This is a genomic window from Dactylosporangium siamense, assembly GCF_016862795.1.
GTDB classification, from domain to species: domain Bacteria; phylum Actinomycetota; class Actinomycetes; order Mycobacteriales; family Micromonosporaceae; genus Dactylosporangium; species Dactylosporangium siamense.
The window spans coordinates 1-55162 of sequence record NZ_BONQ01000151.1; the positions used below are offsets into that span (position 1 = coordinate 1).

Genomic DNA, 55162 nt, shown 5'->3' on the forward strand with positions numbered 1-55162 from the left:
ACGGCCGGAAAGCGATCAACGCTGATAGGTTCTGAGCACCCTCGCTCAGCGTCAGCCACGGAGACTGCATGCCGCGTATCCGATTGTTGTTCGTACCCAGTCGGCGGCAACTGATCCGGGCTGCGATCGTGGCGGTTGCCGTCGGCATGAGCGCGACGTACGTGCTGCAGGACGCGGGGCCGCCGTCTGACAAGGCTGACGTCGTGTGGCAGGTGGACCTCGGACTGTTCTCCGCGATGCTGACCGCGGTGACTATCGTGTTCGCGGTCACGATCACACCGCAGACCCGCTGGCCGTCGTTCGGGGACCTCATGCGGGCGATGGCCGCGTTGTCCTGGCTGGCGACGGCGACAGTCGGCATCATGTGCGCGGCGGCCGGGGACATCTGGTCGCACTCGGGACTTGCGGCAGCGGGCGCCGTGCTCACGGTTGTGCAGCTCGGGTTCGGGCTCGACTCGTTGTGGGTGCTGATGCGGTTCCGGTCGGCGGCTGGGCGGCGGAAGATCCTCGTCCGGCTGACCAGTCGGAGGTTGCACCGGGCGGCGGATGCCGGGCTGCCGAGCGTGGAGCATCACGAGCTGGCGGACCTGAACGACGAGATCGAGTACTCGATTGACCGAAGTGACGTTGCGGAGATCGCGGCCCGCGTGTCAGAGATCGTGGACGGCTGCCAGGACGACAAGACGGCCGATCAGGCACGCCACCGCCTGGCGTTGCTGACGCACCTGACGGAGCGGCTCGGCCGGTCGGTGCTGTTCGAGTCGCTGACCGGCGACGCAGCGCGGGTGGCGATGCCGCCGTTGGTACGTGGGGTGCTGCAGACCAGCTGGCGGCTCAGCGAGCTGACCTTCCCGAACCGGGAGACCGCCGAGCGAGACGAGGCCGCCGCTGCGGTCGCGCTCGGCCAGGTCTGCCGCGTCATCGCCTGGCTGCAGCAATGTGCGCAGGAGCGGTTGCAGACCGATCCGAACGACCCGGCGAGCCGCCAGATCGGCATCGCGTTGAGTCAGGGCCGCCAGCAGATCGTGCTGTTCGTGGACCCCGACCCGCCGGGTTTCTTCCGGGCGGAGAGCGACCCCTGGCCGTACGGGTTCAGCGACCCGCGCGCCGTCCTGTTGTGGCTGTCCGCGCTGTGCGAGTTCGGCGGAAGCCACGCGGGCGTCGGCCTGTACATCCTGTGCGAGGTGCTGACCGGGGAAAAGTTCTTCGGCAACTACTGGGACGACGCCTGCGTGTTCACCGAGATCGAGCGGCGGATCGGCAGGGATGGGGAGCGCTCCACGACCGCGGGTGGCCTCGTATCGGCGTGCGGTGGCCTGGGTACGGTCAGCCTCGACCTGGCCGCCACGGTGATCGCGGGGCTGCGGAACCGGAACTTCGTGCCGCCGGCCGGGTGGGAGTCGGACGCGAGCTACTCCACCGACAAGCGGTACCTGCGCAGCCAGCTGACGATGTTCGCCACGTACGACTGCTTGCCCGACGAGCACGCCGCACTCGACTGGGTCGCCGAGGCGCTGCTCAGCGCGCCGACGCGGCGCTGCGTGGAGAACGTGGTTCGGGACGCGTACGTCCAGCATGCCGAGCCGAGCCGGATACCCAGACGCTCCCTCGGCGAGCGTCCCGGCGCGGTGGTCCTCGCGGCGCTCGTCCGGCTGGCCATGCACCGCCCGGCGCAGGCAGAGGCGTTCGTCGGCCGGCTGCCGGCGCCGTTGCTCGGCGGGGCGCTGCAGCAGGCGCGGTTCAGCCTGCGAGCGTCCACGCCCGCCGAACCGGTGGCGTCCATGTGGACGGTGTCGGCGCGACGGCTGCTGCCACCACGGCCGGAGCAGGAGCGGGAGCTGTTGAGCATCGTCGGGGAGGTACTGGCTCGTGACTGACGACGTGGACGCGCAGTGGATCGCCGCGCCCGGCGCGATCGAGGCCGCCGAGACGGTCTGGGTCGTCCAGCTCGCCGATCGTTGGCTCCTCGACCCAGCGTCGGCGGGCGTGCGGGATGCCTTGGACCTGGCCGTCGCGAAGCGGCTGCTGCGGTCGCCGGAGCGCATCACGGTTCGCCGGCTGTTGCACTACGACCCGCCGAGCGATCTCGGCGGCGCGGTCGGGTACGAGCGGGCAAAGCTGGAGCATGAGGACTGGTTGGCCAGGGTGCGGCGGCAGCTCGCGTACGTCGGTGCGGCCGGAAGCATGGACCGCAGTGGCACGCCGGACTGCGACTACCTGATCCGTCTGGTCATCCTGCCCAGGGCGGGACGGCAGTCGGCGGTGACGCCCCCGGACGGCATCTGGATCGACACCCCACCGCCTGACGTTGTCCTCGAAGCGTGGGCCGGCGAAGGGCTGATCGCGTTGGATCCGCACGAGGAGAATGTCGTCGGCCCGTACAGCGATCGGAACCCATTGTGGGTCGGCATCATGACGTGATAGGCCGACCTGCTAATTGACCTAGTGACAGCGGACATCCGTCATAGATACTGCAGAGGGTCCTCTATCTCGCATCCTTCTGATTGCATCCTGGATCGGAATCTCGCTCCAGCGTCTGCAAGCTGCGCGGCCATCCTCGCCCAGGTTTCGGTTGGTGGTGGCACATCTCGTTCTTCCCTGATCCAGACGCCAAGCCAGATGTAGCAATTAAAGCGTACCGCAAACACGGCGCTTTTGGCGTGTAGCTCTCCCGCTGAGACCATGTCCATGATCTCTGAGCTCAAGAAAAGGTACCGACGCACTGTCGGATCGGAGACGTAAATAGACTCGAAGGAAATTACCTTGGCTAGGCCACTCGCAAATTGCTTCGCTTCGTCGTCGGTGGCGTCAGTTAGTGTGACATTGTGCTCGCGGATATAGGAGAGCATGGTCTCGGCTGCCTGTCGCTCGCGCTCTCTGAGTTCACGCTTCCTGTCGCGTGTGTCCTGAACAGCCTGATTCCGCTCTGCGTCCTGGAGCATGGCTTGGCGAATACGATCGGCTTGGCGTCGCGCGGAAATCCTAGATGTTAGGTCGCCGATAAGTACGAACGCCCCGCCCAGCGCGCTTGCAATCAGGGTTGTAACGTCCATGAACGCCCTCCGTATCGCCCGGTCTGACTTCAACGTAGGACGTTGGCGCAACGGCAGCGGCAAGTGATCTTCGCGAAAGTATGTAAATCTGTAGATTCCCGGACGGTTGGTGCAACCGTCTATAGTTCGGCGTCTTATATGATCTTTGGCTCCTGTTTGATACGCGATGCGATCTACTGGATGCTGGCATCGCTACCCCGCACCGCTATGGACGTCACAGCTTCGGCACGACCGGTGCCGGGAGTTGCGCGGCCCAAGAATTGAGGACGTCAGCGGCTTGGGCGTGGAGTTCACCGGCGGCGGCTTCGACGCGGAGGGTGCGCAGGTCGGACTTTACCGTGAGCTCGCGGTAGAGCTGCAAGTCTTCGAAACCGTACGTGCCGACGTCGTAGCTCGACGCGCCGTACACAAGTCGAGGGATGCGCGCCCAGTAGCAGGCGACCAGGCACATCGGGCAGGGCTCGCTGCTGGCGTACATGACGGCGTCGGTCATGATGTGACGCTGGAGGACCTGGCCGGCGTTGCGCAGGGCCATGACCTCGGCGTGGGCGGTCGGGTCCATCAGCTCGACGACGCTGCTGGTGCCCTCGGCGATGACCTTGCCGTCGATGACGATGATGGCGCCGAACGGGGTCTTGCCTTCGTCTTCGAGGGCGTGGCGGGAGATGTCGATCGCGCGGCTCAGGAACTCGGAGTCGGTCGCGCTGAGGCTTACCTGCATGGGTCCTGTCCTTTGAAGGGTTCGTGGGTACGGCGTCAAGTCAGGCTTGACGCTTCTTCGGCCATGGGCGAAGTGGCGTGACGAAGTGCAGCTCGGTGCGGTCCGCCGGGTAGTCGGCGTCAGACGTCTCGATCACCCGGCCGTCGGCGTCGATCGAGATCCGGCGGCAGAAGATGAGCGGTACGCCTGCCGAAAGCCCCCAGAGCTGGGCCTCCACCGTCGTGGGCATCCTGGCGGTGACCTCGTCGACCATCTTCATGATCTCCACGCCCACCGTCGACAGCTGGTGTTGGGTACCGCCTGGCCAGGGTTCGTTGTTCGGGTCGAGCAACGCCGGGTTGCCCTTCACGATGTCGAGCGGGATGTGCGAGACGCTCCACGACAACCGTAGGTCGGTGTCCGGGTCGGTCGCCTCCCACTGCCGGCGGAGCATGAGCGTCGTGGGCTCGACGTCGAACACCTTCGCCAGTTCGGGTCCTGCCTGGACCCGGTCGTACTGCGATGAGAACCGCTGGGCGCCGATGGACATGTTGAGGTTGGTCTCGGCCTCGCCGATGGCGCCGCGTTCGGCTTCCGGCTGGAGGGCCAGGTCCTTCTCGATCTGATGCCGCTCCGAGGAGCGGATCACCCGCCGGGGCGGGATGCGTACGACGGGCGCCTTGCCGCGTCCCGAGGTGATGAGGCCCTGCGCTCTGAGCAGGGCAATCGCGCCGCGTGCGGAGTTCATGCCGCATGACCACTTGGCGCTGATCTCGGCCAGCGTGGGCAGCGCCGCGCCGGGAGGAAGCTCGCCGCGCTCGATCTGCATGCGGATGTCGTCCGCGATCCGGAGGTGGATCGGCGGGCGGACGGCGGTGGGACGCGGCTCCATGCTCTCCATCTTTGCAGGTTTGTGGACGAACCTCTTGTGACTCACGCTCCGCACATCTACGCTCACCATTAGAAAGTTTGTCCACAAACCCACAAACCTGCAAACAGCAGTGGAGGTTCGGATGGGTCTGAGCAGGCTCTTTGGTGGCGGGAGGGTCGGCACGATCGCGCTTGTCGACGCGCCGGTGTCGCGCTCGTATGCGCAGAAGGCCCGGCTGGCGTTCTTCGCCGGTGGCGCTGTCGGTGCTGCTGCGGCCGCAGCCGCGCTGTTCGTGGCGGGGATGTCCGGCTGGGCGGCGGTGCCGCTGGGACTCGTCATCGGTGCGGTGCTCGGCTTGACGCTGGCGGTGTTCGTGGCGGCGTGGCCGGTGCTACGGGCGCTGTGGTGGTGGGCGATCGAGATCGGTGCAGCGCTCGGGGTGGCGGCGCCGCTGACGTGGCTGGCGCACGCGACTTCTGCGTGGGTGTCGCTGGTCCTGGTGCTGCTGGTCGCCGGTCCCGTCGCGGCCGTGCCAGGGCTGCGGCGCCAGGTGGTGGCGTGGGCGTGGTGCGTGATCGTGCGGCATCGGCTGCGGCTGTGCTTCTCACAGGTCATCCGCACTGCCGGCCAGGCCCGGGCGGGGAGCCTGCCGCTGATCCTGTGGGCGAAGCCGACCCCTGCGGGTGAGCGGGTCTGGGTGTGGCTGCGGCCCGGTCTCGACCTGGCGGCCCTGGACGGCAAGGCGGGTCAGTTGGCGGTGGCGTGCTGGGCGTCTGAGGTCCGGGTGGTGCGGGCGTCGGCGCGGTTCGCGGCGCTGATCCGGGTCGACCTGTCCCGCCGTGACCCCCTGGCCGGTGACCACGTCTCACCGCTCGCCGCGTTGTTCGCGAACATGCCCGGCCCGACCGCCCCGGCTGAGACCGGCCACGCGGAGGCGTGGGCCCTGGACCTGGAGGACGTGGCGGCGCCTGAGCCGGTGGAACAGCCGAGGGGTCGTCGCTGAGTAGTCGCTGACGGGTTCCGTCCTGCCCGGCGTCGGTCGGGTGGGTGCGGTGGCCGCCAGGGGTTGGCGTGCTGGACGTAGCTGAGGGAGTGACGTTGTGGCGAACGAGATGACGGTGGTCGGGAACCTGACCGCCGATCCGGAGCTGCGGTACACGGACAAGGGTGTCGCGATGGCCCGGTTCACGGTGGCCTCCACGCCCCGTGTGCGGGACAAGGCGAGCAACGAGTACCGGGACGGGGAGCCGCTGTTCCTGACCTGCACGGCGTGGCGGACCCTCGCCGAGCATCTGGCGGAGTCGTTGACCAAGGGCGCCCGGGTGGTCGTGGTCGGTCGGTTGCGGCAGTCGCGGTGGGAGGACGACAAGGGCGAGAAGCGCTCGATGATCCAGCTCGATGTGGACGAGGTCGGGCCGTCGCTGCGGTTCGCGACCGCGAAGGTCGCCAAGCTCACCCGCTCCGGCGCCTCCACTGGGGACGGGTTCGCGCCGGCGTTCGACGGTGACGACGCGTGGGCGTCGGCGTCGTCCGAGCGCCCGGCCCTGGCTTCGGCTGCTTGAGGTCCGGTCCGATGTCGACGAGACGCTGGATGACCTGTTCGAGGAAGCGGAACCCGCCGGGATCACGGTCCCGGCGGGGGTGCGCGACCTGAACATGTCCATCTTCGACCGGGTGTTCCTCGGCATCGATGACGTCGGCGCCTCGGTCAGCGTCCCGCTGATCTATCGGAACCTGCTGATCGGCGGGGAGCCGGGTGGCGGGAAGAGCAGCCTGCTCAACGTGATCGTCGCGCATGCGGCGCTGAGCTTGGACTGTCGGTTGTGCCTGTTCGACGGCAAGCAAGTCGAACTGGGGCAGTGGGAGTCGTGCGCGGACGTGTTCGTCGGCCCGGACATCCGTCACGCCATCGCCACGTTGCAGCGGCTGCAGATCGTGATGGACAACCGGTACCGGTATCTGCGGTGGCGGCTGCGCCGGAAGATCCGCCCGAACGACAAGTTCTCCCCGATCTTGATCGCGATCGACGAACTCGCGTACTACACGGCGACGATCGGCGACAAGAAGCAGCGGGAGGACTTCTCGGGCCTCGTCCGGGACCTCGTGGCTCGGGGTCGGGCGGTGGGGATCATCGTGGTCGCGGCGACGCAGCGGCCGTCGTCGGACATCATCCCCACGAGCTTGCGGGACCTGTTCGCGTACCGGGCGGCGTTCCGCTGCACCACCGACTCGTCCTCCGACATCATCCTGGCGAACGGGTGGGCGAACCGCGGCTGGTCCGCGACGTCGATTCCCCCGACGAGCCGGGGCACGAACCTGCTCATCGCCGAGGGCGGCGTGCCGCTGCTGATGCGGACCGCGTGGCTGGATGACGACACCTGCGGCCGGATCGCCACGTACGCCGCTGGCCGCCGCGCCGAGGCGCGCGAGCTGCGCATCACGATCCCTGACCCGAACGCCAAGAAGCGGCGTCCGCTCGACGTCGTCGCAGCGTGAACTAGGAGCCCTGTCATGACCAAGAACCTGCCCGCCCAGACCCCTCGGGTCATCCACTACGTCGACACCGCCACGCGTCCCGGCGGCGCCGACCTGACCAACGTCCCCCCGGCCGTCCTCGCCCTGGCTCTCGCTGACGCGATGGGCCGCCAGCACCGGCAGAGCATGCAGCGGCGGGACCAGTACGCGGCCTGGCAGCGCCGCCAGGACGAGATCCGCCGGCACGACCGCAAGGTCCGGCGGGCGCTGCTCATCGCGACCCCGGCCGTGCTCGGCGGTCTCGCGGCCGGTGGCTGGCTGCTGGCACAGATCACGATCACCGCGATCTCGACCTCAACGGTCGTGGGTGCCGTCGTCGCTGTGGCCGTGCTCGTCGCGCTCGGCGGCACGGTCGGGCGGCGGTGCGTGACGGTCGTGCAGCACTGGCACGAATAGCCCACTGCGGCGCCTGGCCGCTTCCGTGCGGGCCGCGACCCCCAGATCTGAGGGGTGCGCGGCTCGGGCGGTGGTCGCCAGGGCCAGCCGACGACACCGGATCAGTCGCCCTGAGAAGCGTTCCGGTGCCGCCGGTCCTAACCACCGACAGCCCTCCAATGGAAGGAGACGGTTGCGATGCACCCTACCCAAATTCAGGTCACGGACACCGTGATCACCGCCCGTGTCACCGGCCTGCCGGCCGCTGGTAAGGCGTCAGGTGCCGATGACTCGGTCCGTGACGCGCTGCTGGCCGCCGGGAAGTACCTGTCGGAGCACGGCTGGAACCAGCGTGAGTACTACGCGGACCCGAACGCTGTGAACCCTGCGGCGTGCCTGGTCGGTGCCCTGTCGATGGTCTGCTACGGCTACCCCGCAGCGGACCCGTCGGGCAACGTCACGCACCCGTGCTGGCCGACGTTCGCCACGGCGGTGCAGCAGCTGAACACCTACGCCGACGACACGTTCGGCGAGATCGGCGGCGTGTACGGGTTCAACGACGTGGACGGCCGCACCGTCGGGGAAGTCCTCGCGGTGCTGTGGGAAGTGGCGCTGCCGATGCCCGCGCCATGGTGCGAGTGCAACGACGAGACGATGCGCCTCAGCCAGTACAAGCCGTTCAGCGCGATCGGCGACGGCCTGACGGACCAGCTCCACGTGTCGCGGATGTACACGTGCCGGGCCTGTGGGCTGTACGAGTCCGCCGGCGTGGACAACCCGGACGACCAGGTGGTGGTCCGGGCGTTGCACCGGGTCTGGTTGAAGCAGCTCCCGCACGAGGGAGACCCGCACGTCGCGGGCACCTCGGAGGACTGCGACGCCTGCGTCGAGCACTGCCACTGCGACAGCGGCTTCGACGAGTGCGCGTACCACACCGGCAACTACAGCGAGGACGGCGACGAGTACGACGACGGGAAACCGTCGCCGTGGCACGTGCCCGGCGACCCGCAGTTCGGTACCGGTCAGGGCTCGGCTCTGGGTGGTGCCGAATGAGCGCGCGGAGCGTCAAGCCCGGCTTGACAGTGAAGTCGGGCAAGCGGGCGAAGCGGGCCAAGCGGGTCGTGGAGTCCAGCGAGTTCGACGCGTTCGCACGGCGGATCCTGCGGGCCTACGCCCGTCGGGTCGCGGCCGGCGACATCGAGGCGCTCGCTGGGTTGGCGATGTTGTCCGGCGAGGTCGACGCGGTGGTGCGGGAGGCCGTTCGCGGTCTTCGTGCGGTGCCGTACCGGTACTCGTGGGACGAGATCGGCTCCCGGCTCGGCGTGTCCCGGCAAGCGGTCCAGATGCGCTACGGCGACAAGTCGGAGCGTCCCGGTCTGGACCGTCGGCTCACCGAAGCGGGCCTGACGGTGTCGGTGTCGACGCTCGTCGACGTGTTCGCCGCCCATCACCCCGGTTCGCCGGTTCCTTCGGCGTGCCCGGGGTGTGGTCACCGGTACCAGGGCGACTCGACCGAGTGCCCGTCCCTGTCCACCGTGCGTCCGCTGCTGTTCAGCAGGCGCGCCGAGGACAAGCAGGCGGTTGCCCGCCTGACCTCCGATCAGCTCGACGACCTGCACGACCGCAAGACGGCCCGCAAGAGCCGCCAAGCGGCGAGGCAGGCGTCCCGACCGGCGCCATCCCCGGCCCGCGACGTACCGACCCTGTTCGACCTCGTCAACGGAAAGGGCTGACCGCCATGTACAACAACGCTGCTCGTGCTGCTCAGGTCCTGCGTCACAGCGCGCAACGCATCGCTGACGGACACCGGTACTGGCTCCAGTACCCGGTCTCGCCGCGTCCAGCTGGCGTGATCGAAACGCTCGCCGTCATCGCGTCGGGCGACCGGTACTGGCGCAACCTGGCCGGTTGCAAGGACCTGTACGCCGCCGACCCGGAGTTCGCCGAGATCGTGGACATGTTCCGCGACTACCTCGCCGCGTCCGGCCGGCTGACCATCCAGGACCGGGAGGGCCTCAACCAGGTCCTGTCCTGGTGCACCGACCCGGCAGTGACCACCCCCGAGGTGGTCCAGGCCATGCGGGCCGCAGCCAAGTACCACAGCAGCCCGGTCGGTGCCTGATGGCCGATAAGCAGGTCACGGGAGAACCCCGGCTCGCGTCGTTCGCGTCCTGGCTCGTGCTGGCAGCCTCGTTCGGGCTGTCCACAGGGACCTGGATCGCGCTCGCCGTCCTGGCCGGGTTCACCGGCAAAGCCACCATCGGCGAGGTCACGCTGCACCAATCGTGGCTCCTGCCGCTCGCGGTCGACGGCTACGTCGTCATCGCGTTGGTGCTGTGGATGTCGTCGGTCCCGGCGAAGGTCGCAGCGTTCGCGAAGAAGAACACCTACGGTGCCGCCGGTATCGGTATCGCGGCCCAGTCGGCGTATCACGCGCTGACGATCTGGACCGAGACCGAAATCCTCTGGCGCGCGGTCTTCGCGGCGGTCATCGGCGCGCTGCCGCCGACCGTCGCCGGGCTCGCCGTGCACATGCGCGCACTCATCCGTCGAGAACGCGGAACAGCCGCACCACTCGACACCCAACACACCAACGAAACTGTCGTGACACCGCACGATGCGACCCGGACCCCGGGGCACGACGCGGCGTCAACATATGGCCTGGCAGCCAACACCGTGCCCGAGCAACCGCCCGGCACGACCTCTGACGACGACAACCGTCCGGCCGAACCCGCCTCCGTGGCGGCACCGGCCCTGACCCAGGCGGTCACGCCGACCCCGGCGGAACTCGCCGAGCGGGTCCGGCCACGCCCGATCCACGCGACACCGACGGCCCCGGCCGCCGTACCCGGCCCCGCTGCCCGTCCTGGCCCGGCCCGGCCGACCAGCCCGACCACCCCGGCCCAGCCGTTGGCACCGCCCGCGAGCGACCCACCGGTCATCTCGCCGGCCAGTGCACAACACCAGCAGCCGCTGGTGGACCCGGCGTTGCTCGACCGCGCCCGGACCATCGCCAGGCAGTACCTCGCCGACACCGGCATGCCGATCATCGCCGGACAGCTCGCGCTGCGACTGCGCGTGTCCTCGGAAACCGCAACGCAGATCCTCACCGTCATCGGCAACGACCACCCGACCGTCAACGGCCACCGCCCCGCAAAGGCGACCCGGTGACTGTCTCGACGTCCAGCGTCGCGCCCGAAGCTTCTGCCTCGGGCACGGCCCCGGCCGCCGAGCCGACCCGGCTACACCCAGATGAAGCGGTCAGTCCAGGTGCCATCGCCGCTCACGTACCGCTGGAACGCCTCGATCACATCGCTGAGATCCGAGGCCCAGGTGATGCGCAACGTGCCAACACCGGTCGTGACGAGCGTCAGACGGTACAGACCCTCCGGGTCGCCGGTCCGGTCGGTGGGAAGGACCTGGAGGCTCGTGCCGTTGTCGCGATGCCGCAGCAGCACGAAGGAGTTCTCAGCCGACAGCCTGCGCAGGGTCTGCTCGATGTGTGCCGGCGCGGGATTCACCGACCGGGAACCGTCGCAGGACCCCAGGAGATGTCCTTCGCCGTCGTTGGCGACATCCGGGATGCTCGTGGCACCGGTCTGCGGCGAGTAGCAGACCAACTGGTGGTAGTCGGCAAGCTCCCGCACGTGCGCGGGCATGTCATCGGCCTCGGCCGCCGCGATGGACATGCATACGGACACCGGTGTCGTGGCGAAGCGTGCCGCCCACGGCGATCGCCGGTCGGTCTCCTCACCGATGACGGTGCCCAGCTCGGGATAGAGCCCGATCAGCTGCCGGTAGAACGCTGCAACCTGTGGCTGCGTCGGGGCGACGCCATGAACACCGGCGACGCTGAGCTTCCGGTACCGCTCAGCCACCTGCTGCTCCGTGACCGGTCCGGGTTCGAACCAGACACCGACACCGAAGCTCATCAGGTCACGGTATCCGGTGCCACGGGACGGACGCTGTGGTGACCTCCACCGCTGCCGCGTCGCCGGGTGCGCTGGCGTTGATGGCCCGCTCGACGGACGTCCGCCTGCAGGCGATCGCCCGCGCCGCCCGACCCGACTACCCGGCGTGGCTGTCGCACGTGAAGGCCGCGTCCGGGTGCACCCGTCCGGTCCGGCTCGCCGGCACGATGCTGACCATCGAGACGGCTACCGGTCGGCTCCTCGCGTCGGCGGACACGGCCCGGATGCCCGACGGGGTCATCTACAAGGCGTGCGGCAACCGGCGTGACAGCGTCTGCCCGTCCTGCTCGCAGACGTACAAACGCGACGCGTACCAGCTGATCCGGGCCGGGCTCGTCGGCGGCCTCGGCGTCCCCGAGCACGTCACCGAACACCCAGCGGTGTTCCCGACGTTCACCGCGCCCAGCTTCGGCGAGGTCCACACCCGCGTCGTCAAACGCCACACCTGCGGCAGGCGGGCCACCTGCGACTGCCGCCCCGACCCGTGCCACGCCCGCCGCGACCTCAGCGTCTGCCCGCACGGCCGGCGCCTGGTCTGCTTCGCCCGGCACGACCTCACCGACCAGAACCTCGGCACCCCGATGTGTCTGGACTGCTACGACCACGCCGCGCAGGTCGTGTGGAACCTGCAGTCCACCGAACTGTGGCGGCGCACGGCTGAGGCGATCCGCAAGTACATCCGCCGCCTCGCCCGGGCCAGAGGCCTCGACCCCAAGACCTTCCGGCTCGCCATGGGCAAGGCCGCCGAGATGCAACGCCGGGGCGTCATCCACTTCCACGCCATCATCCGCCTCGACGGCACCGACCCCGACAACCCCGACGACCCCGGCGCGACCGTTCCACCGCCGGCTGGGATCGACGCGCACGACCTGGTCGCCGCGGTCGAACACGCCGCCCGCGTCACCCGGTTCACCACGCCGCCGCACCCTGCTGTCCCGAACGGGTGGCGGATGACGTGGGGCGAGCAGCTCCTGACGAAAATCATCACGGTTGCCGCTGACGGCGACGTCACCGACGGGATGGTCGCCGCGTACCTCGCCAAGTACGCCACCAAATCCACCGAGGTCACCGGCCACACCTCGAGCCGCCTCACCGACACGACCATCAACGTGTACGCCGACCCCGACGGCACCCACACCGAACGCCTCGTCGACGCCTGCTGGACCCTCGGCGGCCCCCGCTGGCCGGTGCAGGGCCCCACCTGCGGCCGGCCGTGCCTGCACCGCAGCTGCACCGCCATCCTGCAACCACCGCCGTGGCGGCCGACGCTGGCCGGACCGCTCTGCAGCCTCAACCACAAGGTCGGCGCCTGCGGCCACCGCAGCTGCGCCACGATCCGCGTCGCGACCACCGACCCCGCCGCACCATGGCGACGGCTACGCCGATGGGCCCACATGCTCGGCTTCGGCGGCCACTTCCTGACCAAATCCCGCCGGTACACCGCGACGTTCGCGTTCCTCCGCAACCGCCGCGTCGTCTTCCGCCGCACCGAAACCAGCGGCCCACAGACCGCCGGCCAGACCCTCGACGAGCCGACGACCCTCGTCGTCAACTTCCTCGCCTTCGTCGGCGCCGGGTGGCTCTCCCCCGCTGACGCGATGCTCGCCAACACCTCCGCCGCCATGGCCCGTGAGCACCAGGACAAGGCACGGGAGTACCTGACCAGCATCGCCGCATGAACGTCGATCCCCCGTCAAGGACAGCTTGACACCACATCGATGAGAGGAACTGGCATGACGCCCGCCGACCCGGACCGAGGTCGCACGGCTCAGGTGCTGCACCGCCCGGCTGACGTGGCGGCGATGCTGCGCTGCTCTGAGTGGTGGGTCAAGGAGCAGGCCCGCAAGCGGCGGATCCCGTACGCGTGGATCGGCGGCGGCTACCGGTTCACCGATGAGCACGTCGCCGCGATCATCCGTGGGGCCGAGGTGCTCCCGGGCGACGCGGCACCCGTCCAGGTCATCGCCGCGCCGACGCGCCGGCCTGAGCCGGTGGCAGCGGTCGAGCCGGTGACCCGACTCCGGGCGAGGACACCCCGGCGGGCGCTGCGGGACGTCTCGCAATCAGCGGCATGACGCGCACACAACAGGAAGGAACTGATCGGGATGGGGTTCGCTGAGAAGCGCACCGACTACTGGCGTGGCCGGTACAAGGGAGCAACCGGCAAGTACGAATCGGTCAAGGACGAGGCGGGCCGCACGGTCCGGTTCAGCACCCGCCGCAAGGCGGAGCAGGCAGCCGACGAAGCCGAGGCCAAGGTGCGCGCCGGGATCCTCCAGCAGTTGGCTGCGGCGCCGATGACGTTCGGCGCGTACGCGAACCGCTGGTACGACCGCCTCGACCTAGCCCCGTCGACCATGCAGAACTACCGCAACCGCCTGGAGGAGCACCTGCTGCCGGCGTTCGAGCACCATGACCTCCGCGCGATCACCGAGGACGAGGTCCGAGCGTGGGAGCAGCGGGAACGTGCCCTGGTCTACGCCGAGTCGAGCATCAAGTCCTGGCGGGCGCTGCTGCACCTGGTCCTGGCCGACGCGCAGAGCGACGGCCTGATCGCGGCGAACCCGGCGACCCGCCGCCGGGGCCGGGGCAAGCGGGCCGGGCGGTCACAGAAGCGGGCACCGGAGAAGACCATCACGACCGTCCTCGGGGTGCTGCTCATCGCCGAGCGGCTGGCGCTGCTGTCGGGCCGGGACGAGGAGTTCGTGGTCTGTGTCCTGCTCGCGTTCACCGGGATGCGCTTCGGTGAGATGGTCGGCCTGGAGACCCGGTTCGTGCGGCACGACGCGATCCGGATCGAGTGGCAGCTCTACGAGCTCGACACCGGCGAGTTGGTCCGCTGCCCGCCCAAGGACGACTCGTACCGCACCGTGTTCATCCCGGCCTGGCTGGCAAAGCTGGTCCGGGAGCACATCGCGCACGCGGCACCGAAGCCGTGCACGTGCCACGGGTACGTCTACACGTTCAGCGGTCACCGGGCGGCGAACAAGGCAGCGCAGCGACCGGGACCGAAGCTGGTCGACGTCGCCAGGCGGGCCGGCGTCGCGGTCGGCACCGTCTCCAACGTCCTCAACGGCCGGGTCTCCGTCTCCGACGGCACCCGCGAGAAGGTGGAGTCGGCCATCCAGGACCTCGGCTACGTACGGGGCGCCGCAGGAGGCGAGCTGGCCGCGCATCAGCGCCGCAGCGGGTTCGCGATGTGGCTGTTCCAGCCCGCCGTGACCGGCAGGTACCCGCAGAAGGCACCCCTGCTCCCCCGGCCCGTGCCGATCCTCGGCGAGCCCTGGCCGGGCGTGCCGATCCGGGGACGGAACAGCACCCTGCACGCCGACGCATGCTGGCTGCCGATCGCGGCGGGCCTGACCCCGCACGGCTTCCGCCACACCTACAAGACGGTCATGGAAGAACTCGGCACCCCGGCGCCGCTGATGGACGACCAGATCGGCCACGAGGACGGCTCGATCCAGGCCCGCTACTCCCACTCGACGTCGAAGATGGTCGCGACCCTCCTCGATGGCCTGACCGACCTCTGGGTCGAGGCGCTCGACGCCCGCCGCCGGATGCGACCCGGATCACCGGTGACGGTGCTCGATCGACTCCTGCGGGAGAAGTCGTGAGGAACGACCAAGATCTTCTCCCAGAATTCTCCCCAGGGGGTCAGGAGAACGAGAAAGGACCGGCGCCCTTGTGGGGCTTACCGGTCCTTACCTGGTGTTACTTGGTGGGCGATACTGGGTTTGAACCAGTGACCTCTTCCGTGTCAAGGAAGCGCGCTCCCACTGCGCCAATCGCCCTAGCTGAGGTGCCCCACCGTGGTGTGGCCTCTCGAGGTGGGAACGGGATTTGAACCCGTGTACACGGCTTTGCAGGCCGTTGCCTCGCCTCTCGGCCACCCCACCGTGGTCACTTTTCCCGAGCGGACGACGAGATTCGAACTCGCGACCCTCACCTTGGCAAGGTGATGCGCTACCAGCTGCGCTACGTCCGCACCGCCCGGCCAGTTGTGCACCCGGCGACGGATGCAAACTCTAGCCGACCCTCATCCCCCATGCCAAACCGGTATCCCGATCCGGCGTGTCAACGGAAGAAACACAGAGGTCACGGGGCGGAGGCGGTGAGGCCGGCGCAGGTGGAGAGGCCCGCGTAGCGCTGGCTGAGCTTGGTCGCGGCGGCGCCGGTGAGCAGGGTGGGCTGGCCGGTGTCGGAGACGACAGCGGGGAGGAACTCCCGGCGGGTGACAGCGCGGCCCCGGACGGTGAGGCGCAGGACGCCGGTCTCGACGCTCTTGGAGGTGCCGTACCAGAGGAAGTTGCCGAGGCCGTACGCGACGAACGTGGGGCCGAGCCAGCCGGAGCCCTGCAGGGTGTGGGCGTGGGCGCCGATGATCAGGTCGGCGCCGGCGGCGGAGAGTTTGCCGGCGAAGGTCTTCTGGGCGCTGTTGGCGCAGCTGTTGCCCTCGTCACCCCAGTGGTTGAACACGATGACGAGGTCGGCCTGCTGGCGGGCGGCGGTGACGGCGGCGACGGCGCGGGTCGTGTCGAAGGCCATGGCGACGCCGGGCTTCGACGGGCCGGGGGCCCAGCTGGACGCGAGCTCGCCGACCTGGCTGAAGCCGAGGACGGCGATCTTCACGCCGCGGACGGTGGTCAGCCAGGGGCGGTACGCCGCGTCGACGTCCGCGCCGGCACCGAACGCGGGGAAGCCGGCCGCGTGCAGCGCGTCGAGGGTGTCGAGGAGGCCGACGCGGCCGTAGTCGAGGGTGTGGTTGTTGGCGATGCTGACCGCGTCGATGCCGGCGGCCTTCAGGGCGTCGATCGCGACGGGAGTGGTGCGGAAGTGATAGGTCTTGGGCTCCTCGGTCCCCCTGGACGTGATCGCGGTCTCCAGGTTGACGATCGTGAGGTCCGCCCCGGACAGCTGCGACGCGACCGGGCCGAACGCGGTCGCCGGGTCCTTGAGCAGCTTCGCGGTGCGGTCCATGAAGTGCACGTCCCCGGCGAACACGAGCGTCAGGTCGACCGGGGCCGGCGAGGAAGGGACCGCGGGCAACGCGGCAGCCGAGGACGGAGGAGGCGCAGGCGCAGGCGAGGCAGCCGAGGAGCAGCCGGCAAGCAGCAGCGGAATCACGAGCACCATTCGCCTCACGGCGATCACGCTAACGGGTGACGCCCCCCTCCGGGAACGCAACACGACGATGCGCTACAGTCGAACGGCACCAAGGTTCAACAGCAACAACGTGCAACGCGGACGTAGCGCAGCTGGTAGCGCATCACCTTGCCAAGGTGAGGGTCGCGAGTTCGAATCTCGTCGTCCGCTCCAAAAAGCAGGTCACACGCCGTAGGGCAGCGCCCTACGGCGGGCCGCCGGGATCGGCGTTGCCGGTGTCTTCGCGAGCAGCCACAGCGGATTCGAGACCCCCGCGACCGTCTTGTCCTTCAGTCGCACCTGTGACCGCACGTAGGTGCCCGGCTTGACCGTCGTCCGTGCGGTCCCGGTCTTCACGGACACCACCGACGTGGACGGCTGCAGGCCGGTGCCCAGCTTGCCGGTGATGATCTCCAGGGTCGCGCCCTTCGGCAGTTTCGTCGCCGACACGTCGAGCGCCACCGGTGCCGAGCCGACCAGGACCGCGCCCATGTAGGAGACGTCGCCGACGCGCAGGTCCATGGCGCCGCGGTACGAGGTCAGGTCCGTGAACCAGGCGGCGCCCGCCGACAGCGCCCGCAGCAGGTCCGCGCGGCGCTTCGACGGCGACCACACGTGGCTGACGAAGTGCTCCTCGTTTGCGGCCCAGTCGGTCGCGTCATGGTCGTCGCTGGAGCCCAGGGCGGTGAAGAACACGCCGTTGCGGGCCGCGACGTCGAACACCCACAGCAGGTCCTCCAGGGGATCCCGGCCGATCTCGACGAGGTCGACGCCGAGGGCGCCCCGCGTCACGACCAGGTTCGCCAGTTCGTCGCGTTTCGCCACGTCCATCGGGTGGTTCCAGCAGACGAGACCGCCGTGCGCGTGCAGCCAGCGGACCATGGACGCGGTCAGCGCGGCGTCGTTGTCGCGCACCGGCGGGCTCGGAAAGGCGGGCAGCGTCAGGTCGCCGCCGAACCAGTTCAGGTGCCGCACCATCGACACCTCGAGGGCCCGGTACTGCGTCACGTCCGGATACCGGAGCGCGACCGCGTCGATGATCGAGGCGCGCAGCTGCTCGCCGGCCTGGCCCGCGCGGCGGCTCCGGTTGAACGTCAGCCGGTCGGCGACGAACCGGCCCTGCCGGACCTCCAGCGCGAGCCCGGTCAGCGCGTTGTCGCCGGCGACGATGTCGGGCCACAGCTTGGCGATGTCGTCGCGGAGCACGAAGGTGAACCGCTGCCACGCGCCCGGCTGAACGGGCAGCCGGACCGTGCCCTGCGCTCCGTCGGCCTTGTGCGTGACCTTGTCGACGTCGCCGATCTGGTACGCGACGCGCAGGATCCCCTTCCCCGGCTGGTTGGACAGCTGCAGGTCCAGTGTGAGTGCCCCGCCGCTGCCGATCTGCTCCGGCAGCACGTCCAGGGTCAGTGTGGTGTCGTCGACGCAGGCGTTCGCCATCGCGTTCCACGCCACGCCCTCGAAGCGGACCGCGCCGGCGCCGGTGGCGGTGAGCCGCAGCGCCTTGCCGGGGCCGTCGTGCGGCGAGTGCGGGGCCGCGACGAAGTCGGCGCCGTGGCTGCCGGGTTTGCCCACGACGTGCTGCTTCCACGTCCAGGCGAGCCCGTGCTCGGGTTCGGCGGTGCCGTCGAAGTGCACGGCCTGCCGGTGCCCGGCCGCGGCGATGCGGAAGTCGTGGTCGGTGAACCAGACCACGTCGACCTTGTGCTTGCGGGCCTGGTCCAGGTGCGCGGCGTAGCTCGCCACGCCCTCACTGAACGGCCCATGGATGTGCGTCGCCATGCTGACCGGCCGCGGAACCGGAGCCGCAGCAGCAGCCGCAGCCGGAAGCGCGGCCGCAGCCGGCACAGCGGCGGCAGCGAGCAGCACGCCACGCCGGGAAACCCCCGTATCCACCCTCCGACCTTGCCCGCCTTGCCGCGCGTACCGCAGCGGAACAGCGAAAACGCAACGTTGTACGGCGCTCCGCCTCCCCCGTTGCCGAGCCGGAGCGCCGTCCACCGACAAGGATCACGGTTGCCCCGAACGAAAACCTTGCTGAATGCTTGAGGTCGATGTCCCACGATCATGAACGGCTCGAGATCCGGCTCCTCGGCGCCGTGGAGGTCCGCACCGGCGGGCACCCGGCGGCCATCGGGCACCCGAGGCAGCGGGCGGTCCTGGCGGCGCTCGCCGTCGACGCCGGCGCTTCGGTCCGGGTCGACCAGATCGTCGACCGGGTCTGGGGCGAGGAGGTGCCGGACCAGGTCCGCCAGTCCGTCTACGCCTACGTCGCCCGGCTCCGGCACGTGGTGCCGATCGTCCGGCGCGCCCGCGGGTATGTGCTGGACGTCGACCCGGACGTGGTCGACCTGCACCGGTTCCGCCGGCTCGCGGCCACGGCACCGCGCGCGGCGCTGGACCTGTGGCACGGCACGCCGCTCGCCGACGTGGAGGGCGCCTGGGCGGCGGCGACCCGCACGCACTGGCGGCAGGAGCAGCGCGACGCGACGGTCGCCTGGGCCGACGACGAGCTGCGGCGCGGGCGGGCCCCGGCGGTCATCGGACCCCTCGCCGCGGTCGTCGCCGCGCACCCCCTCGCGGAGCAGCCGGTGGAGCGGCTGATGCGGGCGCTGCAGGCCGAGCGGCGCTACGCGGAGGCCCTCGACGTGTACGCCCAGCTGCGCGAACGGCTCGCCGGGGCGCTCGGCGCCAGCCCGGGACCGTCCCTGCAGGCGTTGCACCGCTCGATCCTGCTCGGGGAGACTCCCGCGGCGCAGCCGGAGCCACGGTCCGCCGGAAACGACGGGACGGCGCCATCGGTACCGGCGCAGCTGCCGCTGGATGTGCGCGGGTTCGCCGGGCGGGAGGCGACGATCGCGGAGCTGGACGCGCTCGCCGACGGCACCGACGTGACCAGCACGGCCGTGGTGATCTCGGCGCTGTCCGGGACCGCCGGGGTCGGCAAGACCGCCCTGGCGGTGCACTGGGCGCACCGGGCCGCGCGCCGGTTCCCCGACGGCCAGCTGTACGTCAACCTGCGCGGGTTCGGGCCGCCCGGTGCGGTGGCCGGCGCCGACGAGGCGATGCGGGTCCTGCTCGACGGGCTCGGGGTGCCCGCCGAGCGGGTGCCGGCCGGGATCGACGCGCAGGCGGCGCTGTACCGCAGCGCCATCGCCGGCCGGCGGATGCTGATCCTCGTCGACAACGCCCGCGACGCCCGGCAGGTCCGGCCGTTGCTGCCGGGAGCGCCCGGCTGCCTGGTCCTGGTGACGAGCCGGGACAGCCTCACCGGCCTGGTCGCCGGCGAGGGGGCGGTGCCGCTGCCGCTCGACCTGCTCAGCCGCCGCGAGGCCCGCGAGCTGCTGGCCGGGCGGCTCGGCGCGGACCGGGTGGCGCGCGAGCCGGAGGCGGTCGAGGAGATCGTCGACCGGTGCGCCCGGCTGCCGCTCGCGCTCGCCATCGCCGCCGCGCGGGTCGCCACCGACCCGCGGCGGGCCCTCGGTGACGTCGCCCGCGAGCTCGCCGACGCCGAACACCGGCTCGACCCGTTCGCCGGGACCGACGCCATGACCGACGTGCGGGCCGTGTTCTCGTGGTCCTACCACCGGCTGAGCCCGGCCGCCGCGCGGATGTTCCGCCTGCTCGGGCTGCACCCCGGCGACGACGTCACGGCACCGGTCGCGGCCAGCCTGACCGGCACGCCGGCGCGGCGGGCCGCGGCGGTCCTGGCCGAGCTCGCCGAGGTGCACCTGCTCACCGAGGCGCAGCCCGGCCGGTACGGCTTCCACGACCTGCTGCGGGCCTTCGCCCAGGAGCAGGCGGCCGGCGACCCGGGCGCGCCCGCGGCGCTGCGCCGGCTGTTCGACCACTACCTGCACAGCGCCGCCGACGCCGCGCCGCGGCTGGACCCGTTCCGCGGGAGGGTGCCGCTGCCGCCGGTCGCACCCGGCACGGTGCCGGAGGAGTTCACCGGTCAGGACGACGCGACGGCGTGGTTCGCCGCCGAGTACCGCGCGCTCATGGCCGCCGTATCCCTGACCGCCGGTTCCGACGACCCGGGGCTCGCCCTGCATCCGGCCCGGCTGGCCCGCGCCCTGATCGACTATCAGCAGCGCACCGGGCGCTGGGGCGACGAGCTCGCCGCGCACGACGCCGCGGCGCGGGCCGCCCGGCAGCGCGGCGACCGGCTCGGCGAGGCGTACGCGGCGCACGGGATCGCCCGGGCGAACGGGTATCTCGGCCGGCCCGACGCGGCCCGCGACGCGGGGCTGCGGGCCGCCGAGCTGTACCGCGACGCCGGGCTGCCCGTCGCCGAGGCCGACGCGCACAGCAGCATCGCCGCCGCGATGCTCACCGCGCACCGCCTCCCCGAGGCGCTCGAGCACGCCCGGCGACTGGTCGAGCTCGCCACGGCGCACGGCGGGCCGGTCGACCAGGCGCAGGGGCTCAACACGTACGGCTACACCCTCACGCTGCTCGGCCGGTTCGACGAGGCGCTCGTCCCCCTCGAGCGGGCCCTGGACCTGCAGTCCGCGTCCAGCGACGGGCACGGCGCCGCGTACACCCTCGACAGCATCGCGCTGGTCTGCCTGAGCCTGGGCCGGCTCGACGAGGCGGCCGGGCACTACCGGCGCTCGCTGGAACTGTTCGACCAGGCGGGCGACCGCTTCGGCAAGGTCTTCCCGCTGCGCGGCCTCGGTGACCTGTTCGCCGCGCGCGGCGACCGCGACGCGGCCCGGGAGACCTATGCGCAGGCGCTGCGGATCAGCCGTGAGATGGACGCCAACCCCCGCACGGCGGAGCTGGAGGAACGCATCGGCAAGCTGTGACTACAGCGCCGCGACGTGGATGTCGAGCTCGGCGGGCCGGCGCACCCGGACGTCGTAGCCGAGGTCGCGGACGGCGGCGGCGAGCGCGGCCGGGGTGCGGGGGCGGGCGCCGGCGAGCAGCAGCGCGCGCACCAGGCGGCCCTTGGTGGCCTTGTTGAAGTGGCTGACGACCTTGCCGCCGTGCAGGACGCGGACGCTGACGGCGTTGCGGGGGGTCCACATCCCGGTGTACGCCGAGGACCGCAGGTCCAGCACGAGCATGTCGCCGGCGAGCTCGTCGAGGACCGGGGGCAGCGCCGAGCGCCAGTGCGCGGTGAGGGCGCCGGTGGTGGGCAGCCGCACGCCGATCGAGCAGCGGTACGTCGGGACCCGGTCGGCGGGTCGCAGCGCACCCCACAGGCCGGAGAAGATCAGCAGCTGCTTGCGGGCGCGGGCGAGCGCCGGGCCGGTCAGCGACGCCAGGTCGAGCGCGTCGTAGAGGACGCCGGTGTACAGCGCGGCGGCCGGCACGGCCGGGGCGGTGCGCAGGTGCCCGTTGCGGGCCGCCTCGTCCGCCAGGCCCGGGGTCAGTCCGAGCGTCGCGAGGGCGAGCTCCGGGTCGCCGCTGAGCTTCACCAGGTCGTCGATGACCGCGGTGCGGGCGGCGGACAGCGCCGGCAGGCCGAGCCGGTCGAGGTCCAGGGGCGCGCCGCGGCGCGGGGCGGCGGCCTTCCCCTCGGACGGTGGCAGCAGGATCAGCACCGCCCGAGGGTACAAGGGACTGTTGCGACAGAGCCCTCAGGCGTGCCGGCCGGCCTGCAGGAACGGCATGCCGTGGTGGTTCGTCTGCGCCAGGCGGCTGTTGAGGTTGCCGGCGCTGGCGATCTTGTCGTGGTACGCCTCGCGCCGGCGGGCCACGCAGCCCGTCGGCTTGTCGCTGATCGAGACGAGATCCGGGTCGAGGTGCGTGTTGAGGCCGTCGCGCAGCAGCATGAGCGCCTCGGCGCGCAGCTGGGAGACCCGTGACTCGGTGACACCGAGGTCGTGGGCGATCTCCATCATGGGGCGCTCCTGGAAGAAGTACCCCTTGACGACCTTGCCGAGGCGTTCGGGGAGCGCCTCGACGGCGTTGTGCAGGTAGCCGATCCGTTCCCGGTGCAGGATCAGGTCCTCCGGGCCGGCGGCCCGCTCCGGCACCATGTCCTCGGCGCTGCCGGCCGCGAACCCCTGCAGGGACAGCACCGCGGCCCGCTGCACGTCGTCGTCGATCGACTGGAGCTCGTCGACGCTGACGCCCAGCGCCTCGGCCAGCTCATGGTTGGTCGGGGTGCGTCCGAGCGCCGCGGTCAGTTCCTGTTGCATCGCGTCGGCCTGCCTGGCCCTGGCCCGCACCGACCGGCTCGCCCAGTCCAGCCCGCGCAGCTCGTCGAGGATCGCGCCCCGGATGCGGGTCGTGGCGAAGCTGCCGAACGGGATGCCCCGGCTCGGGTCGAACGCCTTCGCGGCGCCGGCCAGGGCCGCCATGCCGGCGGAGACCAGGTCTTCGCGGCTGACGTGGGCGGGTAGGCGTCCGAGCGTCTGGCGCACCAGATGCCCGACGAGTGGCAGGTGCTCGCGGATCAGATCCTCGAGCTCGCGGCCTTCCAACTGGACCTTGAGCGTGGCACCCTCAAGGGTCGCTGTCATCGGTTCCCCCTCGTGTCTGTGGTGAACCCCGTGCAGGCGGTCCACCTGCTGACACGAAGAACTTTCGGCTACGAAGGGTGCTGGCGCCGTCACTTTCGGGTGCCTTTTGGTTGCGAGACGGTGAGAGTGCTCAGATTCGGCGTGTCGCAGAAACTCGCTCAGCGCGCCGTGGCATTCGAACACCGGTACAGTCGCCCGCGATGAATCTTGTACCGCTCGCACCCCGCCTACGCCGCGTCGCACGCCAGCACTTCGGCTGGGAACAGCTGCGCGCAGGACAGCTTCCGCCGATGCGCGCCCTGCTCAAGCGGCGGGACGCTCTCGTGGTGTTACCCACCGGCGGCGGAAAGTCCGCGATCTACCAGGTCCCGGCGATGCTGCTGCCCGGACCCACTGTCGTCATCTCACCACTCCTCGCGCTGCAGCAGGACCAGATCGCCGGACTGAACCGCCGCCAGGACGGTCAGGCGGTCCGGATCAGCTCGGCGGAGACGCCCAACCAGCAGAAGGCCGCCCTGGAGGCGCTGCGCGCCGGCACCGCCAGGTTCCTGTTCATCACGCCGGAGCAGCTCGGCAACCCCGCCAGGCTGGCGGAGGTGCGTGACCTCAAGCCGAGCATGGTGGCGGTCGACGAGGCGCACTGCGTCTCCGCCTGGGGCTACGACTTCCGCCCCGACTACCTGCAGCTCGGCCACCTCATCCGGGAGCTCGGCGACGGGAAGCGCCGGCCGGTGATCGTGGCCCTCACCGCGACGGCGTCGCCGCCCGTGCGCGCGGACATCACCGAGTCCCTCGGGCTGCACGACCCGTTCACGCACGTCGCCGGCCTCGACCGGGCCAACCTGGAGCTGGCGACGGTGCACTGCACCAGCGACGAGCAGCGCTGGCAGCGGCTGCTCGCCCAGGTGCGGAAGGAGCCGCGGCCCGGGATCGTGTACGCGCCGACGCGGGCCATCGCCGAGCAGTACGCGACCCGGCTCACCGAGCACGGCGTCGAGGCGGTCGCGTTCCACGCCGGGCTCGCGTCCGGTGAGCGGACCCGCCGGTACACCGACTTCATGGCCGACAAGATCCCGGTCATGGTCGCGACCAGCGCCTTCGGCATGGGCGTCGACAAGCCCAACATCCGCTGGGTGCACCACGTGGCGCTGCCGGACTCCCCCGACAGCTACCTGCAGGAGATCGGCCGCGCCGGCCGGGACGGCGAGGCGTCGCGCACGGTGCTGTTCTTCCGGCCCGAGGACGTGTCGCTGCAACGGTTCTTCGCCGCCGGCGCCCCCGACGGCCACGAGCTCACCCAGCTCGCCGCGGCGCTGCGCGAGGGCCCGGTCAGCCGGACCGCCCTCGCCACCCGCAGCGGGCTGCCGGCCCGGAAGGTCACCTCGCTGCTGAGCCTCCTGGAGCAGGTCGGCGCCGTCGAGGTGCTGTCCGGCAACAAGATCGGCACCCCCCGCTACGCGCCCACCCCGGCCGAGGCGTCCCGGCTCGCCCTCGCCCAGTTCGAGCGGCACCAGACGCTGCGGCGATCCAGGATCGACATGATGCGCCAGTACGCGGAGAGCGCCAACTGCCGCGGCAACTCGCTGCTCGCGTACTTCGGCGAACAGGCCGAACGGGCGTGCGGGCACTGCGACAACTGCGCCAACGGCACCGTCGTGGTCGACCCGGTGGTGCCGCACGTGCCGTGGTACCGGCGGATCTTCCGCAGGACCACGACGACCCTTCCCGCGGACGAGATCCCGGTCGTCGACCTGGCGCGGCCGTTCCCGGTGTCGAGCGAGGTCCGGCACACCGCCTGGGGCACCGGCACCGTCATGGCCTACGAGCAGGACCGGGTCGTCGTGCTGTTCGAGGAGGTCGGGTACAAGACGCTGTCGGTGCCGATCGTGCAGAAGTCGAAGCTGCTGGAGCCCGTCTGACCCCGGGTGCGTTCCTGAGGTCCGTGCCCCGGCGGTGGTCGGCAGGCGCCGCTGCCGGCCACCGCCTAGGCTGGGGACATGACTGAGCTGCCCGTCGACCAGCGTGAGTACAACCGCAAGCTGATCGCCGAGTTCCGCGCCTCCGGGCGAAGGATCGAGGACCGGCCGCTCCTGCTGCTCACCACCGCCGGCCGCAGGAGCGGGCAGCCGCGCACGACGCCGATGATGTACATCCGCGTCGACGACGGCATGTATGTCATCGCCTCGAACGCGGGCGCCGTCAATGACCCGGACTGGTTCCGCAACCTGGTCGCCGAGCCGGCCGTCACCGTGGAGGCGGAGGGCGAGGAGTACGCCGCTGTCGCCCGCCCCGTCGCCGATGAGGACCGGCCCGTGCTCTGGACCAGGATCTGTGAGCGCTACCCGTTCTTCACCGAGCACCAGAACGGCGTCGAGCGGAAGATCCCCGTGGTCGAGCTGCTCAGACGGGGCTGATCACCTTCTCGGGCGTCAGGTGCTCGCGGTTGACGGCCTCCTCGACCAGGTCCCCGGCCCACCAGCCGTCGCCGTGGAACTCCTCGGGGATCTCGTCCTCCCACGGATCGAGGCCGAGGCCCTCCATCGCGTCGAACCACGCGTCGCGCCGCGACGCCGGCAGGCGCCCGCCGCACCACGGGCAGTACCCGATCACCGTCATCGACGTGCCGCCGTCCCGGACCGGCAGCCCGTACTCGTCGAACTTCGCGTCGTAGACCACGACCACGTCCGGGTCGTCCTCGCCGTCCTCCGACTCGGACAGGGCCAGTTGAGCACGCATGCCGTCGCAGCAATGTTTACGCACGGCACGCAGTATGGCGGGCCCGTTCTGTCGGGTGTCCGGCAGGAGGACAACTGTCGTTTCGGGGATAGTCCAGGCCCCTGACCACGGTATACGCTCCCGCCACTGGCACGTTCCGGGGATTCGACGCCACCAGGGCGCTCCTAGTGTCATCACCTGAATCGCAAATCCACACCCCCCGCCATACCGAGAGGACCCACCATGAGCGAGTACGACGGCGGCGACACCGGCGCGGACTACGGCCACGTCGAGACCGGCCAGGAGCACGAGTCGCTCGACCAGCTGCACCAGGTCGACGCCAGCGAGTCCGACTACAACAACCAGTTCAACGTCTACGAGCAGGACCACGCGTCGGCCGAGAACACCTCGTTCGACCAGGGCCACCACGTCGAGTACAGCAACCCGGACGGCGCGCACTACGAGGAGTCGGACTTCACGTCCTACGACCACTCGGCCGCCGAGTCGGACCACGTCTTCGCCGCCGAGGGCAGCGAGTCGTCGCACCAGGCCGAGTTCTCGCAGCTCGACGCGCTGCAGGCGCAGCTGGACTCCGCGTTCTCGCAGGCCACCGTCATCGACACCGACACCCCGCCGTCGATCGCCGCCGGCTGATCGTCTGCTTTCGCTCTTTGGACGCCGGCCCGCTACCTCGTGGGCCGGCGTTCCGCGTTTCGTGGTGTTCCGAGCAGCGCGTCGGCGAGGTCGGTGCGGATGTTGAGCACAGTACGGCCGTCGCGGTGCGCGGTGACCAGGCCGGCCGCGCGCAGCGCCGCCAGGTGCTGGGAGACGCCGCCGGCGGTCAACCCGGTCCGCGCCGCGAGGGCCGTCGTCGACGCCGGCGCCGACAGCTCGACCAGCAGCCGCGCCCGGGACCTGCCGAGGACCGCGGCGACCCCGTCCGGCGCGCGGGCGGGCCGCTCCCACAGCCCGCCCGTACCCCGTGGGGGGTACGCCAACTGGGCGAGCCGCCCCGTCGAAACGGTCAGAATCGACGGCCACACGAACACCGACGGGATCAGGACGAGCCCGCCGCCGTCGGGCACGTCGTCCGCCGTGCACCACCGTTGCGCGACCGACAGCGTGTCGTCGGCCCATCGCACCTGCTCGTGCAGGTCGTTGAGCAGGCCGCCGACCCCGTCCGCGGCGAGGGCCCTCGCGCGGGTGAACACCTCCGCCTCGAGCAGCCGCCGGATCCGTGGCCAGTCGGGGGCGAGTGCCACGTCGAAGTAGTCGCCGAGCTGCGTCGCGAGCCGCTCCAGCAGCCCGTCCGGCGGCTTGTCCAGCGACTTGTCCAGCGGCTTGTCCAGCGGCGCCGCTCCGGGCCATTGCGCCGCCACCTCCGCTTCCGGGGTGGCGCGCAACGCCTCCAGCTCCGCCGGCAGCTCCGCGAACAGCCCGGCCGGCGCCGGGGTCAGGAAGTCCGGCACGTACGCCGGGCCCGGCGGCACCAGCCGCCACAGCTCGCTCTCCGTCAGCCGGCCGAGCCGGGGCCTGACCCGGCGGACCCACGGCAGGTGGATCGCGTGGGCGCCGGGGTCGCGCAGCACGCGGATGCTGGCGATCGTCTCCCACAGCGGCGAGATCGCGAACCGCACCCGGGCGACCCCGCCGGCGGACAGTCCGATGGCGACCATGCAGTCCAGACTAAAACGTTGGAGCGGCACCGCCGGCGCCGGAAGGATGGCGGCATGACCGACGCCACGCTGTTCCGTTCCCTGCACAACGCCGCCGACCCGCTCGTCCTCGTCAACGCGTGGGACGCCGCGTCCGCGCGGATCGTCGCCGCCGCCGGCGCCCGAGCGGTCGCCACCACCTCCGCCGGGGTCGCCTGGACGCTCGGGGTGCCCGACGGCGACGCGCTCACCCGGGACGCGATGCTCGTGCACCTGGCCCGGGTCGTCGCCGCCGTGGACGTGCCGGTGACTGCGGACGTCGAGTCGGGCTTCGGCACGGACCCGGACGCCGTCGCCGAGACGCTGCGCGGGGTCGCCGCGGCCGGCGCCGTCGGCGTCAACCTGGAGGACACGCTGCGCGGCGACCGCCCCGGGCTGCGCGACGTCGCCGACCAGGCGGAGCGGATCGCGGCCGCCCGCGCCGCGGCGCCGGACGTCTACATCAACGCGCGCATCGACACGTACCTGCGCGGCGCGGACGACCTCGACGGCACCCTCGCGCGGGCCCGCGCCTACCTGGACGCCGGGGCGAGCGGGATCTTCGTGCCCGGCGTCGTGGACGCGGCCACGATCACCGCGCTCGCCGCCGCCATCCCGGCGCCGCTGAACATCCTCGTCGGCCCGGGCGCGCCGTCCGTCGCGGAGCTCGCCAAGCTGGGCGTGGCCAGGGTCAGCCTCGGCTCGGGCGTGGCGGAGGCGGCCTACACCGTCGCCCGGCGCGTCGCGGAGGAGGCCTTCACCGCGGGCACGTACACGAGCCTCGACGGCGCCGACGGGTACGGCGACCTCAACGCCCTCATGTCCCGCTAGCTGTCACTGCAGCAGCTTCAGCGCCGTCCTGACCGGCAGGCGCTCCACGGTGTGTTCGAAGGACGTCTCGCCCAGGCAGAACCGCTCGAACATGCGCCAGCCCGGCGGGGTCCTCAGCATCGCGTGGAAGAGCCCGGGCCGGCGGCTGAACGTGTCCAGCAGGCGCCGCCCAGCGGTCATCGCCGGGACGAGGGTCCGCTGCACGGCGGTGACGTAGCCGTCGAGGTCGCCGCTCGCCGCCGCCGCGCCGGCGAGGCTGCCGGAGCGCACCGCGAAGCTGATCCCCTCGCGGGTCCACGGCTCCAGCAGGCCCGCCGCGTCACCGGCCACCAGGACCCGGCCGGTCCGCAGCGGCGACGTCGCGGTGCGGCAGCGGGTCAGGTGCCCGGAGTCGTGCACGGGTTCGATGCCGTCCAGGCCGAGCCGGGTGACGAAGTCGCGCAGGTACCGTTTCGTGCGCTCGCCCTGGCCCCGGGCGGCGATCACGCCGACGGTGAGGACGTCGTCCTTCGGGAACACCCACGCGTAGGAGCCCGGCAGCGGGCCCCAGTCGATGAGCAGCCGGCCCTTCCAGCGGGCGGCGACGCCGGCCGGCACCGGCAGTTCGACCTCCAGGCCGAGGTCGACCTGGCCGTACTCGACGCCGGCGTGGCGGGCGGTGATCCCGGACGAGCCGTCGGCGCCGATGACGGTCCGTCCGGTGACGGTTTCGCCGTCCGCCAGCCGTACCACGACCGCGTCGCCGGTCTGCTCGAGCGACCGTGCCGTGACCGACTGCCGGACGACCGCACCGGCCTTCTCCGCGGCGACCCGCAGCGCGTCGTCGAACTGCGGCCGGCGCACCATCAGCAGCAGCGGCCGCCCGCGGCGCCCGGACCGGGCGAACGCCCGCCGGCCGTCGTGGGTGAAGTCGACCCGCGTGATGTGGTCGTCGGCGGGGATGTCGATGCGGTCCGCGACCGCCTGGAGGGTGAACCCGATCAGCCCGCCGCCGCAGGTCTTGTACCGGGGGTGCACCGCCTTCTCCAGCACCAGCGTCCTCGCCCCGCCGGCCGCCGCCGCGTGCGCCGCCGACAGTCCGGCCGGTCCCCCGCCGACGACGACCACGTCCCAGTGCTGCTTGGGTTCACTCACCCGAGCAGCCTAGGAGGTCGGCTTTCACAGGTGAGATTGGCCTCGTGTGATGCAGACGTCATCCGAATGAGTGACCGATCTGTTTCACTGGCGGGATGTCGGCGATCGACCATCTCATCCACGCCAATGAGCAGTACGCGAGCACCTTCCCGGGCCCGCGTCCGCTGCGCCCGCGCCTGCGGCTGACCGTCATCACGTGCATGGACTCGCGCCTGGATCTCTTCGGCGCGCTCGGCCTGGAAATCGGCGACGCGCACCTCATCCGCAACGCCGGCGGCCTGCCGACGGAGGAGGTGCTGCGCTCTCTCGCGATCAGCCAGCGCCGGCTCGGCACCCGCGAGGTCGTCCTGATCCACCACACCGAGTGCGGCATGCAGGGGTTCGACGACGACGAGTTCCGCGCGACGCTGTCCGCCGAGACCGGCCGGACGCCGGGCTGGGACGTGCCCGGCTTCAGCGACCTGCACGACACCATGCGTTCCTCGATCGCCACGGTACGTGAATGCGCCTGGCTGCCACACCGGGAAGACGTGCGCGGGTTCATCTTCGACGTCGGCACCGCGAAGATCGAAGAGGTGCACTGACCCCGGTGCGGTCCTTCGTTGTCACGGGCGGCGGCCGGGGAGTCGGCCGCGCGGTCGTGACCCGGCTGCTCCGCGACGACGCCTCCGCCGTCGTCGTGCTGGAGCACGACCCGGCGGCACTGACCTGGGTCGACGACCAGGTTTTTGCGGGGCGGCTCGTGGGACTCACCGGCGACGCCGGTGACGAGGCGGTCACCGAGCGCGCCGCCGACCTCGCCGAGGCGCGCGGACCCCTCGCGGGCTGGGTCAACAACGCCGCCGTCTTCCGCGACGCGTGGATCGACACGGTGCCGGCGCGCGAGCTCCTCGCCCTGGTGACGGCGAACCTGGCACCGGCCGTGGCGGGCAGCGCCACCGCCGTGCGCCGCTTCCGCGCGGCCGGCCACGGCGGCGCCGTCGTCAACGTCTCCTCCCACCAGGCGCAACGCGCGGTGCGCGGCGCGCTGCCGTACGCGACGGCGAAGGCCGCGATCGAGGGCCTGACCCGCGCCCTCGCCGTCGACCACGGCCCGCACGGCATCCGGGTCAACGCCGTCGCCCTCGGGTCGATAGGGACCGAACGTTCGGCCTCGTACCTTGCCGCCCGCCCACCGGACGAGGCCGCCCACATCGTGGACCAGCTCGCCCAGCTGCACCCGCTGGGGCGGCCCGGCGGCGCGGACGAGGTCGCCGAGGTGGTCGCATTCCTGCTCTCCCCGGCCGCGTCGTTCGTCACCGGGGCGGTGCTGCCGGTCGACGGCGGCCGCGCCGCCAGGGGCGCCGACCCCGAGTCCCGCTGAGCCTTTTCCGGTTCGGCCGTCGAGTCCGGCGCCGCGAGGTAAACAGCGGGGGTTCGCGCGAGGGGCGGCAGGCCGCCACGGACGCCGGTGATGCTGCACGATCGATCCCATGCGATACGGGGGGCGGCTGAACCGCATCGAGTTCACTGCGCTGATCGACCAGCGGGCGAACCGGATCCGCGCGAGCGCCGCCGCGCTGCCGCTGTACGGGATGGCCGGCTGGACCGGTCCGTGCCGGATCGGCAGCTGGGCCTGGGACGACGACCGGCTCGTGCACGCGGGGCTGACGTTCGGCGACCCGGCGTCCGGCGGCTGGGTCGAGGTCGTCACCACCGCCGGCCCGCCGCTGCCGCTGCTCATCGACATGCGGGTCGCGGCCGTGATGCCGCAGCCACCCGAGGACCGCAAGACGTACGAACGCAACCTCCGCGCCGCGTCGACGCCGGCCCCGCACCGGGTCGGGATCACGGTCGACGGCATCCCGAAGCCATTCCAGCGCTGGCCCGACCAGCAGGTGCTGCCGGCGCGGAAGGGCTGGCTGGCGGTCCTCGACGAGGTGCCGGGGCTGCTGCTGCGGGTGTCGGACCTGGCACCGGCGGAGATCCGGCTGGCCAGGGTCGGCGACCTGGAGCCCCACCTGGTCGGGACCAGGGCGCAGCTGCTCGCCGGCTACGACGCGGACCCTTCCGTCTGAATGCTTCCCGGCCGCCGTTCCCCGGCCGCTGCTTCCCGGCCGCCGTTTCCCGATCCGCGCTCAGTACCGCGACGCGAGGGCCTGCGCGAAGTTGACCCGCTGCAGTGCCTCGGCGGCGTGCTGCGGCGAGTACACCACCTCCCGCGCCAGGTAGTGGAACTGCCCCGCCTGCACCGACACGATCATCGGCCCCGACATCGTGTGCGTCTTCGCAGTCAGGAAAAACAACCCGAACAGCAGAAACAGACTCAGCCCACAGGTGAACGGCACCATGATCACGGCCAGGATCGCGCACGCCACGCCCAGCCCGATCCCCCAGCCCGCCGTCGTCGTCATCGGCACCGGCTGCGAGACCACCATCCACCGGCTGCCGTGGATCGGCCAGACCCCGACCGGCGTGTAGATGGCACGACCGTCGACGCGCACGTCACCGATCTGCACATCAGGCCCGGTGTAGGCGGGAAGATCACCGCCGCCGCTGTACGGGATGGGCAACGTCACGTGAGCATTGTGACGTGTCACCCCCCGCCCGCGGGACCCCCACCCGGCCGCCTCGCCCCCGGTCACCCGGTCACCCGGTCACCCGGCCAGCATGCCCTGTACCCCCACCGCAGCGCCCGGGTCGGCCCGCGGCGCCGTACCCCGCCCGCAACGCCCTTTGCCCGACCGCACCGCACCGCACCACCGCACCGCACTGGGCCACTGCACGCACTCGGCCACCGGGCAACTGCGTCACCGCACCGCACGGCACTGGGCCACTGGGCCACCGCACGCGCTCGGCCACCACGTCGCACTGGGCAACCGGGCCAGTACGTCACCGCACCCCACTGGGCCGCACCGGGCCACTGCGCCACCGCGCCGCACCGCGCCGCGCCGCGCCGCGCCGGGCCACCGCACCGCCCCTCGCGACAACGGGACACCGCACCGTGCCGCCATGCCCCGGCCGGGTTGGGCCCGCACCTGGCGGCCGGGCCTGTGGGTAGCGGGTCTGGCGGGCATCGGTGGAGATCTGCTGGTGTTCGGCCTTGATTCCGGTGTGCTGCTGCCGAATGGGCTGGTGTGCTGCGGTACGTCCGCGACGGGGTCGAGCCCGTCCTCGTCCTGCTCGTCATCGCCGTGCTGCGGCACGTCGGGATCGCCGGCACCGCGCCCTTCTGGCTGTTGGCGCTGACGCTGCTGCTCGGCATGGCCTATCAGCAGCCCGCCGTCCAGCGTCGCCTCGCCGCCGGTGACCTCTCCCGCCGTTTGTGGCCCCGGCTCGCGCTCCACATGCTGATGACCTCGGCCGCCATGTACCTGCTCGGTTGGGGGTCGCTGCTCGCCATGGCCCACTTCCACATCATGTCGATGCATCTGGAGTGGTCCGGCGCCCGGGCGTGGCGCCCCGCCGTCGTGTCCAGCGCGGTCTGCATCGGGCTCGGCCAGCTCGCGATCGTGGCCGGCCTGCACAGCTACCTGCCGCAGCCGGAGGTCCACGGTGTCGCCGCCCTGGTCATCGTCGGGGTCGCCACGACCGGGCGGACCCTCGGCCGATCCGTCGCGCGGCAGGAACGCGCGGAGGCCGCCCTGCGCAGCAACGCCGACCGCTTCCGGGTCCTCGTCCAGGACTCGTCCGACATCATCACCGTCAGCACCGCGCAGGGCGACATCACCTATGTCAGCTCCGCCGCCGACCACGTCGTCGGCGTGCCCGCAGAGCAGCTTCTCGGCCGTGGCTTCTGGTCCCTCATCCATCCCGACGACGTCGCCGCCGCCCGCGCCCTGCACACCCGGGTCCTCGCCGCCGGGCCCCACGACAGCCAGCGCGGCGAGCTGCGCGTCCGTTCCGCCGGCGGTGAGTGGCGCTGGCACGAGATCAGCTCCCGGAATCTCCTCGACCACCCGGCGGTCCGCGGCATCGTCGGTCATCACCGTGACATCACCGAACGCCGCGCCGCCCGCGAACGCATCGAATACCAGGCGACCCACGACGCTCTGACCGGGCTCGTCAATGCCCAGACCTTCGTGCCCGCCCTGGAACGCGCCCTGGCCGACCACGCCGGCCCTCTCGGCCTGCTGTTTCTCGACCTGGACGGCTTCAAGCAGGTCAACGACACTCTCGGGCATCACGTCGGCGACGATCTGCTCACCGAGATCGGCCACCTGATCCGCTCCGCCACGAACCCGCGGGACGTCGTCGGCAGGCTCGGCGGCGACGAGTTCGGCGTCCTGCTCCCCCACGTCGCCGACCCGGCCGCCGCGCTCGCCGTGGCCCGCCGCATCGTCACCGCCATCGACCGCGACCTGTCCGTCGCCGGACACCGCGTCCGCGTCGGTTGCAGCATCGGCGTCGCGATGAGCACGCCCGGTGTCGACGCCAAGGACCTGCTCCGCCAGGCGGACCTCGCCATGTACGAAACCAAACGCCTCCGCCGCAATGGCTGCCAGCTCTTCGTCGCGGCGTAGGCCGCAGCTTCGCGACCCCTGCGGCGGTGCCGAGAACAGGACGGCGGGGACGGCACAGGCGCGGTTCATCGCTGCCCCAGGTGCTCCGCGAGCCGGTCGAAGAACTGGCGCCAACCGGCGACGGCATCCTCAGCGCGGGCGGCGTCGGTGGTGAGCCCCTGCTGCCGCATGGTCATCTCGGTGCCGCCGTCACCGGTCGGCTTGAACATCACGCTGACGGTCGAGGCGGTGCCGCTGGTCGTGTCGTCAGGGTGGCCCGTCGTCATGACGAGCCGGGCGGGGGCGTCGAGCTCTCGATAGACACCACCGAGTGCGTGCTCGTTACCGGCGTCGTCGAGCATGACGACCTGCCAGGCGCCGCCCGGCCGGGTCTGCATGACGATGCGGTCCTCCGGCATGGTGAACTCCCGCGGGCCGAACCACCGACTGAAGCCGGCGGGCGTGGTCCACGCCCGGTAGACCCGTTGCGGCTCCGCGGCGAGCTTGCGGGTGATCGAATACTCGGCAGTGTGCACGCTGCGCTCCTTGCCAGTGCGGAGGAGCCGGCCCGGTCGCCGGCTCCCCCGGGGTGTCGTCGCCGGCTCCTCCGACGCGGTCAGGCGTAGGCGGCGGCGAGCCACTCCGACCAGGTCCGCGCCGCCGCCTCCTGGTCGATGTCGGCGAACACGTGATGGCCGGTGAAGAGCATGCCGCCGCCGCCCACGAACCGCAGCAGCGCGTCGTCGGTGCGCACGCCCAGGAAACCGGGCTCCACGACCACGTCGACCACGCCGGTGACGTCCTGCCCCTCGATGGTGAACTGCACCTTGTCGCCCTCGACGACGGGTTCGGTCAGGCCGACGGCGGCGATGACACCGGACCACGCCCGCTCCTGGTCGGACTGCTGCGGGCCGAACGCGGTGACCGGCACCGCGGTGCGACCAGGGAAATGCACCAGATACTGCTCGAGCGTGCGCAGGTAGAGCGGGTTGCCTTTGCGCAGCGCGTCATACTGCTCCTCCCAGTCGCCGGTCAGGATGCCGCTGTGCACCAGCCGCAGCGCGGTGCTCCCACCGTCGCGGCCTTCGACCAGGTACTCGAAAGCCATGAACGCGCCGCTCTCGTCGGGCGTGCCCTGGTAGGCGAAACGGTGCGGCGGCTCCCACGCGGTGACCGTCGACTCGGCGGTGAAGCCGGGCATCGTGAGTGACCCACGACCGCCGACCCGGGGCTCGACCTCGCTCTTGCCCATGAACCACGAGTCGATGCCGGGCCCGGTGGCGATGGCCTCCCAGACCTGCTCGGGCGTTGCCGCGATGTCGATGTCGTGGGTGAGCTCGAATTCGTGCGACATGTCAGGACTCCTTGGTCTCGGGACGGTGCTGAATCTCGATCTGAACGTCGAGGTCGGCGTCGACGGCCGCCGCGTCCATCGGACGCGTGACTTCCGGACGCAGGCTGGGGTGGAGGGCGACAATGACCCGGTGGTCCCGGCCGCCTTCGGCGTGCTCGTCGTGGTAGCGGCTGACCAGCGCGGCCACGGCCGCAGTCAGCTCCTGGGTGAACGCCGCCCGGTCGGCCGCCGACGCGAACCGCACGGTCCCGTCGAGGGCGAAGGTGGCTACCGGCTTGCCTGCCCGGGCCGCCCCGGTGATGAGCGTGCCGACCTCTTTGACGAGTCGGGCCGCGACCGCCAGCAGCCATCGCGCGGACAACCTGTCAGGCGATCTGGCCGGGTCGGGGGCGACGGCCGCGAGCGCCGTCGGCGAGATCACGAACGAGGCGGCGGCGGCCCGCAGCACCCGCTCCGTGACGTTTCCTTTGCGCCGCTCCTCGACCAGCTCGACCAGGCCGTGCGCCTCGAGCGTCCTGAGGTGATAGTTCACCTTCTGCCGGGGCAGTCCGACGATCGCCGCGAGACTGGTCGCCGAATGGGGCTCCACCAGCAACGCCAGCAGCCGCGTCCGGATCGGGTCCAGCGCTACCTCGGCGGCGCCTGACTCCTCGATGACACCCACTTCGAACATGCGAGAACCGTAACCGCCGACAAGTTCCCCTGTCAAGACAGGAAAAATTGTCAGTGCTCGTCGCTACAGTGACCGCTGTGACATCCCAGGTGCGGGGACCCCGGGTCTCCACCATCGAGTTGTTCTTCGATCTCGTGTTCGTCTTCACCGTGACCCAGTTCGCCACCGTGCTGGTCAAGCACGTCGACGTGACTCATGCCCTCCGGGTGCTGCTGATGCTCGGCATCATCTGGTGGATGTATGCGGGCTACGCCTGGCTCACCAACGCGGTGGCCCCGAGCAGCACGCTGCGCCGCACCCTGCTGCTCACCGGCATGGCCGGGTTCATGGTCATCGCCCTGTCGATCCCCTACGCGTTCGACGGTGACGGATGGGCCTTCGGCGTCGGGTATGTCATCGTCACCGCCGTCCACTCCGCCCTGTTCCTGCAGGCCGACGACAACGCCTCCATCGGTGCCGCGATCGCCGGGCTGGCCCCGATCAACGGCACCGCCGCGCTCCTGGTGCTGGTCGGCGGATTCCTCGACGGGCCGTGGCACTACGGGCTGTGGACGGCGGCACTCGCGCTGGTCATCGCCGCGCCGCACCTGCAGCGTATGGGCACCTGGACGATCAACGCGGGACACTTCGCGGAGCGGCACGGGCTGGTCGTCATCGTCGCCATCGGCGAGTCGGTGATCGCGATCGGCCTGGCCTTCGAGGGCATGCACCTCGACCCGTCCACGCTCATCGTGGCGCTGCTGGGCCTGTGCATCGCGTATTACCTGTACTGGAACTACTTCTCCGGCGACGAGACCCGCGCCGAGCACGCACTGCACGCCATCACCGACCCCACCCGCAAGGCCCGCGTCGCAGTCCAGGCCTGGGGCTACGCGCACTACTTCCTGATCGCCGGCATCGTGTTCACCGCGGTCGGCGTGAAGCTGTCGGTGGGTCACGCCCTCGAGCCGCTGCACTGGCCGAGCGCCATCGTCCTGAGCGCCGGCGCCGCCACGTTCCTGCTCGGCCACGCCGCGTTCTTATCGATCCTGAAGGTGCCCGGTGCCTGGTATCGCGTGGCCGCCGCGGCCGGCGTCCTGGCGGTGATCCCGCTCGGACACTGGCGGGCCGTCGCTCAGCTCACCGCGATCCTGGTCGTGATGGCGGCTGCGGTCATCGCCAGGGACCTGAAGACCGTCCGCGTCGAGCACACCACCGCCATTCACGACTTCGGCCGCTGACACGTCCGGACCGGAAACCCCCACGCGCCGGACGGCGATCTTCGCCACGGGAGCGTGCTCGCCCTGCGCGCCAGGCACGTGGGGGTCCGTGACCGCGGGCGACACGTCGCGGTGAGACCACAACGGTCACGGACGCGTCGAACCTGGTGAATTCCGGGAGCGGGCTCCCACGGCCCGGGCAACCCCCACGGCACGGGCAACCCCGACGGCACGCGCGGCACGCGCGGCACGCGCGGCACGCGCGGCACGGGCGGCACGGGCGGCACGGGCGGCACGGGCGGCACGGGCGGCACCGCAGTCCCGTCGACCCGGCCGCCCCTGTCGACCCAGCCACGACACAACTGGCCGCCGTCTGACATCAACCACAACGGACCAGCGCTGACCGCCCCCTACACCACCAGCGCGGAGGTGACCTTGCGCAACCCATGCACTTCGATCGGTGTCATGGGCACATCGAAGCCGGTGCACCTGCTACCACGGGACGACCGGAGGACGGACGACGGTTGTCCACCCGACGGTGGACAGGCGTCGAGCCGGAAGACCTGGGCGGGTAGGTCTCCCGGCTCGACAGTTACCTGAACAAAGAACAGTTACCTGAACAAGGAACAGTTACCGGAGCGTCACGGCCCGGCCGTCACATAGATGATCTGGTTGGCCGTGTTGGCGGGTCCCGCCGTGTTGTTGATGACGTGGTTGATCGTGCCCACGCCGCCGAGCGAGACGCTGACCATGTTGCGGAACTGGATGCCGGACTTCACCGGCACCTCGAAGGAGCGTTCGCCGACGACGGCGGGGTTGACGTTGAAGTAGCAGTAGCTGCCCAACCCCCACGCCTGGTGCGTGTTCACCGAGTCGGCGACCTTGTAGGCGGCCCAGCCCCGGGTGGAGCCGTTCATCCACGCGGCCTGGTTCGGCGGGTCGTAGGGCATCTCGTTCTGGAAGAAGTACGTGCGGCCGCCGTTGCCGTTCCAGATGACCTGGTACTGCTGGTAGTGCTCGACGAACAGCCCGTACATCGTGACGTCGTTGCCGTTGACGACCATGCCGTTCTGGCCCTTGCTGACGGTCCAGCCGTAGGTGCCGGCGTTGCCGTGGTCGGCCCGCCAGACCCACATGTGGTCGCCGATCACGTTGTTGCTGTTGACCTGCAGGCTGACCGTGGCGTTGCCGACGTGGGCGCCGCCGATGCGGAAGTACACGTCGTGCAGCGAGGTCGGGTTGGCGGCGTGCGAGGCCGACGAGCCGGCCGGGCCGAGCTCGACCAGGGTCGGGGAGTTGACCGTGCCGGCGTCGATGAGGATGCCGGCGAGCTTCACGCCGTCGACGTCGGCGACCTTGATCGCGGTGACGCCGCCGTCCGGCACGAACGTCGCCAGGCCGAGGCCCAGGATGACCGTGTTCGGGTTGTTGACCTGCAGTGCCTGGTTCAGGTGGTAGACGCCGGGGGTCACCAGGAGGTGCCGGCCGGCGGCGAGGGCCGCGTTGATCTGCGCCGCGGTGTGGCCGGGGCGGACGATGAAGAACTGGTCGAGGGAGATCGACGAGCCCGCCGGGGTCTTGCCGAACCAGCTGGTGCCGGTCGTGTTGGCCTGCAGCGCCGGGACGAACACCCGGTAGGTGCCGGTGCCGTCGAGGTACAGGAACGGCTTCTCCCGCTGCAGCGGCGTCTGGTTGATGACCGTGTGCGACGGGTTCGGGAAGTTCGGCGGCGGGGCGCCCTGGACGCCCTGGAAGACCATGTTCCACACGGAACCGGCCCAGCTGCCGAGCTCGCTGTTGCGGGTGTACCACTGCTGCTGCGAGCCGGACACGACCCGGCCGTCGACCTTGGTGTCGGCCATGAGACCGCCGGAGGACCAGCCGTCGCCACCGTTCCAGAGCTGGATCTCGTTGTTGGCGCCGCGCAGGTGCATGCGGCGGTACTGCACCGCCTGCGACACCGCCCAGCGCTCGACCTGCACGCCGTTGCCGGTGTTCGGCAGGGTCACGGACAGGTTCTCCGCGCCGCGCCAGAAGTTCTGGGTGGCGTTGCCGCCGAACCAGGTGGCCTCGGCCCGGACGTGGCCGTTGATGTTGACGTCGTCGGGTGAGAAGCCGAGGCCGGCGACCTGGGTGTAGAAGCCGATGTTGGCGTCGATCGTGTGGTTGCCGGGCTTGAACAGCACCGCGTAGCGCTCGGTGCCGAACTGGTTGGTCTCCTGGCCGGCGAAGATCTGGTTGAGCCGGGCCTGCGCGGCCGCCTGCTGTGACGGGTCGTAGACGGAGACGTTGGGGCCGAAGTTCGGGTTCTTCGGGTCGGGCGTCTCGATCGGCCCGGTGCTGGTCGACGTGCTGGGCGACGGCGAGGTCGAGCCACCGGTGCCGGTGTACACCTCGAACTCCCACAGCGACACGCCCCACTGGGTCGCCTTGGCGGTGGCGTTGATCCGCACGTACCGGCCGTTGCCGGTCACGTCGAGGGTCTGCACCCCGCCGGTGCCGGTGGTGGTCGAGTAGATCGAGGTCCACACGGCGTTGTCGGTCGAGGCCTGGATCTGGAAGGCGGTCGCGTACGCGGCCTCCCAGCGCAGGATCACCCGGCAGATCGGCAGGACCGAGCCCAGGTCGACGGTGAGCGACTGCGGGACGACGGCGGCGCTGGCCCAGCGGGTGCCGGTGTTGCCGTCGACGGCGGCGCTGGCGGGCGTGCCGGCGTTCTCGGTCGAGGAGGCGGTGGCCGGGCGGGCGATCGCGCGGTTCGTCGGGCCGCAGGTCTGGCCGGTCGGGGAGAGCTCGCCGTAGACCTGGAACTCCCACAGCGAGTAGCCGTAGGCGGTGTTGCGCACGGTGCCGTACATCCGCACGTAGCGGCCGGTGCCGGTCACGTTGAGCGTCTGGGTGCCGCCCGCGCCGGTGGTCGTGGTGTAGACAGACGTCCAGGTGGCGGCGTCGTTGGAGATCTGGATCTGGAACGCCTTGCCGGAGGCGGCCTCCCAGTTGAGCACGACCTGGGACAGCGCGGCGGGCGCGCCGAGGTCGACCTGGATCCACTGCGGGTCGCTGAACGCGCTGGCCCAGCGGGTGCCGGTGTTGCCGTCGGTGGCGGCGGTGGCGGCGGTGCCGGCGTTCTCACTGGACGAGGCGGTGGTGGGCTTGCCCTGCGAGAGCAGGGTCGGCGCGGCGCTCGCGTTGGGCAGCGCGATCGCGGCGACGGCGGTGGACAGCATCAGCGTGGCGGCCCCACCGAGGAGCCAGCGTCGCAGGGCAGAGCGACGCCTCCCCCCGGGTGCGGACCCGGCATCCGCCGAGGCATGCGCCGAGGCATAGCGCGACATACGCGGAAATTTCATGATCCTGCCTGTCAGTCGGGGGACGTGGCGGGGATCCAGACCGGGCTGGTTGGCGGTTCCCGGTCCGTGATCTGGGCGGTGAGCGGTGGACAACAGACACGCCGAAGCCAGGCGGGGCATCGACGGTCGTCGGCATGGGCGTGCCGACCGTGGTGCAATGAGAGAGCGCTCTCTCAGAACCACGAGTGTTACGCCGGGGTTGCGTCGCCGTCAAGACAAACTTCTATCGCGACGTGAACAATCCCCTTATGCGGCTTTTGTGGAACGGGCCCGACCTTGACGTCCTGAAAGCGCCCCACTTTAATGACGACATTATTTAAGTCTCGATAGAAACTGGTCGCGGCAACACACCCCCCGTTCGGCTGGGACCAGCACCACCCCACCCCCTGTCGAGCGCGCGACCGTCACACCGCAGCCCCAACCCCTGCGGTCGCCTCGGCACGCCGGTCGGCACCCATCGAAAGGGCAGACACCGTGGCGGGACGACGAAGGCTCGCATTACTGATGGCGGCCGCCCTGCTGACCGGTTCGCTCGCCGCGTGCGGCGAACCCGTGGCGGACGCCAAGACCCTCACGTACTGGGCGAGCAACCAGGGCAGCAGTCTCGAGTTCGACAAGCAGACCCTCGCGCCGGTCCTCGAACGCTTCGAGCAGCAGACCGGCATCCACGTCAAGGTCGAGGTCGTGCCGTGGTCGGACCTGCTCAACCGGCTCCTCGCCGCGGCCACGTCCGGGCGGGGCCCCGACGTGGTCAACATCGGCAACACCTGGTCGGCGTCGCTGCAGGCGACGAACGCGCTGATCTCGTTCGACCCGCAGGCGTTCGACCGCATCGGCGGCAAGGACCGGTTCGTGCCGGCGGCCCTGGCCGCGGCGGGCGCGCCGGGCAAGGCACCGGCGGCGGTGCCGTTGTACTCGCTGTCCTACGCGCTCTACTACAACAAGCAGATGTTCGCCGACGCCGGCATCAGCAAGCCCCCGGCGACGTGGGAGGAGCTCGTCGAGGTGGGCAAGAAGCTCACCAACGGCAAGCAGTGGGGCCTGGCGATCGAGGGCGCCAACCCGTCGGAGAACGCGCACCACGCGTTCACGTTCAGCCAGCAGTACGGCGGCGAGTGGTTCGACGTCAGCGGCAAGCCCACGTTCGACACGGATCAGAACGTCGCGGCGATCAAGCGGTACATCGACCTGATGGCCGTGGACAAGATCGTCAACCCGAGCAACGCCGAGTACGCGAAGAACGAGTCGCTGTCCGACTTCGCCAACCGCAAGGCGGCGATGCTGCTGTGGCAGGCGGCCGGTTCGGCGTTCCAGGCGCAGGGGATGAGCCCGGAGGAGTACGGCATCGCGCAGGTGCCGTTCCCGGCGAACCCACCGGCCGGCGGCAAGAAGGTCAACAGCATGGTCGCCGGGATCAACATCGCGGTCTTCCGGCACAGCAGGAACCTGGAGGGGGCGATGGAGTTCGTGAAGTTCATGACCAGCGACGCCGAGCAGGTCGCCCTCAACAAGGTGTACGGCTCGCTGCCGTCGGTGAAGGCGGCCCTGGCGGACCCGGCGTTCGCCGCGCCGGAGCAGAAGGTCCTCGCCGAGGTGCTCAACTCGACGGCGTCGCCGCTGCCGCAGGTCACCACGGAGAGCCAGTTCGAGACCCTGGTGGGCGCCGTGATGAAGGAACAGTTCGCGAACGCCGCGAACGGCAAACCGATCACCGCCGCCGCGATCCGGGCGAAACTGAAGGCCGTCGAGCAACGGATGAAGGGATGACCCGCCCGATGGGGGCGCGGGGGTCCGCGGCGGTGCCCGTCCGCCGGCCCATGCACGCCGCACCCGACGTGCGCCAGCACCACGCCCGCGCGGTGGGCGCCCCACCGAAGCAGCGCAGCCAGCGCCAGCGGCGCCGCCGCCGGATCCGGTCGAAGTACCTGCCGTACCTGCTGGTCGCCCCGGCCGTGGTCCTGGAGATCGGCATCCACGTGGTGCCGATGCTGGTCGGCGTGTGGATGAGCCTGCTGGAACTGACCCAGTTCCACATCCAGGACTGGTCCACGGCACCGTTCGTCGGGATCGACAACTACGCCGCGACCGTCAACTTCCACAGCGAGACCGGCAAGGCGCTGCTGAAGTCGTTCGGCATCACCGTGCTGTACACGTCGCTGTCGGTGTTCCTGTCGTGGCTGTTCGGGCTGTCCGCGGCGGTGTTCATGCAGCGGCCGTTCAAGGGCCGGGCGCTGCTGCGCACCCTGTTCCTGACCCCGTACGCGCTGCCCGTCTACGCGGCCGTCATCACCTGGGGTTTCCTGTTCCAGCGCGACACCGGCCTGATCAACCACGTGCTGGTCGACCAGCTCGGGCTCGTCGACGGCGAGCGGCCGTTCTGGCTCATCGGCGAGAACAGCTTCTGGGCGCTGCTGATCGTGTCGGTGTGGCGGACCTGGCCGTTCGCGCTGCTGTGCATCACCGCCGGACTGCAGAACGTGTCGACGGAGATGTACGAGGCCGCCGCGATCGACGGCGCCGGCTTCTGGCGGCGGCTGAGCTCGGTGACGCTGCCGTCGCTGCGCCCGGTCAACCAGGTGCTGCTGCTGGTGCTGTTCCTGTGGACGTTCAACGACTTCAACACCCCGTACGTGCTGTTCGGCGGGTCCGCGCCACCGGAGGCGGACCTGATCTCGATCCACATCTACAACAGCTCGTTCAGCACCTGGGACTTCGGCATGGGCTCGGCGATGTCCGTGGTCCTGCTGCTGTTCCTGCTGCTGGTCACCGCGGTGTACCTGATGATCACGAACCGCAGGAGGATCCATGCGTGAGGGCCGGGGCGAGCGGATCGCCCGCTGGATCGTGCTGAGCCTCCTGGCGCTGTTCGTGCTGACGCCGCTGTTCGTGATGGTGAGCTCGGCGTTGAAGCCGCTGCAGGACGTCCAGGACGACTTCACCTGGCTGCCCTCGACGCTGACGTTCCAGGCGTTCGTCGACATGTGGAGCACCGTCCCGCTCGGCAACTACCTGCTCAACAGCGTGATCGTGTCGACGGTCGCGGCGGTGTTCTCGGTGTCGATCGCGGTCTTCGCGGCGTTCGCGATCAGCCGGTACCGGTTCCGCGGCCGGGGCGTGTTCTCGGTCGCGGTGCTGTCGACGCAGATGTTCCCCGGCATCCTGTTCCTGCTGCCGCTGTTCCTGATCTACGTGAACCTGGGCACGGCGACCGGGATCGAGCTGTACCAGACCCGGCTCGGCCTGGTCATCACGTACCTGACGTTCTCGTTGCCGTTCTCGATCTGGATGCTGGTCGGCTACTTCGACTCGATCCCGCGGGGGCTGGACGAGGCCGCGCAGGTCGACGGCGCCGGGTCGATGCGCACGCTGTTCACCGTCATCCTGCCCACGGCCGTGCCGGGGATCGTCGCGGTCACCGTGTACGCGTTCATGACCGCGTGGGGCGAGGTGCTGTTCGCCTCGATCATGACGGACCAGGACAGCCGCACCCTCGCCGTCGGCCTGCAGGCCTACTCGACGCAGTTCCAGGTGTACTGGAACCAGGTGATGGCCGCGTCCCTGGTCGTCAGCATCCCGGTCGTGGCCGGCTTCCTGGCGTTGCAACGGTATTTCGTGGCCGGTCTGACCGCCGGCGCCGTCAAGTAGCGCCGGGCAACACTGCCGAAACCCGTCCTCATCGCAGCTTCACAGAGGAGAACCGCCCCGTGCTGGATCTGTCCGACCTCCCATCGAACTTCATCTGGGGCTCCGCCACGGCGGCGTACCAGATCGAAGGCGCCGTCACGGAAGACGGCCGTGGACCGTCCATCTGGGACACGTTCAGCCACGCGCCCGGCAACGTCGACAACGGCGACACCGGCGACGTGGCCTGCGACCACTACCACCGCTGGCCGGAGGACATCGCGCTGATGCGCCGGCTGAACCTGGAGGCGTACCGGTTCTCGGTGGCGTGGCCGCGGATCCTCCCGGCGGGGACCGGCGCGGTGAACGGGGCGGGTCTCGACTTCTACGACCGGCTCGTCGACGGTCTCCTGGAGGCGGGCATCCGGCCGTTCGCGACGCTGTACCACTGGGACCTGCCGCAGGCGTTGCAGGACGCCGGCGGCTGGCCCCGGCGGGAGACGGCCGAGGCGTTCGCGGACTACGCGGCGATCGTCGCGGGCCGGCTCGGGGACCGGGTCGCGGACTGGAACACGGTCAACGAGCCGCTGTGCGTGTGCTGGATCGGCCACCTCGAGGGCCGGATGGCGCCGGGCGAGCGGGACCTGACCCGGGCCGTGCACGCGTCGCATCACGTGCTGCTCGGCCACGGCCTGGTCAACCAGGCGATCCGGGCGTCGGCGCAGCTGCCGCCGGCGGTCGGGATCGTGCTGAACCTGAGCCCGACGGAGCCGGGTTCCGACCGGCCCGAGGACGTGGCCGCGGCGCGGCGCGCGGACGGGCACATCAACCGCTGGTGGCTGGACCCGCTGCACGGGCTCGGCTACCCGGCGGACCTGCTGGACACCTACCAGGTGGACCTGCCGGTCCGCGACGGCGACCTGGACCTGATCGCGGCGCCGACGGAGTTCCTCGGGATCAACTACTACTTCCGGCAGGTCATCGTCGACGACCCGGCGAGCCGGGCGCCGTTCATCCGGCAGATCCCGGTGCCGGGGTCGATCGAGACGGCGATGCCGTGGGAGGTCCACGCCAAGGGCCTGGAGGACATCCTGGTCCGGGTCGCGGAGACCTACCGGCCGCGCAGCATCCTGATCACGGAGAACGGCTCGGCCTGGGCCGACACCGTCGAGCCCAGCGGTGAGGTGCAGGACAAGGAGCGCGTCGACTACCTGGAGCAGCACCTGGAGGCGGTCCGCAACGCGGTCGTGCGGGGCGCGCCGGTCGACGGCTACTTCGCCTGGTCCCTGCTGGACAACTTCGAGTGGGGCTACGGCTACGACAAGCGGTTCGGTCTGGTCCGGGTCGACTACGACACGCAGAAGCGCACGATCAAGGCGAGCGGGCACCGGTACGCGGAGCTGATCAGAGCCCATCGCGCCGCCCATCCGGTTTCTCACGATTCGGTGATCTAGGGTCGATGTGGGGTGCTGCCGGGTAAGGGGACCGGGAGCACCACCGGACCTGCCACCGAGGAGACGTGATCATGAGCTCTGACACCGCGAGCTGGGACCCGGCACCGGACGAGGAGGGCCAGCTCTCCGTCGAGGACACCCTGTCGGACCGCGGCCTGGCCGATGCCCTGGACGAGGGGTACTCACCGCCGGAGAAACCCCTGGGACTCAACACGTTCGGCGTCACCCAGGCCGAGGCGCAGCGGGGCGAGTCCTGGGACCAGCGCATCGCGCAGGAGGAGCCGGACCCGACGGCCCGGCCCGATCTGGACGACTACGGCACCACGACCGAGTCCGGGGAGTTCTTCGACGCCGGCGAGGTCGGCGACCGGCGGGCCGGCCGCCTCGTCGCCCCGGACGAGGGCTGGGGCGAGGACGAGGAGAAGGACGAGATCGGCTCCGACGTCGGCATCGACGGCGGCGCCGCGTCGGCCGAGGAGGCCGCCATGCACATCATCGACGTCGAGCGCTGAGGCACCTGGACACGCCGGGCACGCCGGGCGGTGGCCGCCTGATAACCGAGAGCGACCACCGCCACCCCCGCCGCCCACGCGACATACCATCCAGTGAGGGCGAGCAGCCCGACTACGCACAGCAATGCCACCATCGCGGTCCGCCGCGACCAGGTGCCGGCCGGTAGGAGCTTCACGGCCGCGGCCGTGCCGAGGACGTAGACGACGACGAACGACGCGGTCGTGGCCAGCATCAGCGGCCTCGTGCCGACCCCCAGCGGCCCGGCGGCGACGACGGTCGCGCCGGCGAGCCCGGCCGCCACGGCCAGGGACCGGCGGGGCACCTCGCCGGCTCCGGCGCCCCTGGCGAACCAGGCGGGCAGGGCCCCGTCGCGGCCCAGCGCCGCGCCCAGCTTGGCGGCCCCGGCGAAGTAGGCGTTGACGGCGCCGGCAGTGAGCAGCAGCGCGACCACCGCGGTGAGGACCTTCACGTCGCGGCCGAGGCCGATGGTGAGCAGCTCGGCGAGGGGCGCCTCGACGGCGCCGGCCCGGGGGCCGAGGACGAGCTGGCTGGTGGTGGCGACGAGCAGGTAGAGCACGCCGACGACGGCGACCGCGATCCAGGTGGCGCGGGGCACGTCGCGGCGGGGGTCGCGGTAGTCGGCGGCGAGCGAGGTGAGGGCCTCCCAGCCGGCGAACCCCCAGACCAGCACGGCGACGGCGGGGCCGACCGCGAGCCAGCCGTGCGGGGCGAAGGGCCGCAGGTTGGCGAGGTCCGCGTGCGGCAGCGCGGTGCCGACGGCGAGCAGCAACAGTCCGGCCAGGACGGCGGCGAGGACGAGCTGCGCCTTGCCGGAGACCTTCACGCCGCCGAAGTTCAGCCCGGCGACGACGACGATGAGGGCGCCGGCGGTGAGCAGCGTGGTGCGGTGGCCGCCGCCGAAGGCCGCCGTGACGTAGGCGGCGCCGAAGCTCGCCGCGGGCAGGAAACCGACGGGCACCGCGACGTAGAAGATCCAGCCGACGACGGCGGCGGCGCGCGGGCCGAACGCGGCGCCGACATACGTGGAGACCCCGCCGGCGTCGGGATACCTGGCGCCGAGGGCGGCGAAGGTGGCCGCGAGGGGCGCGGACAGCACGACGAGGGCGAGCCACGCGACGAGCGAGGCGGGGCCCGCGATCTGGGCGCCGAGGGCCGGCAGGGCGATCACGCCGGTGCCGAGGACGGCACCGACGGACAGGGCGGCGCCTTGCTTGACGGTGAGCATACGATGACGCTAAACCCGGGCTTGGCCCGGTTGAAGTGCCAATTGATCACGGGTTGCATTGGGCCAAGTTGGAACTGCACATCAGCCTCGAAGGCCGCGGTGACCAGGCCGCCCGCATCTACCGGCAGGTCCGTGACGCGATCCTCGACGGGCGGCTGCGGGCCGGGGACCGGGTGCCGCCGAGCCGGGACCTCGCCCGGCAGCTGGCGGTGTCGCGCAACACGGTCGCGGCCGCCTACGACCGGCTCGTCGGCGACGGGTTCCTGGAGGGCCGGGCGGGCGCGGGCACGTTCGTGGCGATGCCGGCACCGGGCGGGTCGCGGCGGGCGCCGGTCGGGGCGCTGCGACCGTCACCGCGCTGGGCGGTGCTCGCCGGTGAGCTCGCCGCCGACCTCTCCGCCCGGCCGCCGACCAGGAAGGCCCGCTACGACCTGCGGGCCGGGCACCCCGACGGCGGCCTGTTCCCCCTCGCGACCTGGCGGCGGCTGCTCACGCGGTCGTTGCGCGCCGACGCCGAGTACGCCGACCCGGCGGGCCTGGAGCGGCTGCGCGCGGCGATCGCGCGGGCCGTGGGGCTGTCCCGGTCCGTGCGGGCGGCCGCGGCGGACGTGATCGTCACCAACGGCGCGCAGCAGGGCCTGGACCTCGTCGGCCGGGTGCTGATCGAGCCGGGGTCGGTGGTCGCCGTCGAGGAGCCCGGCTACCCGCCGGCGCGGCTCGCCTTCACCGCACTCGGCGCCCGCGTGGTCCCGGTCCCGGTCGACGGCGACGGCCTGGTCGTGGACGCGCTGCCCCGCTCGGCCCGGCTGGTGTACGTGACGCCGTCGCACCAGTACCCCCTCGGCGTTCCCATGTCACTGACCCGCCGCGCGGCGCTGCTCGGGTGGGCGGAGCGGCACGGCGCGGCGATCGTCGAGGACGACTACGACAGCGAGTTCCGCTTCTCCGACCGGCCCCTGGAGCCGCTGCAGAGCCTGGACCGGGCGGGCAGGGTCGTCTACGTCGGTTCGTTCGCCAAGACACTGCTGCCCGCGCTGCGGCTCGGGTTCCTGGTGCCGCCGGCGTCGCTGCGGCCGGCGCTGGTCGCGGCGAAGCGTCTCGCCGACTGGCACGTCGAGCCGGCCGCGCAGGCGGCCCTGGCCGACTTCATCGACGAGGGACTCCTGCGGCGGCACGTGCGGACGGTGACGCGGGTGTACGCGGCCCGCCACGAACTGGTGACCACCGCCGCACGGGGTCCCCTCGCCGACCGGTTCACGCCGGTGCCGTCCTCGGCCGGGCTGCACGTGACGCTGCTCGCCGCCGCCCACGTCGACGTGCCGCGGACCCTCGCCCGGCTGCGGGACGCGGACGTCGCCGTGGAAGGGCTCGCCGGCTTCTACACCGCCGCCGCGCCGGCGGACGGCCTCGTCATCGGGTACGGCATGATCACCGCCGGGGATCTGCCGGCCGCCCTGGACCTGCTGGACCGCGCCTCCCGCCCGTTGGGGTGACAGCGCGGCCCGCGCCGCCCGCTACGGTGTACGGATGCTCGTGCGCCGCGTCGCCGCCCTCACCGCGCTCGCGGTCGGTCTCGCCGGTGGGGTCACCGCCTGCGGCGGGAAGGCCAAACCGCAGGCCCGGCCGCCGGCCGCCACGACGTCACCGGCGTCGGCGGCCCCGTCGGAGTCCGCGCCCGCCTCACCCGCCGCTCCTGTGACGACCCCGCCGGCCGCCCCGGCCGCCGCCGGCATCCCGACGATCACGTATACGAAGGGCGCCGCGGGGTTCCCCGCCGACCCGGACCAGTCCTCGACGGTGCCGCTGACCGAGGGGCTGCACCCGACGGCGAAGCTCGCCGCCTACGACGCGCCCGGCGGCACCGCCCGCGCCTACCTGACCCCCGACATCAGCGGCGTGCAGCTGGTGATGCCGATCGTGGCGAAGCAGGCCGGCTGGGTCGCGGTGCTGCTGCCGACGATCAACCGCAGCGTCGGCTGGCTCCCCGCCGGCAACTGGACCACCGTGCCGCTGCGCGACCAGGTCATCGTGCGCCGCGGCGCGTTCACGCTCACCTGGGTCCGCGACGGCGTCGCGCAGCAGACGTGGACCGTGACCGTCGGCGCGGCGGCGACCCAGACCCCGCTGGGGCGCACGTTCGTCCTGGGCCGCTCGCGCCTGTCCAGCCAGGTCTACGCCGGGCTCGACGTCCTCGCGCTCGGCGCCGTCCCGGACGACAAGGGCGCCGTCGCCGACGGCCTCGAAGACGCGCACACCGGCATCCACGCCTGGTACCGCAACGAGTTCGGCTTCCGCAAGTCCAACGGTTGCGTCCGGATGCCCCCGGCGGCCCAGAAGGTCCTCCTCGACTCGGTCGCCAGCGGCACCAGCGTCGTCGTCCTGCCCTGATCGTCGGTCGGGAATCATCCCCTTCACTGGCGCTTCACCGCCGACGGTTTACCGTTGGGAGGGTGATCCGTACAGTGGCACTGATTGGTATCGACGGCGCCGGCAAGTCCACCCAGGCGCGGTGGCTCGCCGACTGGCTCGACGCGAGCGGCGTGCCCGCCCGCTACCACCGCAACGCCGCCGGACGGGTCTTCTTCGGCCGGCTGGCGCAGCGACTCGGCCGGCGCGACGCCGAGCACCTGCTCGGGGTGCGGCTGTTCCTGCTGGTGGAGACGCTGCTGCGGGGGCTCGTCATCACCCGCGCGCTGCTCCTGTCGCGGCTGACCGGCACCGTGGCCGTCATGGACCGCTACACCTACTGCCAGTACACCAGCATCACCGTCCGCGGCGGGCGCCCCCGGCTCGCACGGCTGCTGTTCCGGCTGCTGCCGCAGCCCGAGCTGGTCCTCTACCTGGCGGTGCCGCCCCTGGTGGCGCAGGCCCGGGTCGACGCGCGGGGCAAGGACCACGAGGACCTGGACTACCTGACGGCGTGCGACGCGGCGTACCGGGGACTGCCGGAGGCCGGCCGGTTCACCGTCGTCGACGCGGGCACGGACCCGTCGGCGGTGCAGACCCAGCTGCGCGAGGCGGTGCAGCGCGACCTGCTGCCGGACTCGGCGCGCCGCCACCCGTCCCGCGCCGCGCAGCACCTGCTCCCGATCGGGTGACCTGGTCGCCGGTCGGGGACGCGACCGGCCGGACGCCGGTTAGCGTCGATGTCTCGGGTCACGCGGGCAGCTGAGGTTCGCGACCGGGGTTGGCGAAAGGAACGCGCGTGTTCTCCACCGGCGACGATCCCGCGGCACGGCTGCGACACGAGCTGCACACCCCGCTGACGTCGATCCTCGCGTACACCCGGCTGCTGCGCGACGACCTGGCCGGCGCTCCCGCGGCCGACGCGCTGACCGAGGGCGTCGCGTGCCTCGACGCGATCGACCGCAACGCGGTGCGGCTGCAGCGCTACGTCGACGGGGTCGTCCTCCCGCTCGCCGCCACCGACCCCACCGATGCCGCCGGCGCCGGTGACGGGCCGCACCGGCAGGGCGCGACGGATCTGGTCGCGGTGCTCCGCGACGCCGTCGACCTGGCCCGCCGGGTCGCGGTCGCGGGTGCGGTGAGCATCCACGCGGACGCGCCGGCGACGGTGCCGGTCGCCGTCGACGACCTCGTCTGCCGGCACCTCGTCGGGCAGCTCGTGCTGTGGCTGGCGACGGCCGCGCCGAGCCGCGCGCACATCGAGATCGCGTTGCGGGCCGACCCGGTCCCGGCGATCGACGCGAGGATCGTCGGGCACGGTGAGCTGACCGCGCCGCAGCCCCGGCCGAGCGACCCGCAGAAACCCGCGGACCTACGGGTGGCGAGCGCCGTGGCGAGCCTGTGCGGCGGCGAGGTCCGCCTCGACGAGACGTCGTTCCGCCTCACCCTGCCGGCGAGCGTCCTGGCCACGGCGAGCCGCCGCTCCCCGTGACCGCTGTGGTCACCGGTTCCCCGTGACCGCTGTGGTCACCGGTTCTCAGAGCTCGACGAGGCCGTCGAGCTCGCCGATGGCGCGGCGGACGGCCGGGGCGTGCGCGGTGAGCAGGCGCGCCTCGTGGCGGTGCGCCTCGGCGACCGCGTGGGCGAGGCCGAGGCTGCCGTTGAGCCGGGACGCCAGCCGCCCCAGGCCGACCGCGTCGGCACCGCCGAGCGGCGCGACCGTGACCGTGCCGAGCAGCGCGTCGAGGCGGGCGAGCTCCTCGGCATAGGCGAGCTCGCTGCGGGTCTCGGCGAGCGCCACCGCCGGGACGACGACGGTGCCGCCGTCGGCGAGGACGGTGCTGACGAGCTCGTCGACGCCGGTGTCGCCCTGGGTGTAGGCGAGCACCGCCGACGCGTCGAGCACCAGGCGGGTCGGCTCGGGCCGGTCGTTCATGACCAGCCCATGAGTTCGCGGACCTGCTCACGGGACTCGGTGCGGGCCTCGGCGGTGACGTGCGCGCCGGCGTCGTCGAGCCGTTTGCGGGCCCGGGCGCGGCGCTCCTCGTCGGATGCGGGAGCCGGCTCGGGGTCGATCTCGGTCATGGCGTGACCGTACCGCGTCACATCGACCGACGCGGTCCCCCGAAGCGCCGGGTTCAGCGACTGTGGGAGCGGAACGCGACCGGGTCGAACCGTCCGTGCAGCAGCGGCGCGAGCCAGTGCGGCGCCTCCCGCCGGAACAGCGCCGGGGCGAGCGCGCCGGCCCCTTCGGGCACGGCCCCGACCAGGTCACCGGCGAGGTCGTGCAGGTTCGTGCGGTGCACCAGCTCGGGCTCGGCCGGCCACGAGCCGAGGACGACGGCGGCCGGGACGTCCCGGTGGGCGAGGGCCTGCAGCGTCAGCGCCGTGTGGTTGAGCGTGCCGAGACCGGGCCGGGCGACGACGATGACGGTCGCGCCGAGCGCGGCGGCGAGGTCCAGGACCGTCCATCCGCCCTCCCCCATCGGCACGAGCAGGCCGCCGGCGCCCTCGATGAGGGTGATGTCGTGGTCCTCGACGATCGTGCGCAGGGCGAGCTGCGCCATGACCGCGGTCAGCGGGTCCTCCCCCGCGACCCGCGCCGCGGCGAGCGGCGCCAGAGGGTCGGGGAAGCTGGCCAGGGTCCGCACGGTGACGGGCTCCGCGAGGCGCAGGACGGTCGCGGCGTCGGGCTCGTCGCCGTCGGCGGTGCCGGTCTGCGCGGGCTTGACCACCGCGACGCGGCGCCCGGCGGCGGTCGCGGCGGCGGCGACGGCGGCGGTGACGATGGTCTTGCCGACGCCGGTGTCGGTGCCGGTGACGATGACGGCGCCGGAGATCGGCTCGGTCGCCGCGGGGGTCGCGGCCTCCTCGAGGAGCGCCTCGGACCGCAGCGCCTCGGCGAGGAGCGCCTCGGCGGGCAGGACGTCACGGGGCTCGGCGGGTCGCGGGTCGCTCACGGCTGCCTCTCAGTGCCTTTCCGGGTCATTGCCGTGTCTACGGCCCGCTCGGGCCGGTCCTCACGGGCGTTCCTTGACCACGATGTCGAGCGCGTGCTCGAACGCCGCCGGTGGCACGCCGACGTTGACGGTGAGCCGGAGGCGCGACCGACCGTCCGGTGTGGACGGTGGGCGGAAGCAGCCTACCGCGACGCCCCGGTCCCGGCAGGCGGCCGCCCACGCGAAGGCCTCGTCGGCGCTGGGCGCCGCGACGGAGATGACCCCGCCGTCGGGGTCGGAGACCTCGAGGCCCTCGGCGCGCAGCCGGGCGACGGCGAGGGCGGCCCTGGCGGCCAGCTCGGCCCGCCGGTCGTCGCCGGCGGCGAGCAGGTCGAGGGCGGCGAGGGCACCGGCGGCGACGACCGGCGGCAGGGCGGTGTCGTAGATGAACGTGCGGCCGGTGTCCACGAGGTGCCGGCGCAGCTGCCGCGGGCCGGCGACGACACCGCCGGCCGCGCCCAGGGACTTCGACAGGGTCGCGGTGACGATCACGTCGGGCCGCCCGGCCAGGCCGGCGGCGGCGACCCCACCGGCGCCGCCGGGCCCGATGACGCCGAGGGCGTGGGCGTCGTCGACGAGCAGCAGCGCGCCGCCGGGGTGCGCCCGGCAGGCGGCGTGCAGCTCGGCGAGGGGGGCCAGGTCACCGTCGACGGAGAACACGCTCTCGGTGACGACGACGGCGGGCCGGTCCGGCTGGGCGGCGAGCAGCGCCCGGACCGCGCCGGGGTCGGCGTGCGGCGCGACGACGGTGCCGGCGCCCTCCCTGGCGGCGCGGCCGGCGCAGGCGAGCCGGCAGCCGTCGACGATCGAGGCGTGGTTGTGCGCGTCGGACACGACGAGCGTGCCGGGGCGCACCAGGGCCCGGATCGCGCCGAGGTTGGCGAGGTAGCCGGAGGAGTACACGAGCGCGGTCTGCGCGCCGAGCAGCCGGGCCAGCCCGTCCTCGAGGGCCTGGTGCACACCCGTCGAGCCCCGCACGAGCCGCGACCCGGTCGCACCGAGCCCGTAGTCCGCGAGGGCCCGCGCCGCGGCGGCGAGGACCTCGGGGTGCCGGGACAGGCCGAGGTAGTCGTTGCCGGCGAGGTCGATCACGTCGTCACCGGCGTCGCGGGGGCGCAGCTCCCGGCGCAGCCCGGCGGCCTGCCGCGCGGCGGCCTCACCGTCCAGTGTGGACAGCCACGATCCGTCTTCCATCGCCACATCCTCGCACCGCCGTTGTGGAACTCCTACCATGTCGATTGTCTGATGTGCACAATTTCACCGTCTCCCCGCCCGGCCCTAACGTTTTGTAAGGTACGAGCATGCTTGCTGCTGCCAAGGCCGTCATCGACACCGGCGTCGGGCTCGACCTCGACGGTGTCCTCGCGGTGCTGCGCTGCTCCGACGAGGAGCTGCCCGAATATCTCGCGATCGCGCACGAGGTGCGGATGACGTGGTGCGGCCCGGAGGTCGAGGTCGAGGGCATCGTCTCGCTCAAGACCGGCGGCTGTCCCGAGGACTGCCACTTCTGCTCGCAGTCCGGCCTGTTCACGTCCCCGGTGCGGGCGGTCTGGCTCGACATCCCGTCGCTGGTCGAGGCGGCGAAGCAGACCGCCGCGACCGGAGCCACCGAGTTCTGCATCGTCGCGGCGGTGCGCGGCCCCGACGAGCGGCTCATGTCGCAGCTCGCCGACGGGGTCGCGGCGATCCGCGAGGCGGTCGACATCAACATCGCCGCGTCGCTGGGCATGCTGACCCAGGATCAGGTGGACCGGCTGTCGGCCCTGGACATCCACCGCTACAACCACAACCTGGAGACCGCCCGGTCGCACTTCCCGCAGGTCGTCACCACCCACACGTGGGAGGAGCGGTGGGACACGCTGCGCATGGTCCGCGACGCCGGCATGGAGGTCTGCTGCGGCGGCATCCTCGGCCTCGGTGAGACCGTCGAGCAGCGGGCCGAGTTCGCGATCCAGCTGCAGGAGCTCGACCCGCACGAGGTCCCGCTCAACTTCCTCAACCCGCGCCCCGGCACCCCGCTGAGCGACCAGCCGGTGCTCGACCCGAAGGACGCGCTGCGGGCCGTCGCCGCGTTCCGCCTGGCCCTGCCGCGCACCCTGCTGCGCTACGCCGGCGGCCGCGAGATCACCCTCGGCGACCTCGGCACCCGCGACGGCCTCCTCGGCGGCGTCAACGCGGTGATCGTCGGCAACTACCTCACGACCCTGGGCCGCTCCCCCGACCAGGACCTGGCCCTGCTCGACGAGCTGCGCATGCCGGTCAAGGCGCTCTCGGCGACGCTGTGAACGCCCCGAACGGCACGGACACCACTGTCTGGTGCGACCGCTGCGGCGAGCCCCTGACCGGGGCGGCGCCATCCGGCACGG

General features: G+C 71.6%; 54 protein-coding genes, 4 tRNA genes and 1 pseudogene (1 of these 59 cut by a window edge). 35 read left to right on the forward strand and 24 right to left on the reverse strand.

Going from position 1 to position 55162, the window contains the following annotated elements:
• Positions 1–146: 146 nt before the first annotated feature.
• Both Dsi01nite_RS45920 and Dsi01nite_RS45925 read left to right on the forward strand, forming a co-directional pair.
• The gene (locus Dsi01nite_RS45920) at positions 147–1877 is read left to right on the forward strand and encodes a hypothetical protein (RefSeq protein WP_203852778.1); all 1731 of its coding nucleotides are present in this window, start codon (positions 147–149) and stop codon (positions 1875–1877) included.
• The gene (locus Dsi01nite_RS45925; RefSeq protein ID WP_203852779.1) at positions 1870–2421 is read left to right on the forward strand and encodes a hypothetical protein; all 552 of its coding nucleotides are present in this window, start codon (positions 1870–1872) and stop codon (positions 2419–2421) included. Before Dsi01nite_RS45920 ends, Dsi01nite_RS45925 begins: the two co-directional genes overlap by 8 nt.
• Before the next feature lie 41 nt (positions 2422–2462).
• On the opposite strand, the gene Dsi01nite_RS45930 is transcribed toward Dsi01nite_RS45925, so the two are convergent.
• The 3 genes from Dsi01nite_RS45930 to Dsi01nite_RS45940 form a co-directional block, all read right to left on the reverse strand.
• Positions 2463–3053, reverse strand: coding sequence for a hypothetical protein (locus Dsi01nite_RS45930; protein WP_203852780.1), 591 nt, complete (start codon positions 3051–3053; stop codon positions 2463–2465).
• 214 nt (positions 3054–3267) lie between these two features.
• A complete protein-coding gene (locus Dsi01nite_RS45935) occupies positions 3268–3774 on the reverse strand; it encodes a nucleoside deaminase (RefSeq protein WP_203852781.1) in 507 nt (168 codons plus the stop codon).
• Between the two features lie 40 nt (positions 3775–3814).
• A complete protein-coding gene (locus tag Dsi01nite_RS45940) occupies positions 3815–4654 on the reverse strand; it encodes a GntR family transcriptional regulator (protein ID WP_308442138.1) in 840 nt (279 codons plus the stop codon).
• Positions 4655–4766: 112 nt separating this feature from the next.
• Here Dsi01nite_RS45940 and Dsi01nite_RS45945 point away from each other — a divergent pair, with 112 nt between their 5' ends.
• The 8 genes from Dsi01nite_RS45945 to Dsi01nite_RS45980 all read left to right on the forward strand — a co-directional run bounded on the left by Dsi01nite_RS45945 (position 4767) and on the right by Dsi01nite_RS45980 (position 10705).
• On the forward strand, positions 4767–5627 hold the full coding sequence (locus tag Dsi01nite_RS45945; protein ID WP_203852782.1) for a hypothetical protein: 861 nt from the start codon (positions 4767–4769) through the stop codon (positions 5625–5627).
• A 109-nt stretch (positions 5628–5736) separates the two neighbouring features.
• Positions 5737–6186: a single-stranded DNA-binding protein gene (gene ssb, locus Dsi01nite_RS45950; protein ID WP_203852865.1), complete on the forward strand. Its 450-nt coding sequence runs from the start codon at positions 5737–5739 to the stop codon at positions 6184–6186.
• A gap of 94 nt (positions 6187–6280) precedes the next feature.
• The gene (locus Dsi01nite_RS45955; RefSeq protein ID WP_203852866.1) at positions 6281–7120 is read left to right on the forward strand and encodes an FtsK/SpoIIIE domain-containing protein; all 840 of its coding nucleotides are present in this window, start codon (positions 6281–6283) and stop codon (positions 7118–7120) included.
• Between the two features lie 15 nt (positions 7121–7135).
• Positions 7136–7555, forward strand: coding sequence for a hypothetical protein (locus Dsi01nite_RS45960; RefSeq protein ID WP_203852783.1), 420 nt, complete (start codon positions 7136–7138; stop codon positions 7553–7555).
• 177 nt (positions 7556–7732) lie between these two features.
• Positions 7733–8587: a DUF6197 family protein gene (locus tag Dsi01nite_RS45965; RefSeq protein WP_203852784.1), complete on the forward strand. Its 855-nt coding sequence runs from the start codon at positions 7733–7735 to the stop codon at positions 8585–8587.
• Entirely contained in the window at positions 8584–9267 is a 684-nt protein-coding gene (locus tag Dsi01nite_RS57880) for a hypothetical protein (protein WP_239136730.1), read from the forward strand. Before Dsi01nite_RS45965 ends, Dsi01nite_RS57880 begins: the two co-directional genes overlap by 4 nt.
• A gap of 116 nt (positions 9268–9383) precedes the next feature.
• Positions 9384–9656: a hypothetical protein gene (locus Dsi01nite_RS45975; protein WP_203852785.1), complete on the forward strand. Its 273-nt coding sequence runs from the start codon at positions 9384–9386 to the stop codon at positions 9654–9656.
• Positions 9656–10705, forward strand: coding sequence for a hypothetical protein (locus tag Dsi01nite_RS45980; RefSeq protein WP_203852786.1), 1050 nt, complete (start codon positions 9656–9658; stop codon positions 10703–10705). Before Dsi01nite_RS45975 ends, Dsi01nite_RS45980 begins: the two co-directional genes overlap by 1 nt.
• 71 nt (positions 10706–10776) lie before the next feature.
• Here the strand turns inward: Dsi01nite_RS45980 and Dsi01nite_RS45985 are convergent, their stop codons facing one another.
• Complete coding sequence (locus Dsi01nite_RS45985) at positions 10777–11466, reverse strand: hypothetical protein (protein WP_203852787.1); 690 nt, start codon at positions 11464–11466, stop codon at positions 10777–10779.
• 38 nt (positions 11467–11504) lie between these two features.
• On the opposite strand from Dsi01nite_RS45985, the gene Dsi01nite_RS45990 reads away from it, so the two are divergent.
• The 3 genes from Dsi01nite_RS45990 to Dsi01nite_RS46000 are packed head-to-tail and all read left to right on the forward strand — an operon-like array spanning position 11505 to position 15122.
• Positions 11505–13184: a replication initiator gene (locus Dsi01nite_RS45990; protein ID WP_203852788.1), complete on the forward strand. Its 1680-nt coding sequence runs from the start codon at positions 11505–11507 to the stop codon at positions 13182–13184.
• Positions 13185–13238: 54 nt separating this feature from the next.
• Positions 13239–13580, forward strand: a complete 342-nt coding sequence (locus tag Dsi01nite_RS45995) for a helix-turn-helix domain-containing protein (RefSeq protein ID WP_203852789.1) — start codon at positions 13239–13241, stop codon at positions 13578–13580.
• A 30-nt stretch (positions 13581–13610) separates the two neighbouring features.
• Complete coding sequence (locus Dsi01nite_RS46000) at positions 13611–15122, forward strand: LacI family DNA-binding transcriptional regulator (RefSeq protein ID WP_203852790.1); 1512 nt, start codon at positions 13611–13613, stop codon at positions 15120–15122.
• 102 nt (positions 15123–15224) lie between these two features.
• Here the strand turns inward: Dsi01nite_RS46000 and Dsi01nite_RS46005 are convergent.
• The 4 genes from Dsi01nite_RS46005 to Dsi01nite_RS46020 form a co-directional block, all read right to left on the reverse strand.
• Positions 15225–15299 (reverse strand) — tRNA-Val (locus Dsi01nite_RS46005).
• A gap of 34 nt (positions 15300–15333) precedes the next feature.
• Positions 15334–15404 (reverse strand) — tRNA-Cys (locus Dsi01nite_RS46010).
• 16 nt (positions 15405–15420) lie between these two features.
• Positions 15421–15493, reverse strand: a tRNA-Gly gene (locus tag Dsi01nite_RS46015).
• A 110-nt stretch (positions 15494–15603) separates the two neighbouring features.
• On the reverse strand, positions 15604–16554 hold the full coding sequence (locus Dsi01nite_RS46020; RefSeq protein WP_239136732.1) for a CapA family protein: 951 nt from the start codon (positions 16552–16554) through the stop codon (positions 15604–15606).
• Between the two features lie 194 nt (positions 16555–16748).
• Here Dsi01nite_RS46020 and Dsi01nite_RS46025 point away from each other — a divergent pair.
• Positions 16749–16824, forward strand: a tRNA-Gly gene (locus Dsi01nite_RS46025).
• A gap of 9 nt (positions 16825–16833) precedes the next feature.
• Here Dsi01nite_RS46025 and Dsi01nite_RS46030 read toward each other — a convergent pair.
• The gene (locus Dsi01nite_RS46030) at positions 16834–18396 is read right to left on the reverse strand and encodes a CehA/McbA family metallohydrolase domain-containing protein (RefSeq protein ID WP_203852792.1); all 1563 of its coding nucleotides are present in this window, start codon (positions 18394–18396) and stop codon (positions 16834–16836) included.
• Positions 18397–18704: 308 nt separating this feature from the next.
• On the opposite strand from Dsi01nite_RS46030, the gene Dsi01nite_RS46035 reads away from it, so the two are divergent.
• A complete protein-coding gene (locus tag Dsi01nite_RS46035) occupies positions 18705–21461 on the forward strand; it encodes an AfsR/SARP family transcriptional regulator (protein WP_203852793.1) in 2757 nt (918 codons plus the stop codon).
• Here the strand turns inward: Dsi01nite_RS46035 and Dsi01nite_RS46040 are convergent, their stop codons facing one another.
• On the reverse strand, positions 21462–22202 hold the full coding sequence (locus Dsi01nite_RS46040) for a YaaA family protein (RefSeq protein WP_203852794.1): 741 nt from the start codon (positions 22200–22202) through the stop codon (positions 21462–21464).
• A 36-nt stretch (positions 22203–22238) separates the two neighbouring features.
• On the reverse strand, positions 22239–23126 hold the full coding sequence (locus Dsi01nite_RS46045; RefSeq protein ID WP_203852795.1) for a sigma-70 family RNA polymerase sigma factor: 888 nt from the start codon (positions 23124–23126) through the stop codon (positions 22239–22241).
• Positions 23127–23326: 200 nt separating this feature from the next.
• Here Dsi01nite_RS46045 and Dsi01nite_RS46050 point away from each other — a divergent pair, with 200 nt between their 5' ends.
• Together Dsi01nite_RS46050 and Dsi01nite_RS46055 are read left to right on the forward strand one after the other, a co-directional pair.
• Complete coding sequence (locus tag Dsi01nite_RS46050) at positions 23327–25045, forward strand: RecQ family ATP-dependent DNA helicase (RefSeq protein WP_203852796.1); 1719 nt, start codon at positions 23327–23329, stop codon at positions 25043–25045.
• A 78-nt stretch (positions 25046–25123) separates the two neighbouring features.
• On the forward strand, positions 25124–25540 hold the full coding sequence (locus Dsi01nite_RS46055; protein WP_203852797.1) for a nitroreductase/quinone reductase family protein: 417 nt from the start codon (positions 25124–25126) through the stop codon (positions 25538–25540).
• On the opposite strand, the gene Dsi01nite_RS46060 is transcribed toward Dsi01nite_RS46055, so the two are convergent.
• Positions 25527–26036: a DUF6980 family protein gene (locus Dsi01nite_RS46060; protein WP_373318940.1), complete on the reverse strand. Its 510-nt coding sequence runs from the start codon at positions 26034–26036 to the stop codon at positions 25527–25529. The two genes, Dsi01nite_RS46055 and Dsi01nite_RS46060, sit on opposite strands and share 14 nt — an antisense overlap.
• A gap of 48 nt (positions 26037–26084) precedes the next feature.
• Here Dsi01nite_RS46060 and Dsi01nite_RS46065 point away from each other — a divergent pair, with 48 nt between their 5' ends.
• Positions 26085–26495: a hypothetical protein gene (locus Dsi01nite_RS46065; RefSeq protein WP_203852799.1), complete on the forward strand. Its 411-nt coding sequence runs from the start codon at positions 26085–26087 to the stop codon at positions 26493–26495.
• Between the two features lie 32 nt (positions 26496–26527).
• On the opposite strand, the gene Dsi01nite_RS46070 is transcribed toward Dsi01nite_RS46065, so the two are convergent.
• On the reverse strand, positions 26528–27517 hold the full coding sequence (locus tag Dsi01nite_RS46070; protein WP_203852800.1) for an ArsR/SmtB family transcription factor: 990 nt from the start codon (positions 27515–27517) through the stop codon (positions 26528–26530).
• Between the two features lie 54 nt (positions 27518–27571).
• On the opposite strand from Dsi01nite_RS46070, the gene Dsi01nite_RS46075 reads away from it, so the two are divergent.
• A complete protein-coding gene (locus Dsi01nite_RS46075; RefSeq protein ID WP_203852801.1) occupies positions 27572–28366 on the forward strand; it encodes an isocitrate lyase/PEP mutase family protein in 795 nt (264 codons plus the stop codon).
• Between the two features lie 3 nt (positions 28367–28369).
• Here Dsi01nite_RS46075 and Dsi01nite_RS46080 read toward each other — a convergent pair whose 3' ends face one another.
• Positions 28370–29500, reverse strand: a complete 1131-nt coding sequence (locus Dsi01nite_RS46080; protein WP_203852802.1) for a geranylgeranyl reductase family protein — start codon at positions 29498–29500, stop codon at positions 28370–28372.
• Between the two features lie 95 nt (positions 29501–29595).
• Between Dsi01nite_RS46080 and Dsi01nite_RS46085 the strand changes: the two genes are divergently transcribed.
• From Dsi01nite_RS46085 to Dsi01nite_RS46095, 3 genes are all read left to right on the forward strand, one after another.
• On the forward strand, positions 29596–30084 hold the full coding sequence (locus Dsi01nite_RS46085) for a beta-class carbonic anhydrase (RefSeq protein WP_203852803.1): 489 nt from the start codon (positions 29596–29598) through the stop codon (positions 30082–30084).
• Between the two features lie 5 nt (positions 30085–30089).
• Positions 30090–30863: an SDR family NAD(P)-dependent oxidoreductase gene (locus tag Dsi01nite_RS46090; protein ID WP_308442136.1), complete on the forward strand. Its 774-nt coding sequence runs from the start codon at positions 30090–30092 to the stop codon at positions 30861–30863.
• Between the two features lie 109 nt (positions 30864–30972).
• Positions 30973–31557, forward strand: a complete 585-nt coding sequence (locus Dsi01nite_RS46095; protein ID WP_203852805.1) for a hypothetical protein — start codon at positions 30973–30975, stop codon at positions 31555–31557.
• Positions 31558–31617: 60 nt separating this feature from the next.
• Here the strand turns inward: Dsi01nite_RS46095 and Dsi01nite_RS46100 are convergent, their stop codons facing one another.
• Positions 31618–32058 (reverse strand): hypothetical protein, encoded by a 441-nt coding sequence (locus Dsi01nite_RS46100; RefSeq protein ID WP_203852806.1) that lies wholly within the window; start codon positions 32056–32058, stop codon positions 31618–31620.
• A 558-nt stretch (positions 32059–32616) separates the two neighbouring features.
• Between Dsi01nite_RS46100 and Dsi01nite_RS46105 the strand changes: the two genes are divergently transcribed.
• Positions 32617–34002, forward strand: coding sequence for a diguanylate cyclase domain-containing protein (locus tag Dsi01nite_RS46105; RefSeq protein ID WP_203852807.1), 1386 nt, complete (start codon positions 32617–32619; stop codon positions 34000–34002).
• Positions 34003–34067: 65 nt separating this feature from the next.
• Here Dsi01nite_RS46105 and Dsi01nite_RS46110 read toward each other — a convergent pair whose 3' ends face one another.
• The 3 genes from Dsi01nite_RS46110 to Dsi01nite_RS46120 form a co-directional block, all read right to left on the reverse strand.
• Entirely contained in the window at positions 34068–34517 is a 450-nt protein-coding gene (locus Dsi01nite_RS46110) for an SRPBCC family protein (protein WP_203852808.1), read from the reverse strand.
• A gap of 80 nt (positions 34518–34597) precedes the next feature.
• Positions 34598–35335, reverse strand: coding sequence for an SRPBCC family protein (locus Dsi01nite_RS46115; RefSeq protein WP_203852809.1), 738 nt, complete (start codon positions 35333–35335; stop codon positions 34598–34600).
• Position 35336: 1 nt separating this feature from the next.
• Entirely contained in the window at positions 35337–36008 is a 672-nt protein-coding gene (locus tag Dsi01nite_RS46120; protein WP_203852810.1) for an ArsR/SmtB family transcription factor, read from the reverse strand.
• A 77-nt stretch (positions 36009–36085) separates the two neighbouring features.
• On the opposite strand from Dsi01nite_RS46120, the gene Dsi01nite_RS46125 reads away from it, so the two are divergent.
• Complete coding sequence (locus tag Dsi01nite_RS46125; protein ID WP_203852811.1) at positions 36086–37228, forward strand: low temperature requirement protein A; 1143 nt, start codon at positions 36086–36088, stop codon at positions 37226–37228.
• A 620-nt stretch (positions 37229–37848) separates the two neighbouring features.
• Here the strand turns inward: Dsi01nite_RS46125 and Dsi01nite_RS46130 are convergent.
• On the reverse strand, positions 37849–40434 hold the full coding sequence (locus tag Dsi01nite_RS46130; RefSeq protein WP_203852812.1) for a discoidin domain-containing protein: 2586 nt from the start codon (positions 40432–40434) through the stop codon (positions 37849–37851).
• 627 nt (positions 40435–41061) lie between these two features.
• Here Dsi01nite_RS46130 and Dsi01nite_RS46135 point away from each other — a divergent pair.
• From Dsi01nite_RS46135 to Dsi01nite_RS46155, 5 genes are all read left to right on the forward strand, one after another.
• Positions 41062–42324, forward strand: a complete 1263-nt coding sequence (locus Dsi01nite_RS46135) for an ABC transporter substrate-binding protein (protein WP_203852813.1) — start codon at positions 41062–41064, stop codon at positions 42322–42324.
• Complete coding sequence (locus tag Dsi01nite_RS46140) at positions 42321–43370, forward strand: carbohydrate ABC transporter permease (RefSeq protein ID WP_239136734.1); 1050 nt, start codon at positions 42321–42323, stop codon at positions 43368–43370. Before Dsi01nite_RS46135 ends, Dsi01nite_RS46140 begins: the two co-directional genes overlap by 4 nt.
• Positions 43363–44202, forward strand: coding sequence for a carbohydrate ABC transporter permease (locus Dsi01nite_RS46145; RefSeq protein ID WP_203852814.1), 840 nt, complete (start codon positions 43363–43365; stop codon positions 44200–44202). Before Dsi01nite_RS46140 ends, Dsi01nite_RS46145 begins: the two co-directional genes overlap by 8 nt.
• A gap of 59 nt (positions 44203–44261) precedes the next feature.
• Positions 44262–45632, forward strand: a complete 1371-nt coding sequence (locus Dsi01nite_RS46150) for a GH1 family beta-glucosidase (RefSeq protein WP_203852815.1) — start codon at positions 44262–44264, stop codon at positions 45630–45632.
• A 71-nt stretch (positions 45633–45703) separates the two neighbouring features.
• On the forward strand, positions 45704–46144 hold the full coding sequence (locus tag Dsi01nite_RS46155) for a DUF5709 domain-containing protein (protein WP_203852816.1): 441 nt from the start codon (positions 45704–45706) through the stop codon (positions 46142–46144).
• A gap of 41 nt (positions 46145–46185) precedes the next feature.
• Here Dsi01nite_RS46155 and Dsi01nite_RS46160 read toward each other — a convergent pair.
• A pseudogene (locus tag Dsi01nite_RS46160) lies at positions 46186–47391 on the reverse strand (amino acid permease); the annotation flags it as partial.
• 68 nt (positions 47392–47459) lie between these two features.
• On the opposite strand from Dsi01nite_RS46160, the gene pdxR reads away from it, so the two are divergent.
• From pdxR to Dsi01nite_RS46180, 4 genes are all read left to right on the forward strand, one after another.
• The gene (gene pdxR / locus Dsi01nite_RS46165) at positions 47460–48884 is read left to right on the forward strand and encodes a MocR-like pyridoxine biosynthesis transcription factor PdxR (RefSeq protein ID WP_203852817.1); all 1425 of its coding nucleotides are present in this window, start codon (positions 47460–47462) and stop codon (positions 48882–48884) included.
• 34 nt (positions 48885–48918) lie between these two features.
• Entirely contained in the window at positions 48919–49779 is an 861-nt protein-coding gene (locus Dsi01nite_RS46170) for a L,D-transpeptidase (RefSeq protein ID WP_203852818.1), read from the forward strand.
• 74 nt (positions 49780–49853) lie between these two features.
• A complete protein-coding gene (locus Dsi01nite_RS46175; protein WP_203852819.1) occupies positions 49854–50489 on the forward strand; it encodes a dTMP kinase in 636 nt (211 codons plus the stop codon).
• Positions 50490–50596: 107 nt separating this feature from the next.
• A complete protein-coding gene (locus Dsi01nite_RS46180; protein WP_203852820.1) occupies positions 50597–51289 on the forward strand; it encodes a histidine kinase dimerization/phospho-acceptor domain-containing protein in 693 nt (230 codons plus the stop codon).
• A 45-nt stretch (positions 51290–51334) separates the two neighbouring features.
• Here the strand turns inward: Dsi01nite_RS46180 and Dsi01nite_RS46185 are convergent, their stop codons facing one another.
• From Dsi01nite_RS46185 to Dsi01nite_RS46200, 4 genes are all read right to left on the reverse strand, one after another.
• Positions 51335–51733: a PIN domain-containing protein gene (locus tag Dsi01nite_RS46185; RefSeq protein ID WP_203852821.1), complete on the reverse strand. Its 399-nt coding sequence runs from the start codon at positions 51731–51733 to the stop codon at positions 51335–51337.
• Entirely contained in the window at positions 51730–51882 is a 153-nt protein-coding gene (locus Dsi01nite_RS46190; protein WP_203852822.1) for a hypothetical protein, read from the reverse strand. Before Dsi01nite_RS46190 ends, Dsi01nite_RS46185 begins: the two co-directional genes overlap by 4 nt.
• A 53-nt stretch (positions 51883–51935) precedes the next feature.
• Positions 51936–52637, reverse strand: coding sequence for a dethiobiotin synthase (gene bioD / locus Dsi01nite_RS46195; RefSeq protein ID WP_203852868.1), 702 nt, complete (start codon positions 52635–52637; stop codon positions 51936–51938).
• 180 nt (positions 52638–52817) lie between these two features.
• Positions 52818–53990: an aminotransferase class I/II-fold pyridoxal phosphate-dependent enzyme gene (locus Dsi01nite_RS46200; protein WP_203852823.1), complete on the reverse strand. Its 1173-nt coding sequence runs from the start codon at positions 53988–53990 to the stop codon at positions 52818–52820.
• A 107-nt stretch (positions 53991–54097) separates the two neighbouring features.
• Here Dsi01nite_RS46200 and bioB point away from each other — a divergent pair, with 107 nt between their 5' ends.
• The gene (gene bioB, locus Dsi01nite_RS46205; RefSeq protein ID WP_203852824.1) at positions 54098–55081 is read left to right on the forward strand and encodes a biotin synthase BioB; all 984 of its coding nucleotides are present in this window, start codon (positions 54098–54100) and stop codon (positions 55079–55081) included.
• A protein-coding gene (bsaP, locus tag Dsi01nite_RS46210) for a biotin synthase auxiliary protein BsaP (RefSeq protein WP_203852875.1) crosses the window boundary here: on the forward strand, positions 55078–55162 show its beginning. Its footprint extends 143 nt past the window's final position; the window shows 85 of its 228 coding nt (coding positions 1–85); the start codon lies at positions 55078–55080; its stop codon lies beyond the right edge, outside the window. Before bioB ends, bsaP begins: the two co-directional genes overlap by 4 nt.

Coding starts and splice junctions, on each gene's coding strand:
- Dsi01nite_RS46095 (WP_203852805.1), top strand. CDS start 30,973: ATGCGATACGGGGGGCGGCTGAACCGCATCGAGTTCACTGCGCTGATC.
- Dsi01nite_RS46200 (WP_203852823.1), bottom strand. CDS start 53,990: ATGGAAGACGGATCGTGGCTGTCCACACTGGACGGTGAGGCCGCCGCG.
- Dsi01nite_RS45995 (WP_203852789.1), top strand. CDS start 13,239: ATGACGCCCGCCGACCCGGACCGAGGTCGCACGGCTCAGGTGCTGCAC.
- Dsi01nite_RS46170 (WP_203852818.1), top strand. CDS start 48,919: ATGCTCGTGCGCCGCGTCGCCGCCCTCACCGCGCTCGCGGTCGGTCTC.
- ssb (WP_203852865.1), top strand. CDS start 5,737: ATGACGGTGGTCGGGAACCTGACCGCCGATCCGGAGCTGCGGTACACG.
- Dsi01nite_RS45920 (WP_203852778.1), top strand. CDS start 147: ATGAGCGCGACGTACGTGCTGCAGGACGCGGGGCCGCCGTCTGACAAG.
- Dsi01nite_RS46145 (WP_203852814.1), top strand. CDS start 43,363: ATGCGTGAGGGCCGGGGCGAGCGGATCGCCCGCTGGATCGTGCTGAGC.
- Dsi01nite_RS45935 (WP_203852781.1), bottom strand. CDS start 3,774: ATGCAGGTAAGCCTCAGCGCGACCGACTCCGAGTTCCTGAGCCGCGCG.
- bioB (WP_203852824.1), top strand. CDS start 54,098: ATGCTTGCTGCTGCCAAGGCCGTCATCGACACCGGCGTCGGGCTCGAC.
- Dsi01nite_RS46185 (WP_203852821.1), bottom strand. CDS start 51,733: ATGAACGACCGGCCCGAGCCGACCCGCCTGGTGCTCGACGCGTCGGCG.
- Dsi01nite_RS46050 (WP_203852796.1), top strand. CDS start 23,327: ATGAATCTTGTACCGCTCGCACCCCGCCTACGCCGCGTCGCACGCCAG.
- Dsi01nite_RS46155 (WP_203852816.1), top strand. CDS start 45,704: ATGAGCTCTGACACCGCGAGCTGGGACCCGGCACCGGACGAGGAGGGC.
- Dsi01nite_RS46045 (WP_203852795.1), bottom strand. CDS start 23,126: ATGACAGCGACCCTTGAGGGTGCCACGCTCAAGGTCCAGTTGGAAGGC.
- Dsi01nite_RS46135 (WP_203852813.1), top strand. CDS start 41,062: ATGGCGGCCGCCCTGCTGACCGGTTCGCTCGCCGCGTGCGGCGAACCC.
- Dsi01nite_RS46070 (WP_203852800.1), bottom strand. CDS start 27,517: ATGGTCGCCATCGGACTGTCCGCCGGCGGGGTCGCCCGGGTGCGGTTC.
- Dsi01nite_RS45930 (WP_203852780.1), bottom strand. CDS start 3,053: ATGGACGTTACAACCCTGATTGCAAGCGCGCTGGGCGGGGCGTTCGTA.
- Dsi01nite_RS45945 (WP_203852782.1), top strand. CDS start 4,767: ATGGGTCTGAGCAGGCTCTTTGGTGGCGGGAGGGTCGGCACGATCGCG.
- Dsi01nite_RS46130 (WP_203852812.1), bottom strand. CDS start 40,434: ATGCTGTCCACCGCCGTCGCCGCGATCGCGCTGCCCAACGCGAGCGCC.
- Dsi01nite_RS46065 (WP_203852799.1), top strand. CDS start 26,085: ATGAGCGAGTACGACGGCGGCGACACCGGCGCGGACTACGGCCACGTC.
- Dsi01nite_RS46140 (WP_239136734.1), top strand. CDS start 42,321: ATGACCCGCCCGATGGGGGCGCGGGGGTCCGCGGCGGTGCCCGTCCGC.
- Dsi01nite_RS46075 (WP_203852801.1), top strand. CDS start 27,572: ATGACCGACGCCACGCTGTTCCGTTCCCTGCACAACGCCGCCGACCCG.
- Dsi01nite_RS46190 (WP_203852822.1), bottom strand. CDS start 51,882: ATGACCGAGATCGACCCCGAGCCGGCTCCCGCATCCGACGAGGAGCGC.
- Dsi01nite_RS45960 (WP_203852783.1), top strand. CDS start 7,136: ATGACCAAGAACCTGCCCGCCCAGACCCCTCGGGTCATCCACTACGTC.
- Dsi01nite_RS45980 (WP_203852786.1), top strand. CDS start 9,656: ATGGCCGATAAGCAGGTCACGGGAGAACCCCGGCTCGCGTCGTTCGCG.
- Dsi01nite_RS57880 (WP_239136730.1), top strand. CDS start 8,584: ATGAGCGCGCGGAGCGTCAAGCCCGGCTTGACAGTGAAGTCGGGCAAG.
- Dsi01nite_RS45965 (WP_203852784.1), top strand. CDS start 7,733: ATGCACCCTACCCAAATTCAGGTCACGGACACCGTGATCACCGCCCGT.
- Dsi01nite_RS46035 (WP_203852793.1), top strand. CDS start 18,705: ATGTCCCACGATCATGAACGGCTCGAGATCCGGCTCCTCGGCGCCGTG.
- Dsi01nite_RS46000 (WP_203852790.1), top strand. CDS start 13,611: ATGGGGTTCGCTGAGAAGCGCACCGACTACTGGCGTGGCCGGTACAAG.
- Dsi01nite_RS46055 (WP_203852797.1), top strand. CDS start 25,124: ATGACTGAGCTGCCCGTCGACCAGCGTGAGTACAACCGCAAGCTGATC.
- Dsi01nite_RS45940 (WP_308442138.1), bottom strand. CDS start 4,654: ATGGAGAGCATGGAGCCGCGTCCCACCGCCGTCCGCCCGCCGATCCAC.
- Dsi01nite_RS45985 (WP_203852787.1), bottom strand. CDS start 11,466: ATGAGCTTCGGTGTCGGTGTCTGGTTCGAACCCGGACCGGTCACGGAG.
- Dsi01nite_RS46120 (WP_203852810.1), bottom strand. CDS start 36,008: ATGTTCGAAGTGGGTGTCATCGAGGAGTCAGGCGCCGCCGAGGTAGCG.
- Dsi01nite_RS46115 (WP_203852809.1), bottom strand. CDS start 35,335: ATGTCGCACGAATTCGAGCTCACCCACGACATCGACATCGCGGCAACG.
- Dsi01nite_RS46060 (WP_373318940.1), bottom strand. CDS start 26,036: ATGACACTAGGAGCGCCCTGGTGGCGTCGAATCCCCGGAACGTGCCAG.
- Dsi01nite_RS46085 (WP_203852803.1), top strand. CDS start 29,596: ATGTCGGCGATCGACCATCTCATCCACGCCAATGAGCAGTACGCGAGC.
- Dsi01nite_RS45955 (WP_203852866.1), top strand. CDS start 6,281: ATGTCCATCTTCGACCGGGTGTTCCTCGGCATCGATGACGTCGGCGCC.